This window comes from Arthrobacter sp. sptzw32, assembly GCF_059089735.1.
Genome location: NZ_JBNHEZ010000011.1, coordinates 1 through 48,022, shown reverse-complemented (window position 1 = coordinate 48,022; position 48,022 = coordinate 1). Strand labels below are relative to the sequence as shown.

Sequence of the window (48,022 nt, the reverse complement as noted above, 5' to 3'; positions counted from 1 at the left end):
ACGCTGGACCTCAGACAAAGAACTATTAGCACGCATGAAACTGCTCCCCGGAAGTCGAAAACTGAATTTCTCAGTCCAACTTCAGGGGAGCAGTTCAGACTGAGAGAGCGTTTTGGTTAAACCGACATTAAGTGAGAGAGCGTCACTGGGGCAGTACGAGTTCCCCGTCGACGCGGCGCGGAATACGCAGCGGGTTGCCCTCGTGCAGGGCCGGGTGCAGGACCGTCTCGGGCGCATCCTGGTACGCAACCGGACGCTGGAACCGGCGGACCGCCGTCGCGCCTACCGAGGTGAACAGCGAGGTGGTGGCCGGGTAGGGGCCGCCGTGCTGCTGTGCCCAGTTCACTGCCACACCGGTAGGCCAGCCGTCGAAGAGAACGCGGCCGGCGAGGCTGGACAGCTGCTCCACAAGGGCCGCTACGTCCTCGCCGGGCTGGGCGTGGACCGTGGCGGTCAGGCTGCCGGGCACCTTGGCCAGGACTGCGGAGAGTTCCTCCCGGTCCGTGTATTCAATGAGCATGGTGGTAGGGCCGAAGCACTCCTCCAGCAGTTCCTCGGGGTGCTCCAGGACCTTGGCGGCCGAGGTGGAGAAGACCACCGGGGCCGCCCCATCGGTCACGGCATTTTGGTCCACGCTGCCGCTGACCACATTCACGCCCTCCACTGCAGCGAAGCTGCGCAGGCCGTCGGGGTACGCCTCGGCGATCCGGCTGGTCAGCATACCCACGGCCGGTTTGCCCTTGCTGGCAACCGCCACTTTGGCGGCAAAGTCAGTTCCTGCCGGGATGAAGACCAGCCCTGGCCTGGTGCAGAACTGTCCGGCGCCAAGGGTGAAGGACGCTGCCAGGCCCTCCGCCAGCTGCCCGGACCGCTCCGCCAGGGCCGCCTCTGTGACAACCACCGGGTTCAGGCTGCCGAGTTCACCGTAGAACGGGATGGGCTCCGGGCGCGATGTTGCGAGGTCGAAGAGCGCCCGGCCGCCGGGGATGGAACCCGTGAAGCCCACCGCCTTGATGGCGGGATCCTGCACCAGCGCGGTTCCCACCTCGCGGCCGGTGACCAGGGCGAAGATGCCTTCGGGGGCACCGGCTGCACGCAGTGCATCGGCGGCTATCTCGGCGGTCCGCTCCGAGAGGCGCAGGTGGCCGGAGTGGGCCTTGACGATCACTGGGCAGCCTACGGCCAGCGCTGAGGCGGTGTCGCCACCAACCACCGAGAAGGCGAACGGGAAGTTTGACGCGGAGAACACCGCCACGGGGCCGATGGGGCGCAGGATGCGGCGCAGGTCCGGCTTGGGCGGGGTGGAGTTGGGATCCGCGTGGTCGATCACGGCTTCCAGGTAGGAACCCTCCGTGATCACGCGGGCGAACAGGCGCACCTGGCCGGTGGTCCTGGCCACTTCGCCGGTGAGGCGGGGTGCCCCCAGGCTCGTCTCGGAATCAGCGATCTCTACCAGCTCCGCGGCGTTGGCATCAAGCGCGTCAGCCACCGCGGTGAGCCACGCGGCCCGTTCGGCGTCGGAGGCTGCCGCAGAGATTTTGGCTGCCTCTGTGGCGGCGGCCGTCAGCCCGGACAGGGAAAGGGTTGCAGTAGTCACTTGGGGTACCTGTTCTTTATTGCTGGATTCGTAGGGTCTGCAGTGGTCGGCGGGCATGCCGCCGCAGCCTGCGCTGGCCTGCTAGCCCCCACCGTGGAAGCGGAAGCCGAGCCCGGGCTGGTCGGTAAGCGTCAGCCGGCTGTCGCTGAACCGGACCGGCGACGGGCCGGCCAGGATCCCCAGCTGCTCAAAGGACGCCTCCTCCACGTCCTCCACCAGGGTTGGCTCGGCAAGCGTCAAGGCCAGCTGGCCGGACAGCTCCGGGAGCAGGTGCGGCAGAACCTTAATGCTGTTGGTCCTGGCAAGCTCCACAATGCGCCGGAACGGTGTGATGCCACCCACCCGGATGATGTTCGGCTGAATGATGTCCACCGCCTCCGCTTCTATGAAATCCCGGAAGCGGTAGATGGTGTGCAGGTTTTCACCAAGGGCGATCGGCACCGGCGAGTGCTTGCGGAGCCTGCGGTACGCCCAGAGGTCGTCCGCCCGGATGGGCTCCTCGAGCCACTCCAGGCCGAAGCCGGCCAGGACGTCCAGTGCTTTGAGCGTAGTTGGCAGGTCCCAGCGCTGGTTGGCGTCAATCATCAGTTTCCGGTCCGGGCCCAGGACGGAGCGGACCGCGGCGACACGCTCGGCATCCTCGCGGATGTCGGGCTTGCCTACCTTGATTTTCACTGCCCGGTGCCCGGCCGCAACCCACCGCCGGGTCTGGGCTACCAGCTCTTCGAGGGTGTAGTGCAGGTTCACTCCGGAGCCGTACACCTCCGCGGACTCGTGGCGCTGGCCCAGGAGTCCGGTGAGGGAGGTATTGGCCCGGGAGGCCTGGAGGTCCCACAGCGCCAGGTCCACCCCGGCCATGGCAATGGTGGTCAGTCCCCCGCCGCCTGCCTCGTGCAGCCGTTTCCACACGGCGTCCCAGACCACTTCGGGGTTGGCCGGCAGCCCGGCGATGAACGGTGCAATGTCGTGGTCCAGCAGGGCTTTTACGGCATGGGGGCCGATGGTGGGCGTCCAGGAAAAACCATGCCCCGCACCGCCGTCGTCCGTTTGTATTTCCGTGACGATCACGTGGTTTTCCGGCGCCTCAGCACCCCAGCTGCGGCGCAGCGGAACCGTGATGAGCCGGGTGGATAGGCCCGTGATTCGCGGGCCGGTCCGGACAGCAACAGCTGCGGGGGCGCCCATCAGCGGCCGGCCAGCTCGTAGCCCTTGGCAAGGATGGCCTTCAGCTGCACCAGCTGCTCCTCGGTGGGGTCCACCAGCGGCGGGCGCACAGAGCCGACGGGAAGTCCACCGAGCCGCAGGCCCGCCTTGATCAGTGAAACGCCGAAGCCGGGGGTCTGGTCACGCAGGCGGACCAGGGGCGCGTAGAACCCTTCCAGCAGGGCATTGCGGCGGTCCTCGTCTCCTGAACTGTAGGCGTCGTAGTAGGCCTTGGCGATTTCCGGGGCCATGGCGAACGCAGCAGAGGAGTAGAGCGGGATGCCCAGGCCGCGGTAGGCGCCCTGGGTAAGCTCGGCGGTGAGCAGGCCGTTGAAGAAGGCAAAGTCATCCCGTCCGGCGGCGCGCACTGCGGAGACGATCTCCTGGGCGAGCCCAACATCGCCGAGGCCGTCCTTGAAGCCGATGACCTTCGGGTTGTCGGCCAGCCTGGCCATCGAATCAGCGGTGAACTTGGCGTTGCCCCGGTGGTAAACAATCACCGGGAGGCTGCTGGCGCCGGCCACCGCCTCGATGTACGCCACGAGCCCGTCGGTGGGTCCCGTGACGAGGTACGGCGGCAGGACCAGGAGGGCATCGGCGCCGGCTTCCTCGGCAACGCGGGCGGCCGCCAGGGCGTGGCCAAGCGGTCCCCCGGCGCCGGCTACTACGGGCACCTTTCCGGCAACAACCTCGACGGCGGCCGTCACCACGGTGCGTACCTCGTCAAGGCTGAGGGCGTGGAATTCGCCGGTGCCGCAGGCGGGGAAAACGCCGCCGGGGCCGAACGGGAGCCGGGAGCTGATGTGTTCCTTGAGCAGTTCCACATCAACGGCACCACTGGCGGTGAACGGGGTGACGGGAAAGAACAGTACGCCGTCGAATTTCATGGGGTCTCCTTGGCTCCGCTGCCGGCATTGACCAGCGCGGAGTTCTCGTCGTTGAGGGTGGGGCGGGACTTGAGTTCGGTACGCCAACTGCGCGTGGGGTGCCAGCCAAGGAGTTCCTGTGCTTTGGCGATGGAGAATGCCGGGCTGGTGCCGGTAAGCCCTGCACTGAGGGCTTCGCTTCCGGGCAGGAACCTGGGCATCAGTTCCGCCAGCGGGGTGGTGGCCAGGGCATCTGCGGCTCCAACAAAAAAGGTCTCTCCGTTGGGGATGGACGGCATTTTCGCCAGCAGCAGGTCCAGGAAGTCCGCCACGTCCCGTGCATCCACGTAGTTGAACAGGGCGGGTGCAGACAGGGAAGGATCCGCCAGCCGTTCGGCCAGGGTGTGGCCCTGCTGCGTCGGCGCGCCTGCCCATTCCTCCGGTGAGATGACGAAGCAGGGGCGGAAGGCCGCGTAGCGGATCTTTTCACCCTGTGCGGCAGCGAATGTCTGCACGGTCTGCTCGGCAATCAGCTTGGACAGCGCGTAGGCGTTCCAGGGCCGCGGCGGGGTCCGCTCATCCAGCGGGAACGACGGCGGCAGCCAACCCGCGGGCGAGCCGTAACCGAGCACCGTGGGGCTGCTGGCGGTCACGATCTTCGGCACGCCGACTTCGGTCGCAGCACTGATGACGGCAAAGGCGAGCCGCGTGTTCGTGCCGAAGATGACCTCCTCGGGCGCGCTGAACGGCACCGCTATTGCCGCAAGGTGGATGACGGCGTCGGGCGTAGTTTCCCGCAGGAGGCGGAGCGCCTCGCCCGGGGCGAGGAGGTCGGCGGTTTCCTGCACGACGCCGGCGGGCAGCTGGTCAGCCGGAACGGCGTCGCGGTCCACCGAGATGACGTGGTGGCCCTTTTCGGCGAGCCCGGCCACCACGCTGCGGCCCAGGCGGCCGGAGCCGCCAGTGACAAAGATCCTGCTCATGGTTGTTCCTTCGTTCGGGTTTCCTTGGCAGGAGTCAGTTGCCGCGGCGGAGGTCGACGCCGAGGTCCAGGTCCTCGATGCGCACAGGCAGGGAGGACTCAAGGGAGCGGTTGCCGGCGATGCCCACCGAGACCGAGCGCAGCCCGTCCAGGTAGCCGGAGGGGCGTCCCAGCGGGTCCTCGCCCGGGCCGTTGAAGAGATCCGAGAGGAGGAGCTCGTCACCGCCGCCGTGGCCGCCTTCTCCGTTAACAATCGGCACCTCATAGGCGGCTTCCCAGTGGCGCTGGACCACGAGGCGTTCACCGTTACGGCGGATGGCGTCATCCTCTTCGATGGGTGTTGCGCTCGGGTCCACCACGGTCTTCTTGTCCGTGCTGGAGTGGACCGCTGCGCGTTCCACGACCTCCAGTTCGGCACGGCCTTCGGTGCCGTTGACCGCCACGCGGTAGCCCTCCCACGGGCTGTGGGCGTTCAGTGAATAGCTCAGGCGCGGGCCGCCCCCGTACTCCACCACCAGCGCGAGGTTGTCCTCAATAGTGATGCCGCCGGTGAAGACGTCCTGGTCACGGCGGTAGCCGTCGAAGTGCTCGTTGTCCAGGAACAGGGCCTTGAGCCGCTCGTCCTCCCGCAGGTCCAGCGTGAAGGGATCCTTTTCGGCGGTGGCCGGCGCGTCGGCGTCGGGCGTGCCGCGTTCGGGACGGGGACCCAGGCCGCGCTCGGCGGCGTTCTTGTCACCGTAGAACTTCAGGCCGCCGGAGGCGAATACCTTCTCGGGGACGTCGTCGATCCACCAGTTAACGAGGTCGAAGTGGTGGGAGGCCTTGTGGATCAGCAGGCCGCCGGAGTTCTTCTTCTCCCGGTGCCAGCGGCGGAAGTAGTCCGCACCGTGCACCGTGTCCAGGACCCAGCTGAAGTCGATGGACGTGACCTTGCCGATCACGCCGCTCTGGATGATTTCCTTGAGGGCGCTGTTGCGCGGCGAGTAGCGGTAGTTGAAGGTGACCACCACGTTGCGGCCCGTTTCGTGCACAGCCTGGGTGATGCGGCGGCAGCCCTCGGCGTCAATGGTGAGGGGCTTTTCAACGACGACGTCGGCCCCTGCGCGGAGTGACTCAACGATGTAGTCAGCGTGCGTGTAGTCCGGCGTGGTCACTACAACGCGGTCGATGTTGTTGTGCTGGATGAACGCGGTAAGTTCCGCGGGGTCGAACGACGCCACAGGACCCGGCGCACCAAGTTCCTGGGTGAGCTTTTGATAAAACTCCACGCGTCCGGGGTTCACGTCGGAGAACGCCACCAGCTCGGCGGTTTCAGCGTGCTTGCCGAAGATGGCGCGGATATACATCTCGGAACGGCCGCCGGTGCCGATCAAGGCGATCCGCGCTTTACCCTTCCGTCCTGCGGCCCCGACAGCGGCGTCGGCGGCGGCTGGTGAAGCCTCTCCGGCAGTAGTTGATTCGGCTGTGTTGACCATGAAGGGTCCCTTTCCAAAGCTGTTACCCGGCCGATCCGGCGGCCTCTGGGGTTCGAAGCGGAGCGCAATCCTGCATCGCGCAAGAAAGCGTTTTCTCACGTTCCTAATACGTTTGTACCAACCTGGGCACGTATCCGTCAACCATTATCAATGGCGGAAGAAAACGGTTTCTGCTGCGCTGAACCGGCGCGGCTCGGCCCCACGACCTAAAAGTTGTGGGAAAACTCGGGAAAGGAGTAGAAATCGCTTTCCCGGGCCGGTATATGCTTTCTTTCAATACCCCGCCGGCACAGGCGGCAGAACCTGCCCACGGGCAGCACATCGGTGCAGGGCTGGACCCCGCCGAGTTGAAGAAGGGACCGTCATGGCCAGGAGATCGGCAACCGGCAGGATCGGGATCGCGGACGTGGCGGTCAAAGCTGGGGTGTCCCATGCCACGGTGTCCCGTGTCATGAACGGCAACTTCACTGTGGACCCGGACATCGCGTCCCGGGTCCGGGCTGCGGCGGCGGAGTTGAAGTACCAGCCCAACCCGGTGGGCCGCAGCCTGGCCCTGGGCAAGACCGACACCATCGGCATCGTGGTGCCGGACCTGGCGAACCCCACTTTCCAGGCAATCCTGCGCGGACTGAGCCGGGCTGCCGCCCAGGACGGTTACCGCGTTCTAATAGCCGATTCCTTTGAGGTGTCCAGCGAAGAAACAATCCTCGCCGGGGAGGCCCGCCGGCGGTGCGATGGCCTGGTCCTGTGTGCACCGCGCATGAGCGATTCAGAACTGGAGGAGATTGCACCCTCACTCCACCCCCTGGTGCTGATCAACCGCACCACGTCAGCCGCGGGGGTACCCGGCCTGGTGGTGGATTACGGGCGGGGGGTTCAGGACATCGCAGAGCACCTGGTGGACCTGGGCCACACCCGCTTGGCATTCCTGGCGGGGCCGCCGCGAAGTGCTTCCAACGGCATGCGACTCCAGGGCCTGGAGGCGTTCAAGGCGGCCCATCCGCAGGTGGACGTCCGGATGCTTGAAGGCGGTTCGGACTTTGACACCGGGCACGACGCCGTGGACGCCGTACTGGAAAGCGGCGCCACCGGAATTCTTGCCTTCAATGACCTGGTGGCCATGGGCCTGATGAGCGGGCTGCACGAACGGGGCCTCGACGTTCCCGGCGACATCTCGGTGACCGGGTTCGACGACATCCCGTTTGCCAAATACACCACCCCCGCCCTCACCACGGCCGCCGTTCCCATTACTGAACTGGGCGAGCAGGCCTGGCACCAGCTGCGCGCGCTGATCCGCAAGGAAGACAATGCCGCGCCCGGCAGCCGTTACCAGCCGCGCCTCCAAGTGCGGGCCAGCAGCGGCCCGGCCAAGGCTCCCCGTTCAACGGTTCACGGCTAAACGCCCGGCAAGGACTGGGCCGGGGGTTTCATGAGCACGTCCACGAACTGGGCGAGCCCCTCTGCCATGTCAACCTCTTTGTCATAAAGCCACTGCAGCTGCAGTCCGTCAAAGACAGCCACCACTAACCGCGCAAGCGCCGTTGGCGGGAGGTCGCGGCGCACCTCTCCGGCGGCCTGGCGTCGTTCAATATCCTCGCCCAGGGTTTCCACCAGCATGGCATAACGCTCCTGGAAGTACCCGTGCGAATCATGCCCGGGATCGTTGGCAGTGGCTGATGCCACGGCATAGAGCGTGGTGAGGCCCGGCTCCCGACGGTTCCGTTCGGCGACCGGCACCAGCAACCCCAAACCGACTTCATCCTCATCGCTCTCCGCAACTCCACGCCGATCCCTTTCCGCCAGCACTGCAGTGAGCAACTCCTGCTTGCCCCGGAAGTAGTGGAAAAGGGTGGCTTCCTTTACTCCCACCAGCTCTGCCACCCGCTTCAAGGCCGTCCCTTCAAAGCCTTCGGTGGCGAAAACGTCGGTTGCGGTCTGGATGATCTGCTCGCGGCGTTCCGCCCCTTTTGCGTACTGGCCACGGGGCTTTGATGAAGGCATTTGGCAAGTCTATTTCACCACCGTTGGAAAAAATCTAGTCAGACTCGGTTTTTGTCTGTACCATCGTTTCGGGACCCAACGGAGGGTCACTTTTTTGTCAGGAGGCAACGTGGCCAACGAGACCACTATCGAAGATTCCGCAGCACCGCCTGTACGCGGTTCTTCCAGCAGCAATGTTTCAACCGTTCCCTCCCCGGGAGCACCCACCAGGACACCCCGCGCCTATGTGATCGGCATGCCGATCGCCAGTGCAGGTCTGTGGATGGCCGTTCTGGCCCCGGCACTGGTGGTGCTGGCCATCAAGGTCGCAGAGATCACCACGCCGGAGACCCGCGCCGGCGCGCTCAGTCTGGTAGCTGGTGTCGGCGCCTTGATCGCCCTGCTAGCCAACCCGTTCTTCGGCCGGCTGAGCGACCGCACCACGTCCAGGTTCGGCATGCGCAAACCCTGGATCATCGGTGGATCCATCGTGGGCATGGGTTCCCTGGTCCTGCTCGGGTCAGCCACAAACGTCCCCAGCGTGCTGGCGGCCTGGATCCTGGCGCAGCTGAGCTTCAACGCTGCGCTGGCGGCGCTGGTAGCAACCTTGCCGGACCAGACGGCCCCGGCCGAGCGCGGACGCCTGTCCGGCCTGATTGGAATGACACTGCCGATCGGTCTGGTGGCCGCAGCCTACTTCGCCCAGCTCTTCGACAACGCCTTTCAGATGGCGGTCGTGCCGGGTGCCGTAGGAACAGCTATCGCGATCGCGTTTGCCTTCACCTTCAAGGACCGAGTCCTTACCCAGAAGCCTGCACCGCTGAACCTAAAGGAAATCGCCAGGTCCTTTTACTTCAACCCCCGCGCCTACCCGGGCCTGGGATGGGCCTGGTTCACCAAATTCCTGGTGTACATGGGCTACTGCGCAGGTCTGCTCTACCTGCCGTATTTCTTCATCGACCACCTCAAAGTTCCTGAAGCAGATGTCACCGGCCTGGTCTTCCAGGCAACCCTGGTCAGCGCGGCTGGCACCGTTATCAGCAGCCTCGCGGGCGGCTGGATCAGCGACAAGATCGGCAAGCGCAAGGGAATGGTTATCGCATCGGCGATCATCCTGATGGCCGGCCTGATCATCATCGCCACCAGCACCACCACCGATCAGGTCCTTGTTGGCCAGGCTGTTGCCGGTCTCGGCCTGGGCTGCTTCGGAGCTGTTGACGTCGCCCTGATCGCAGACCTGCTGCCCAAGGACCAGAGCGAGAACGCGAAGACCTTCGGCGTCTTCAACATCGCCCAGGCACTGCCCCAGTCACTGGTGCCCGCCCTTGCGCTGCCTGTGATCACGCTGGGTGGTTACCCCGCCCTCTTCATCAGCGGGGCCGTTGTCGGCATCATCGGCGCCGTTCTCGTCACCCGCATCAAAGGAGTCAAGTAAATGAACCCCACCCTTTCCCCAGCTATCACGGCACCGGCCGCCGGTTCCCCGGACGCTGAAGCGCGCATCCGCGAGCTCGCCGAAAGCCTTCCGCTCGAACAGCAGATCCAGTTGCTGACCGGCGCCGATGTATGGGCCACCCATGCCCTTCCCTCGATCGGCCTGTCCCGGGTTGTCCTCTCCGACGGTCCTTCCGGCGTCCGGGGCGAAGACTTCGATGAGCGCCACGACTCCGTCTCACTGCCGTCCTCGTCCGCGCTGTCCGCAGCGTGGAGCGTGGAATTGGCGCACCGCTACGGACAGGTCCTGGGCCAGGAAGCCCGCCGCAAGGGCGTGCACGCCGTACTCGGGCCCACCATCAACCTTCACCGCTCCCCGCTGGGCGGCCGGCACTTTGAGTGCATGAGTGAGGACCCGCGACTGACGGCAACCGTAGCTGCGGGGTACGTTGCGGGCGTTCAATCGATGGGCGTCGGCGCCACCCCCAAGCACTACCTTGCCAACGAGGCCGAGACGGACCGTTTCACCGCCGATTCCGTGGTTGACGAGCGTCCTCTGCGCGAGCTGTACCTGGCCGCCTTCGAGGACGCCATCACCGACGCCCGCGCCTGGCTGGTCATGAGCTCCTACAACTCCATTAACGGCACCACGGCCAGTGAGAACGAGCTCCTGAAGACGCCGCTGTCCACCGAATGGGGCTTTGACGGCGTGGTCGTTTCAGATTGGACGGGCGTCCGCTCTGTCGAGGCGGCGAACGCAAACCAGGACCTGGAGATGCCGGGACCGGTAGGACACTGGGGCCCCAAGCTGCTGGCAGCAGTGAATGAGGGGCGCGTCAGCCGTGCCGCCATCCTTGAGAAGGTCATCCGCATCCTCCGGCTCGCCGCCCGCGTGGGTTCCCTCGAAGGAGTCACCCCCGCCGTCACGGAAGTGCCGGCACCGCTCAACGCGGCCGCCGTCGCGCGTGAAGTGGCCGTCCGCGGCGCGGTCCTGGTCCGCAACAGGGACGCGCTGCTGCCCCTCAATCCATCGGCACTCACCAGCATCGCGGTCAGCGGACACAACGCCGAGGAAGCCCGCACCCAGGGCGGCGGCAGCGCCACCGTCATGCCCAAGTACACGGTTTCGCCCCTGGACGGGCTCCGCGAAGCGCTGCCGGAAGGCGTCAGCGTCAGCTACGCGCGCGGCGCGAAGGTGGCCGAAGGGCTGCAGGCCTTCCCCCGCACCTCCCTGCACAACCCGGTATCCGGAGTTCCCGGCATGCGGGTGACCTTCCTGGCGGAGGACGGCTCAGTAATCTCGGGGGAGGACCGGCTGGCATCGCACCTCATCTGGTTTGGCGTCGGTATCCCGGAGGGTGCTGCCGCCATCCGCATGGAAGCGGACTGGACCGCCCCTACGGCGGGCCTCCACCACCTGGGCGTCGGCACCGTGGGACAGATCCGGTTGTCGCTGAAGGGCGACGAGGTGTTCAACGGGGACATTGAGGATGACACCGACGTGCTCGGAGCAGCCCTCTTCGATCCGCCCAAGACGGTACACGCCGTGGAAACTGCTGCCGGTGAAAGCGTTCGGATCGAGGCTGTCTACGAACTGCCGAAGCAGCAGGTCATCCCGTTCACCGCCATCCTCCTTGGTGAGGAAACCGTGGTGGATGACGCACAGGCCGAAATTGACGCCGCAGTGGAGGCCGCCAAGGCCGCCGACGTTGCTGTTGTGGTGGTCGGAACCAGCGCCGCCATCGAATCCGAGGGCTTCGACCGCAAGGATTTGGACCTCCCCGGCCACCAGAACCAACTGGTGGAAGCTGTCGCCGCCGCCAACCCGCGCACAGTAGTCGTGGTGAACTCCGGCTCGCCGGTCCTGATGCCGTGGCTCGACAAAGTGGGAGCAGTCCTGCTGGGGTGGTTCGGCGGCCAGGAATTCGGCCGCGCCATTGCGGACATCCTGCTCGGCGCCGAGGAGCCCGGCGGCCGCCTGCCCACCACCTGGCCCGCCGCACTTGAGGACGTGCCCGTGCTCAACACCACCCCGGTGGACGGAAAGGTGGTCTACTCCGAAGGCATCCACGTCGGCTACCGGGCCTGGCTCAAGCAGCAGGCCGAAGGCGGTGCCGCCCCGGCCCTGCCCTTTGGCTACGGACTCGGCTACACCTCCTTTGAGCTGTGCGCTCCGCATGCACCCCAATCGGTGAAGGCCGGCCATGATGTGACGGTTCACGTTCCAGTCCGCAATACCGGCAACCGCTCCGGCCGCGAAGTGGTCCAGGTGTACCTGGAGCGCACGGAAACCGCGGTGGAACGCCCCGTCCGGTGGCTGGCAGGGTACGCGGGAACGCACCTGGCGCCGGGCGGCACGGAGAGTGTTGAGATCCGGCTTCCGGCCCGGTCCTTCGCCCATTACGACGGCGGCTGGCAATTTGAGCCGGGCACGTTCCGGATCCTCGTGGGCCGCCACTCGGCTGATGATTTCCAGGCGTTGGACATCGACCTGCGCTAACAGCCCTTCCCTGCACACCCCGCGCTACGGCCGGGCTGGCTCCGGACCGCCGGAAGCCAGCCCGGCCTCTTTGTAGTAGCCCTCGATGTGTTCAGCCACCAGCCTGGCCGCCCGTTCGCCGTCGTCATTCTGCACTGCTGCGAGGATGCCATGGTGCTCGGCCCGCAGCCGGGCCGCTGTGGCATCCCAGTCCGGCAGGTTGGCAGTGAACCGGGAGGCGTAGCCGGTGATGGATTCACGCAGTGACCCCATCATGGCGCTGACCACTGCGTTGCCCGCGGCGTCGGCAAGGGCCAGGTGGAAGCGGACATCCAGTGCCAGGAACTCCTCCACCCCTACCGCCGCATCCATCTTGTCCAGGAGCCCTGCTGCGCCTGCGAGTTCCGGCGAGCCAGGCTTGGCGTGCGCCACCGCCCACGACTCGAGGAGCATGCGCGTTTCCACGATGTCCGCCACGGGAAGGTGCTGGGTGGCAACGTGCAGCCGCAGCGCAGAACCCAATGCCGCCGTCGGATCCGAAATGACTACAGTTCCCGCCTCGGGGCCTGACCCGACCCCGGCCCGGACCACGCCCATGGCCTCCAGAATCCGGATGGCTTCCCGAACAGATGTCCGGGACACCTGCAGCTTCTCGGCGAGGGATCGCTCGGCGGGCAGCCGGCCACCCACAGCCAAACGCCCTTCCGAAAGCTCGTTCTCGATCCAGGCAAGGACAAGCTGATGCGTTTTCATGGAGCAATAGTAGTTGATGTGGTTGGACCACATGGCCTACAGTGTGGTTAGACCACAGAACGGCTTGCCCGGTAGCAAGACCTGTCACCGGCCCAACGGAGGATGCCATGACCCACACCATTCAGCCCCATAACCCGGAGCTCACGCCTGCTCCGGAGGCCGCGGATGTTCCGGCAACGCCGGCAGCCGCTGTGACCCCGGCAGGCGCTGCTTCCGCCGCCCCCGCGGCACTGAAGCGCCGAATCCCCAAGTACTCGGACCTGGCTCCCCTGATGCAGTTCAAGAAGCCGGAGTTCAGCAAAGAAGCCCGGCTCAAGCGCGCCAGCACGGTGTGGGAACTGCGGGACATCGCCAAGCGCCGCACCCCGCAGGCACCCTTTGATTACACCGACGGCGCAGCCGAAGAGGAAATCACCCTTCGCCGGGCCCGCCAGGCCTTCCTGGACATCGAATTCCGTCCGGGCATCCTGCGGAACGTCTCCGCCATCGACCTGACCACGGAAATCCTCGGCAAGCCGTCCCGCCTCCCGGTGGGCATCGCCCCCACCGGCTTCACCCGCATGATGCAGTCCGAAGGGGAGTACGCCGGGTCCCAGGCTGCTGAAGCCGCCGGAATCCCCTACACGCTCTCCACCATGGGCACCGCTTCCATTGAGGACGTGGCAGCAGCCGCCCCGAACGGCCGCAACTGGTTCCAGCTTTACCTGTGGACGGACCGCGACCGCTCGCTGGAACTCATCGAGCGGGCCGCCAAAGCCGGCAACGACACCCTGATGGTTACCGTGGACACGGCGGTGGCCGGCGCCCGGCTCCGCGACGTCCGCAACGGCATGACTATCCCGCCGGCGCTCACCATCAAGACCGTCCTGGACGCCTCCTATCGCCCGGCCTGGTGGTTCAACTTCCTCACCCACGAGCCGCTGACGTTCGCATCGCTGTCCCGCTACACGGGCACCGTTGCCGACCTGATCAACTCCATGTTCGACCCCACCCTCACCTTCGAGGACCTGGACTGGCTGCGCGAAACCTGGAAGGGCAAGCTGGTGGTTAAGGGCATCCAGACCGTCGAGGACGCCCGCCGGGTGGTCGACCACGGCGCAGACGGCATAATTCTTTCCAACCACGGCGGCCGCCAGCTGGACCGGGCCCCCATTCCGTTCCACCTGCTCCCCGAGGTCAAGCAGGCATTCACCGCGGACAACACCGACGCCGCGATCATGCTGGACACCGGCATCATGAGCGGTGCCGACATCGTGGCGGCCCTGGCCCTCGGCGCGGACTTCACGCTGATCGGCCGCGCCTACCTTTACGGCCTGATGGCGGGCGGCCGCGCAGGCGTTGACCGCACCATCCAGATCCTCGAGAAGGACATGACCCGCACCATGGCCCTGCTGGGTGTCAGCAAAATCTCCGAGCTGACCCCGGAGCACGTGCGGCTGCTCCACAAGTAGGCGCCGCTGAGTTGAGTTAAGGGGCTACTTTTTCCGGCCGAACTTGGGGAGGTTGGGCAGGTTCGCCAGCAGGTCGGCTGCCTTGGTGGCCGCCCGGCCCACGGTCCGGCCGATCTGCTGGGGCACCCTGTCATCGCTGAGCGGGGCAACAGTTCCGCCCGGAATGACGACGGCGGGACTCAGGTCGGTGCCGTCCGGCGCCAGCACACCGGCGGAGACAGCGTCAGCGGCCACTGCGTCGGCTGTAAGGTCTTCCCGCGCCGTAGAGGCAGGAGCCGAAGAGGCAGGAGCCGGAGAATCCCCATCCGGGGTCGAGGCAACAGTTGCAGGTGCCGGCGGAGCGGAAGCCGCGGCGCCGACGTCGAATGTTTCGAGCCAGCTGGCAATCCCCTCCAGCGGCTTGCGGTTCAGCGCGTAGTAGCGCTTCTGGCCCTGGGCCCGCATGCTCACCAGCTGGGCTTCCCGCAGGACCTTCAGGTGCTTGGAAATGGTGGGCTGGCTCGCCGCCAATTCCTCCACGAGCTCCCCCACAGCCTTGTCCCCTGATCGAAGGGAGGTCAGGATGTCCCGACGGGTCGATTCCGCAATGACGGCAAATACGTCGTCTGTCACCATGCCTCCCACCCTAGCGACATATGCCTCGAAAGGCATCAACTATTTCGCCCGGCACGGGGCACGTGGAGGAGAATTACGTTAGTCGAACCAAGGATCAAGTCCGTGCAGCGGAAAGACTGCCTTGCGGGTGGCCATAACGGTGCGGTCCACGGCGTCGTTGGGATCAAACCCCACTTCCCAGGACCGCCACCACAGCTCCACGTCGTCGCCCATCAGCCCGGGGGTGGCGGTGCCGAACTTTTCCTCGACGTACCTTCGCCAGTCCTCGGGAACGGCCGTCCGCAGCGGCACCGGCCTGCCCGCGGCAATGGCGATCAGGTGGCTCCAGGATCTCGGCACCACGTGCAGCACGTTGTACCCGCCACCGCCAGTAGCAATCCAGCGGTTGCCGCAGTAGCGGGCGGCAAGATTCCCGACGGCGGTTGCCGCCTCCCGCTGCCCGTCAACACTGAGGTTGAGGTGCGTGAGCGGGTCCGACCGGTGCGAATCACAGCCGTGCTGGCTCACGATCACCTCGGGCTCGAACGCTGCCACCAGTTGGGGCACCACGGCATGGAAGGCCCTAAGCCAGCCGGCGTCTCCTGTCCCTGACGGCAAGGCGATGTTGACCGCAGTCCCCTCCGCGTTGGGTCCGCCGATTTCATTGGCGAAGCCGGTCCCGGGGAACAATGTGAGTCCGCTCTCGTGCAAGGACAAGGTGAGTACCCGGGGGTCGTCCCAGAAGATGCTTTCCGTCCCATCCCCGTGGTGGGCGTCGACGTCGATGTACGCCACTTTGCGGATGCCGCCGTCGAGCAGTTTCTGCACAGCAAGCGCGGCATCGTTGTAGATGCAGAACCCGCTGGCCTTGTCACGGGCGGCGTGGTGCATGCCGCCGCCGAAGTTCACCGCGTGCAAAGTTGATCCCTCCAGGATCTGGGTAGCGGCCAGCAGGGAGCCGCCCGCCAGCCTCGCTGCGGCCTCATGCATGCCGGCAAAAGCGGGATCGTCCTCAGTTCCCAGGCCCCGGAGCTCGTCCGCCGCGTAGGGGTCCTCACTGACCCTGCGGACCGCGGCCACGAATTCAGCCGAATGCACGGACTCCAGCTCGCCGTCGGTGGCGATCTCCGGCGCTGCCACTGCCAGGTGCTCCAGGTCGAAAAGTCCCAGGCTTTGCGCAAGGCGGGCCGTGAGGTCCATCCGTTCGGGCGCCATCGGGTGCCCCGGACCGAAGTTGTAAGCGGTCATGTCAGCGCCCCACACCACCGTCGTCGGCGGCGCGGGCTTGCTAAGACCGGGCAAATATGTCATCAATCACAGGCTACCCGAGCCTGCACCCGTTCCTGCCCGGCCATTACGCGGGCATAAGTGGTTTACTACTGAGGGAAGCCAAACAAACCGAGGAAAAGCCACACATGACGCAAAGCCAGTCGAGGCCCCGGAACCCGGCCAGCTGGCATCCCGCGCAGGAGCGGGAGGGCCTCTGGGTTCTTACACAGCTCCGCGACTTCATCGACGATATTGCCAACACGTCGCCCGCCAGGCTTGCCCTGAGCGCGTTCGCTGCGGTGTGTCTTGTGTTCACGTTCCTGCTGTCCCTGCCCATCTCCTCGGCCGCCGGCGTCGTCACGCCGCCGCACCAGGCTTTGTTCACGGCCGTCTCGGCGGTCTGCGTCACCGGCCTGACGGTTGTTTCGACAGCGGTGCACTGGTCCTTCTTCGGGCAGCTGGTAATCCTGGTCGGCATATTCATCGGTGGCCTTGGAACGCTGACACTCGCATCGCTGCTGGCGTTGATGGTGAGCAAGCGCCTTGGGGTCCGCGGAAAAATCATTGCTGCCGAATCGATGAACAACGCAGGCCGGCTGGGCGAGGTGGGTACCCTGCTGCGGATCGTCATCACCACGTCCGTGGTCATCGAAGCCATCCTTGCGCTTGCCCTGATCCCGCGGTTCCTCACCCTGGGCGAACCCTTCTGGCAGTCCGTGTGGCATGGCATCTTCTACGCCATTTCAGCCTTCAACAACGCCGGTTTCACGCCGCATTCGGACGGCATCGTTCCCTACGAAACGGACCTGTGGATCCTCGTCCCCCTGATGCTGGGCGTGTTCCTGGGCAGCCTCGGCTTTCCCGTGGTGATGGTCCTGCAGCAGAACGGCCTGAACTGGAAAAAGTGGAACCTGCACACCAAGCTCACCATTCAGGTCTCCTTCATACTGCTCCTGGCAGGAACGTTCCTGTGGGGGCTGATGGAGTGGGACAACAGCCGCACCATCGGCAGGATGGATTTGGGGGAAAAGTTCACCCATGCGCTCTTCGCGTCGGTGATGACGCGGTCCGGCGGATTCAACCTGGTGGACCAGAACCAGATGGAGTCCACCACCATGCTCCTGACCGACGCACTGATGTTTGCCGGCGGCGGTTCAGCCTCGACGGCGGGCGGCATCAAAGTGACCACCATCGCCGTGATGTTTTTGGCCATCGTGGCGGAAGCCCGCGGTGACGCCGACGTGAAGGTCTACGGCAGGACCATTCCGCAGGGCACCATGCGGGTTGCCATCTCGGTCATTGTTGCAGGAGCCACCTTGGTTTCCGTGTCCGCGTTCCTGCTGCTCCAGATCAGTGGAGCGTCTTTGGACCGCGTCCTGTTCGAAACCATCTCCGCCTTCGCCACGGTGGGCCTGAGCACCAACCTCAGTGCCGAGCTGCCGCCGTCGGGTGTTTATGTCCTGACCGCTCTGATGTTCATGGGCCGCGTGGGCACCGTGACCCTTGCCGCCGCCCTGGCCCTGCGCCAGCGCAGCCAGCTGTACCACTATCCCGAAGAGAGGCCCATCATTGGCTAGTTCCCCAGACGCCCCCAGGCGCCCCGCCCATAATGCCCCGGTGCTGGTCATTGGGCTGGGCCGCTTTGGTTCCTCCACGGCTGAGCAGCTCGTGAAGCAGGGCCGCGAAGTGCTCGCCATCGAACGGGACCGGACCCTTGTGCAGAAGTGGGCGCCGCTCCTTACGCACGTGGTGGAGGCCGACGCCACCAACATCGATGCCCTCCGCCAGCTCGGTGCTCAGGAGTTCAGCTCCGCCGTCGTAGGCGTCGGCACGTCCATCGAATCCTCGGTGCTCATTACGGTGAACCTGGTGGATCTTGGCATCGAACACCTCTGGGTGAAGGCCATCACGCCTTCCCACGGCAAAATCCTCACCCGCATCGGCGCGAACCACGTGATCTACCCGGAAGCCGACGCCGGCGTCCGCGCAGCACACCTGGTGTCCGGGCGCATGCTGGACTTTATCGAGTTCGACGACGACTTCGCCATCGTGAAAATGTACCCGCCGCGCGAGACCGTCGGGTTTACCCTGGACGAGTCCAAGGTCCGGTCCAAATACGGGGTGACGATTGTAGGCGTCAAGTCCCCCGGCGAGGACTTCACGTATGCCAGGCCCGAAACCAAGGTGTCCTCCCGGGACATGTTGATTGTCTCCGGCCACGTGGACCTGCTCGAGCGGTTTGCCGCCCGCCCCTAGCCGAGCTGTTTGGTGATCTCCGCGGCGCGGTCAGCCGCCGCGCGGGCACCGGCGGCGATGATGGACGGGATGCCCCGCTCGTCGAAGGTGGCGATGGCACGTTCCGTGGTGCCGTTGGGGCTGGTCACTGCTTTGCGCAGCGCCGAGGGGTCCGCGCCCGGCTCGGCCAGCATGAATCCGGCGCCCGCCACCGTTTCCCGGGCCAGGAGCAGGGAGAGCTCCGCGTCCAGGCCCAGTTCCTCCCCTGCTGCGGCCATGGCCTCGGCAAGATAGAACGCGTAGGCCGGTCCCGAGCCGCTGATGGCCGACAGCGCGTCCACCTGTTCCTCGGGAACTTCGACGACGGTCCCCGCGCCCTGCAGGATGCCCTTGACCTTTTGGAGCTGCCCGGGAGTGCAGTTGGAGCCCGGCGAGACAGAGACAACACCGCGTCCCAGCTTGGCAGGAGTGTTGGGCATGGTGCGGATGACGGGCTGCCCGGCCGGAAGCGCCGCTTCCAGCTGGGCTATGGACACGGCCGCGGCAACGCTGACCACCACGGCGTCCGGCGCAAGGGCGCCGCTGATTTCCCGCGCCAGGTCCGTAATGCCGGCCGGCTTCACGCCCAGAATCACGACGGCGGACCCCTTGGCGGCCTGCTTGTTGTTGTCCGGTTCCTCCTCGCCTGCGATCGCGGTGACGCCGTGGTGGCGCTCCGCCAGCTCCGCGGCCCGCTCCGCGCGGCGGACGGTGGCCACGATGTCGGCCGGGTCCGTCCCGGCTTCCAGCAGACCGCTAAGGATGGCTTCGTTCATGGACCCACAGCCAAGAAAGGCGATTCGGTTGCTCATGGCTCCATCATTGCAGTTCACACCAGGCCGCGCCCAAACATATCCAGCAGCAAATCCCCTAACCGGGAACTTCCGAAAAAGCGTTCACAGGTTGCTCACATGTTGGGCGCAGCTTCCTCACAAGTGCTGTCCCTAGAGTTGTTGTTACCTCATTGAGGGTGCGAGTGATGCGGCAGGCATGGGGATGCCTGCCAGGGCACCGGCGTACGTAACAGGTTTTCCCCCATTTTCCTGTCGCGGCCGCCGGTGCTTCCGCCTTTAAGCGCCGGTTCCGTCTTGCGGCTTTGTTAGACCGTTGCGCCGATGGCCGCGGGGGCGACGTGCGGCGCAGGCTCCAGCGGCCCGGAGAACACCAGCTGGTCGAGGCGGCGAAGGATCAAGCCCTCGCGGAGTGCCCACGGGCAGATCCTGATTTTCTTGAACTTAAAGAGCTCCAGGGCCGCCTCCGCCACCAGCGCTCCGGCAAGCAACTGGTGTGCCCGGGCTTCTGAAACGCCCGGCAGGTGGAGCCGGTCTTCCGCGCTCATGGCCGAGATGCGCTGCGCCCAGACCCCTAGATCGGACCCGTACAGCTCGCGCTTGACGTAGGGGCCGGCAGTGCTGGGGGCCGCGCCCGCGATCCGGGCGAGGGACCGGAAGGTTTTCGAGGTCCCTGCTACCAGGTTGGCCCGGCCCAGCCCATCGAATTCGCGGACAGCGGGCTTGAGCGTGGCTTGAATGTAGCGCCGCAGCTCTTTGACGCTCTTCGCCGAGGGCGGGTCCTCGGTCAGCCAGTCCCGGGTGAGCCGGCTGGCACCGAGAGGCACAGACGTGGCAACCTCCGGCAGTTCGTCCTGGCCGAAGGCCATCTCGAAAGAGCCGCCGCCGATATCCAGGTTCAGGATGGGGCCGGCGCCCCAGCCGTGCCAGCGCCGGACGGCGAAAAAGGTCATGGACGCTTCCTCGCTGCCCGTGAGTTCCTGCAGTGTAACGGTGGTTTCGTGCTTGACCCGGGCAAGGACTTCGGGGCCGTTGGTGGCCTCGCGGATGGCGGAGGTACAAAAGGCCAGAAGGTCCTCGGCCTTGTGCCGGGCCGCGAATTCCCACGCCTCAAGCACGAACTCCGTGAGCTCATGCTGCCCGGCATCGCTGATGCTGCCGTCCGCCTCCAGATACTGGACCAAGGAGAGCGGACGCTTGTGCGACGCGAACGGCACTGGCCGCGCGCCGGGGTGGGCATCCACCAGTAGGAGGTGGACAGTGTTGGACCCGATATCGAGGACGCCTAGCCGCATGCTGCCATTATTCCCCGGCCCGGCGGTTCCGGCCCAACCGGCACGTCATGTCTGGCGACTCAGGGGAAGTGTCAGTTTTCGGCCGGGCCGGAAGGGGCGCCGTCGGGGAGCTCGTCGGCACGCTTGAAATCGCGCTTGATGTTGGCAATGCCTTCGGGGTTGATCTCGAAACCGTAGGCGGCGCCCGGGTTGATGACCATGCCGAGTTCTTCGCCGATGTTGGCGATGATGGCAGCGCCCTGGGTGCCGAGGACGTTCGGCGCTGCGTCCAGGTACTGCTGGTCAACGCGGCTCGGGTGCGAGAAGACAGCCAGGACGGGATCGCCGTCGGCATTGGCAAGGACCAGCGGCTCCACCTGGGAGTCCTCGCCCTCGATGCCGTCCGAGCTGACGATGTAGACCTCGCTGTTCAGGAAGGACAGGATGACGTCCACGGGACTGGCATCAGGCTGTCCGCCCTGGGCAAGCTTCTCCTCAAGGTCGTTCAGCGGCTGGGGATCGATGTGCGCAGGCTGTTCGGTCATACACCTACATGATCACGCGGCGGACCACCGCGCAATTCCCCTCACCACCCGCCGGGCCACCCTACTTCTTCGCCGTGGCCTTCTTCTTGGCAGGAGCCTTGCGCGTGGCGGTGCGCTTGACCGGCCCCTTGGCACGCTTCTCCGCAAGGAGCTCCACAGCCTGTTCACGCGTCAGTTCCTCCAGGGCGGTGGCCCGCGGAACGGTGATGTTGGTGATGCCGTCGGTGATGTACGGACCGAAGCGGCCTTCCTTCACCACGATGTTCTTTTCCGACACCGGGTCCGGGCCGAACTCCGCAAGTGGAGGCACGGCCGCGCGTGCACCGCGCTGCTTGGGCTGGGAGTAGATCTCCAGTGCCTGCTCCAGCGTGATGGTAAAGATTTCCTCCTCGGACCCGATGGACCGGGAGTCCGTCCCCTTCTTCAGGTACGGACCGAACCGGCCGTTCTGCACGGTGATGAGGTTGCCTTCGGCGTCCTCACCCAGCGCACGCGGAAGGCTCATCAGCTGCAGTGCCTCATCAAGGGTTACGGAGTCCACTGTCATGGACTTGAACAGCGAACCGGTCCGCGGCTTGGCCTTGACCGGCTTCTTGGGCGGCTTGGGCTTGCCGTTTTTGTAGTACTCCACCGGCTGGTTGGCGATCTGTTCCTCCGTCATCTCGGAGATGACTTCGGTGACGTAGGCGCCGTAGCGGCCGTTCTTGGCAACGACGGTGTGTCCCGTATGGGGATCGGTGCCCAGCACGCGTTCCTCGGGAGCGGCGGTCTCCATCAGCTCGATGGCCTTGGCGGCAGTAAGTTCGTCCGGGGCGAGGTCTTCCGGGACGTTCGCCCGGGGCGACTCTACGATTTCCCCGGTCTTCGGGTCCACGGTGGCCGCAGAGCTTTCGAGGTACGGGCCGAACTTGCCCACCCGGAGCGTGATTTCGTCAGTGATGGGAATGGAGTTAATCTCCCGCGCGTCGATTTCACCGAGGTTGTTGACGATGCTCAGCAGGCCGGGGTCTGTGTCCTCGCCGAAGTAGAAGTGCCGCAGCCAGGAAGCACCCGCAGCCTGGCCGTTGGCGATTTTGTCCAGGTCACCTTCCATATCCGCGGTGAACTCGTAGTCCACGTAGTCGCTGAAGTGCTGCTCCAGCAGCCGGATGACCGAGAAGGCGATCCAGCTCGGGACCAACGCGGAGCCCTGTTTCCGGACATAGCCGCGGTCTTGGATGGTGGAGATGGTGGACGCGTACGTGGACGGGCGTCCGATGCCCTTCTTTTCCAGTTCCGCCGTCAGCGAGGCTTCGGTGTAACGCGGCGGCGGTGAGGTTTCGTGGCCGACTGCGATGATGTCCGAGGCCTTGAGCGCATCGCCCTTCGTGACGTTGGGGAGGCGGCGGGCTTCATCCGAGTCGTCGTCGCCGCGGGTCTCGTCCTTGCCTTCCTCGTAAGCGGCCAGGAAGCCGGGGAAAGTGATCACGGTGCCGGACGCGGAGAACTCGGCGTCCCGCCCGTAGGAGGCCACCGCACCAAGGCGGATGGTCGCCGTCGAACCCTTGGCGTCAGCCATCTGGGACGCGACGGTCCGCTTCCAGATCAACTCGTAAAGCCGGAATTCGTCGCCGGAGAGCTGCTTGGCCACCTGCGCGGGGGTCCGGAAGGAGTCACCCGCGGGACGGATGGCCTCGTGAGCTTCCTGGGCGTTTGCTGCCTTGTTGGAGTAGACGCGGGGAGATCCCGGGATGTACTCGGGGCCGTACAGTTCGGAAGCCTGCCGCCGGGCAGCGGTCACGGCCTCATCACTGAGCGCGGAGGAGTCCGTACGCATATAGGTGATGTAGCCGTTTTCGTACAGGCGCTGGGCGATCTGCATGGTGCTCTTGGAGGAAAAGCGCAGCTTACGGCCGGCTTCCTGCTGCAGCGTGGAGGTGGTGAACGGCGCAGCCGGCCGGCGGGTGTACGGCTTGGTGTCAACGGAACGGACGCGGAACTCTGCGTCCTGCAGCCCAGCCGCCAGGGACGTTGCGAGCTCCTCGTTAAGGTGGGCGACGTTCTTGGACGTCAGAACGCCGTCGTCGTTGAAGTCACGGCCGGTAGCCACCTTGGAGCCGTCAACGCTGGCAAGCTTCGCTTTGAAGGAGCCAGCGTCGGCGCCGAACTGGCCGGTGAGGTCCCAGTAGGAGGCGGCTTTGAAGGCCATCCGCTCACGTTCGCGGTCCACCACCATACGGGTGACCACGGACTGCACGCGGCCGGCGGAAAGCCCGCGCGCCACCTTGCGCCACAGCACCGGGGAGATCTCGTAGCCGTACAGGCGGTCCAGGACACGGCGGGTCTCCTGGGCGTCCACCAACGCCGAATCGACATCGCGCAGGTTGCCCATGGCGCGCTGGATGGCTTCCTTGGTAATTTCGCCGAACGTCATCCGGTATACCGGTACCTTGGGCTTGAGCACTTCCAGCAGGTGCCACGCGATGGCTTCGCCCTCGCGGTCCCCATCGGTCGCGAGATAAAGTTCGTCGGCGTCCTTGAGCGCAGCCTTGAGCTCGGTCACCTTTTTCTTTTTGTCCGGGGACACCACGTAGTAGGGCTTGAAGTCGTGGTCAATGTCGACGGCGAACTTGCCTACCGAGGTTTTCTTCAGTTCGGCAGGGAGTTCGGACGGCTGCGGCAGGTCGCGGATGTGACCAATGGAGGCCTCTACGATGAAGCCCTCGCCCAGGTACTTGGCGATGGTCTTGCTCTTGGCCGGAGACTCCACAATCACGAGTTTCTTGCCGGTTTTGGCCTTGCTTGGCACGGTGCTCCTACAGAAAAAGGTTGCTCGGGCAGATGCGCCCATACTGGCCTAGTTCACCATATTTTGAAGAATTGTGCGCATTCATGTGGAAAACAAGGGGGTTACCCGGAAGGCCCTCCGCGTCTTAATCCCCGGCCGGAATCAGGAACCCATCGCGAACCAGATTGGCCACGTCGGCGAGCAAACCGCGCCGGAAGGAGCCGGCGTCGAACCCTTCCTCCCCCACCACGCCGCCGCCCAGCAGCGCCTCCAGCGCACCGGCTATCTGCCCGGCGGACAGGTCGCCGTCGCAGGCCGAAACAAACCCGGCGAGTTCGGTGCTGAGGAGGTTCGTCCGGCGCAGGCCGGCGCCCTGCCGAAGCAGGATTACGCCGGGGTGCTCGGCGCCGGGCCGTTGGTGGCGTTCCTCGGTGACATCGTCCGCCACCAGCAGGTGCGCGTCGCTGACGCTGTTGGCAGCCAGCCAGTCCTGGCGGTTCAGCGCCGCACCCAAGTGGGGCCCGATCGGCTGCTCAATGGGGTAGGTGATCTCCTCAAACCGGTTGAAAGCGGCCTGCGCCGGGTCAAGGGGGCGCCGGAGCAGCACCATCCCGAAACCGATCCCCGCCACGTTGCGTGACTCGAAGTCTTCGAGGTAGGCGGCGTAGGCCTCCTTGTAGTGTTGCCGGTCCCGGCCCTCGGACGCGTCACGCAGCCAGGTCTCGGCGTACTCCTCCGGGCCCACCGTCTCGCGCTGGATGAACCAGGCGTCCGTCCCGGCGGGCACCCAGCCTTGAGGGCGCTCCTGCCAGGCGGCGCCGGCCTGCACTTCCCAGTTTCCAAGCATTTGCGCCGTTCCGCCGGGAGCGAGCACAGCCGGCAGCCCGGCCACGAGGGCTGCCACAATCTCATCACCCGGAAGGCCGCCGTCGCGATAGGTAAACTGCTCTGACGCTTCCTCCCCCGCGCTCCGCGGTGTGATGACGAAGGGCGGGTTGGAGACCACCAGGCCGAATTCCTCGCCCGCCACGGGCTCCAGGAGCGAACCCAGGCGCAGGCTCACCCGGTCCTCCAGCCGGGCCGGATCCACGGACAGCGCCACGGCGTTTAGCAGGATGTTAAACCTGGTAAAGGCCAGGGCGCGTTCAGAAATGTCGGTAGCTGTGACGTGCCCGCAATGGTGCAGCAGGTGGAAGGCCTGGATGCCGCATCCCGTCCCCAGGTCCAGTGCCCGCTCGGTGTGCTGCCGGAATGTGGTCTGCACCAGGGTGGTGGACGCCTGCCCGATGCCCAGAACGTGGTCATGGCGGAGAACGCCTTCCTGCTGGTGTGCCGCCAAGTCGCTGGCCACCCACAGTTCCGCCCCGCCGCTGCCGCCTGTGGTGTCATCCTCGGTGCCCTCCCAGCCGTAGGGCCGGAGGTCAGCCTTGGCTGCCAGGAGCGGACTGCCAGGAACGGGCTCCACCAGCCCCAGCTCCTGCAGGCCCTCGGCGCCAATGCCCGGCAGGGCGGCGTCGAGCGTTGCACTTGTCTGCGGCTCGGCGAGCAGCCAGAGACGGACGACGGCGGCGAGCGCCGCGTTGCCTTCGTCCTGCCGCACAGCCCGGTCGGCAGCCAGCAGGGCCGGAATGAGCTGGTCCCGGTTCAGCGCACCGTAGGCCGGTTCGCCGAGGAGCCCGGCCACACCGTCGAGCGTGTAACCCACCAGGCGCAGGTCAGCGGCAAGTGCGGCGAGCAGCTCCGGAAGGTCGCTGCGGGGAGCGTCGGGGGTGTTGCCGTCGGTGAACTCATATGGGGATTTAGGCACTGCCCAAGTTTAGTCCGGCACCGGGAGCTGGGAACCGGGGCTGGGGCCAAGGCGGTAGCGTGGAGGTATGCCTCCACTGCCTTCCAGCCTTCCGTGCGCCCGGAAGCAGCCCGCCCGCCCGCAGCGATCCCTGCTTACTGCCTGTGCGCCGGCGGGTATCGCTGCATTGGTGCTGGCGGGGTGCTCGCCCGTGGTCTCGATCGAAAACGCGGACGTTCCGCAGTGGCGCGCTACTGCACTGCCCATAGGTTCCGGCACCGTCATCGAAGATGCCGGCAAGATACTCAACCGGGACCGCATCGTTCAGGAGGCGGCCGACGTACCTGCCGGCCGGTATACCCTGACGGCCACCTGCGAGGGCGGGGGCAAGGCCTTCTTTGCGGTATCCCTGGACGGGGAAGCTGTGGTGGACGCCGGTGCGGCCTGCAACGGCAGCCGGGAAATCACCAAAATCACATTGCCGCAGTCGGGGAGGCTGGAAGTCAGCACCTCCAGCGTGGACTCCCCCTTGTTCTACGCATACCAACTGGCGCCCGCAGAATAAGTCTGGTCCGCGGCGGCGTCCGGGCATACAGTCGGACTATGCCCAGAGTGCGGACGTGCTCCGTGCCTTTTCAGGGGCGGTCAGTCCGTGCGCGGCAGACGCGGAATCCGGCGGCCGCCGCCGTTCTCGGTGTTGTGCTGGCGGCCGGCCTGGCGCTGGGCGGCTGTGAATACACGTACGACGACGGCCGGAGCTGGAGCGGCGCGGCCGACGCGGGTGAAACGGTGGCCCCGGCGCCGGTGTTTACCCGGGATCCGCTGCAGCGCGAGCCCGTCAGTGAAGCCGAGCTTGGCGCCTGGGTGGCCCGAACCCTGCCGGAGACCGGGCATCCGGTGGTGCATGCCGGAGCCGGGCTCCTGGCGGCAGGCGAAGTCCGGACTGAAAACACAGCCGTGGTGGGAACCGGCACGTACGCACTCGCGCTGACCTGCCGAAGCCAGCGGCGGGTTACCTTCACGGTAAAGAGCGACTCGCTGACGCTGGTGGAGCTGGGGCTGCGGTGCGGGGTGAACCGCGAGAACGTCATTTATCTTTCCGCGGAGACAGCTTTGAGCATCACGGTGGAGTCCAGGACGGGCGCCAATTACGCCTACCGCCTCCGGCGCCTGTGACGCATGTCCTGTGCGATGCCCGTTCGTTTGCCGTGGGGTAAGTCCCGGGGACGCGGGCTGGTGGTCCCTAAGCGGAGCAGCCTTCCGGGCACAGCAGGGTTTCCGGGCTGGAAGCGCAGTCGGCACAATACAGGGTGAGGGTGCGGCAACTGGGGTTGGAGCAGTTCTCGAATTTGCTGGTGGGAGCCGCGCAGCGGGTGCATTGGCCGATGGTCTTGGCGTCCTCGCTGAACTCGAGGTGCATGCGCTTATCGAACACGTACAGCGAGCCTTCCCACAGGCCCTGGTCCTTGAAGGTTTCGCCGTACCGGACAATGCCGCCGTCCAGCTGGTACACCTCCTTAAACCCGCGGTTGACCATCAGGCTGGAAAGCACCTCGCAGCGGATGCCGCCGGTGCAGTAGGTAACCACGGGCTTGTCCTTGAGGGAGTCGTACTTGCCGGATTCGAGCTCCTTAATGAAGTCGTGGGTCGTGGCGACATCCGGGACCACTGCGTCCTTGAACCGGCCGATCTGGGCTTCGAAGGCGTTCCTGCCGTCAAAGAAAACCACCTCTTCGCCGTCCTGCTTTTTCGCATCGACCAGTTCGTGCAGTTCTTCGGGCTTAAGGTGCATGCCGCCGCCCACTACGCCGTTGGCGTCCACCTGGAGTTCACCGGGCGCGCCGAACGAGACAATCTCATCCCGCACCTTGACGCTGAGCCGGGGAAAGTCCTCCGCACCGCCGTCGGACCATTTAACGTCGATGCCATGGAAACCCTTGTATTCCCGGGTGGTCTTGACGTACTGCTTTACGGCGCCGATCTCGCCGCCCACCGTGGCGTTAATGCCGTCCTTGGAAATGATGATCCGCCCGGTAAGTCCCAGCTTCTCGCAGAGGGCGCGCTGCCAGAGCCGCACAGCGTCCGGATCAGCGATGGGGGTAAAGCCGTAAAAAAGCACAATTCGGTTCAAAGCCACGTATTTAAGGGTACCGGCTGCGATTCCGGCAGCCCGCCTGCCCGTATTTCACGGACGGCAGTGAACCGTCACTGCGTCCATTGTGACGGCGCATCACAATTGCATAAGCACCGGGCCTCCCGCCCTGCCTACCCCTGTTGCTTGTGACTGCGCTGGAATAGTCTCATCCCATGAGCCCGGAAACCATGGTTAATGACATCACTGGCCTTCTCGAAGTATGGGTCGCCGGCTGGGCAGGCTGCCGCGGCTACCGGACGTCCGCCGAAGGCCGCTTCCCCGCCGCGCTACGGGCCGACACCACCGGCGAGTGGGAGTTGTTCGCATCCGAGCCTACGGATGCGGAGTTTGCAGCCCTGGCTGCAAAGACTGCGGAAGTGCCGGCGAGGGGTCTGACCATCCTGAGCAACGACCTCGCCCGCTATTCGGTCCTTGCCCTGCAGCATGGTTTGAACGTCACCTCCGACTCCCAGGCCATGATGATTGTGGACATGGAAACCCAGGATGCCGAGGATCCCTGGCTGTCCGACGATGACCTGGCCCTGACAACGTCGATGCAGGACGGCGTGCATTACGCTGTTGTCCGTTCCGGGGAGACCCTTGCAGCCAGCGGCCGCGTTTTTGTGGTGGGCGATACCGCAGTGTTCGACAAAATCATTACCGAACCGGCCTTCCAGCGGCGTGGTCTGGGAAGCTTCATCATGCGCGCACTGGCGGCGCAGGCATTCGAACATGATGTCCAAACAGGTCTGCTGCTGGCTTCCCTCGACGGCCAGAAGTTGTATTCCCACCTTGGCTGGACCACCGTCTCGCGCGTGCTGATGCTCTCGTCATCCCGCGACGGGGCCGATCTCTCGCTGAGTTAACCCCGGCCCCAGGCCCGCCTCGCCGGTTACACCGACGGCGAACCGGGCCTGCCGGTAAGCCCCGGGGTGAAACAATATTGGGGTGAACCCCCACGACTCGCTGATACCCCTGCTGGGCCGCGGCCCGGACCCGGAGCAGCTGCGTCATGTCCGGACCATCCCCGCCCGGAAAGCCATCCACGGGCAGTGGCCGGAGTGGGTTCACCCGGATCTGGTGGCCGCCTACGGGTTGCTGGGTGTCCACAAGCCCTACCGCCACCAGGTGGAAGCGGCGGACATTGCCCACGGCGGAGAGCATGTTGTCGTTGCTACCGGAACCGCTTCCGGAAAGTCTCTCGCCTATCAGATGCCGGCGCTGGATGCCATCCACCGCTCCGAACTGCGCGTTCTTGCCGACCCGGGAAAGATCCACGACGACGGCGCGGTGGCCCTTTACCTGTCCCCCACCAAGGCACTCGCAGCTGACCAGTTGAACGCAATCAGGGCGTTGAAGCTGCCCACCGTCCGGGCGGAAACCTACGACGGCGACACCGACCCGGCTTCCCGGCGGTGGATCCGCGACCACGCGAACCTCATCCTGGCCAATCCTGACATGCTGCACTTTGGCATACTTCCGAACCACGCCTGGTGGGCTGGGTTTTTCCGCCGCCTCCGCTATGTCATCGTTGACGAGGCCCACAGCTACCGCGGCGTTTTCGGCTCGCACGTAGCCAACCTGATGCGCCGGCTGCGGCGGATCTGCGCGTACTACGGAGCAGGGTCAGCCTTTCCCGAACCTGTCTTCATCGCAGCCTCCGCGACGGCTTCGGACCCTGAAGTTTCCTTCTCCCGGCTTATCGGGGCACCCGTCAAGGCGGTCTCGGAGGACGGCTCACCGCACGGCGCCACCACGGTTGCCTTTTGGGAACCTGCCTTGACCGAGGTGAAGGGCGAGAACGGCGCTAAGGAGCGGCGCACCGCTGTTGCTGAAACTGCGGACCTGCTCGCCAACCTGGTGTCAGCGCAGATCCGCACCATAGCCTTCATCAAATCCCGGCGCGGAGCCGAGACGATCTCGTCCATCACCAAACGCCTGCTGGACGAAGTGGATCCCAGCCTGCCGCAGCGTGTGGCTGCCTACCGTTCCGGATACCTTCCTGAAGAACGCCGGGCTGTGGAGAAAGCGCTCCGTTCCGGTCGGCTCCTGGGTGTTTCAAGCACCTCCGCTTTGGAGTTGGGCATCGACATTTCCGGGCTGGACGCTGTTCTGGTGGCCGGCTGGCCAGGGACCAGAGCCTCGCTGTTCCAGCAGATCGGGCGGGCAGGCAGGGCAGGACAGGACGCGATCGCGGCCTTTGTGGCAAGTGACGATCCACTGGATACCTTCCTGGTGAACCACCCGGAGGCAATCTTCGACGTCTCGGTTGAAGCGACTGTCTTCGATCCGTCGAACCCGTACGTGCTGGGACCGCACCTGTGCGCGGCCGCGGCCGAACTTCCGCTCGGTGCCGGCGAGCTTGACCTGTTCGGAAGCACCGCCGAGAGGCTCCTGGACCGCCTGGTAGCTCAGGGATATCTTCGCCACCGGCCTGCGGGCTGGTTCTGGACCCATTCCCAGAGCGCCGCGGCAATGGTAAACCTGCGGGCTGACGGCGGCGGCCCGGTGAGCATTGTCGACGCTGATACTGGCTCCCTCCTCGGAACGATGGACTCTCCCCAGACCCACTACCAGGCGCACACCGGTGCGGTCTACATCCACCAGGGCGACAGCTACGTGGTGGAGGACCTCAACGAGGACGACCATTGTGTAGTAGTCCGTCGCGCCAACCCGGACTACTACACCACGGCACGGGACGTGACGCAGATTGAGGTGCTGGAAACCCAGCGCACGGCCAGATGGGGCGACGTTTCACTGCACTTCGGCGACGTTAAAGTCACCACGCAGGTGGTCTCCTTTCAAAGAAAGGCCCTGATTTCCAACGAGATCCTCGGTGAGGAACCGCTTGACCTCGGCGCCCGGGAACTCTTCACCAAGGCAGTGTGGTTCCTGGTGGACAACCGTTCCCTCACCGCGGCCGGACTGATTGAAGCCCAGTTCCCGGGTGCACTGCACGCCGCAGAACACGCAGCCATCGGTCTCCTTCCCCTGGTGGCGTCCAGTGACCGCTGGGACATCGGCGGGGTATCAACTGCCCTGCATGCCGACACCGGAGTGCCCACCATCTTCGTGTATGACGGGCACCCCGGCGGGGCCGGTTTTGCCGAACGCGGATTCGACAAGGCGCAGACATGGCTTGCCGCTACACGGGACGCCATCAAGGCCTGCGAATGCGAATCCGGCTGTCCTTCCTGTGTTCAGTCGCCCAAGTGTGGGAACAAAAACAACCCCCTGGACAAAGCAGCCGCGGTCACCCTGCTCGATGTTCTGCTGAAGAACGCCGCCGATGCCAGCGAAGTCAGCGTGGACGCCGGGCGCTGATCCGGAGCCCAGCCCGAGGAAGGTTCCCGTGCTTCAGCCCGGGCGGCCTCCGGAAGGACCGTCCGTTAGGGGGGAGGTCCTGCCCGGGCACGGGCGCTTGCTGCACCCAGGATGGAGCTGGCCGAAAGCTCAGTCATGACTTCGAGGGTGCTTCCCTCTCCCTCCGAGCAGCTGCGAAGGGCGGCCGCATGCCGGGCAGCGACCTCCGCAGCCACCGCGCAAGGGTCCCCGTCCGTGATGCCGCGCAAGGCGTCAGCCCCGGCGAGGGCAGCAAGATCAGCCGCCGCAGCCGCCCTGCTGGCCATCACGGCTGACTGGGCCAAAAGCAGCAACAGCACTATGGCCATCATGATGACAAAAGCCAGTCCCGCGGCCAGGACACTTCCGGATCCGCGCTCCCGGCTGTCCGTGCCCTGGCCTGCACCCGCCGTCAACTTGCTGCTGCCGTTTCGCTTCGCGTTGAAGCGCGGGCGGTAAGGGTCCAGGGAACAGAGGCCCCTAGTGGGCCGCCTACCCGGTCTGTGACCGTCACGCTGAGCCACTCACCCTCTGTTGCAACTACCGCCGAGGCTGACGCTCCTGAGAGGGTCCGGACAACCTTCTGCACAGTGGCGGAATCATCACCACGCGCCAGTGCCCGGGCGCCGGCCCGCGCTCCCTCTTCCAGCCGCAGTTGGGTAATACCGGCCGCCGCACCCGCGAGGAGCATGGCAAGCAGCAGCAGGACGGCTGGCAGTGTTACAGCGAACTCTGCGGTGACCGCACCGCGGGACGCTGCGGGCTTGCTGCTGCGGCTGCGGCTGCGGCTGCAGCTGCTGGTGCTGTGGCCGTTGCAGCTGCTGGTGCTGTGGCTGTTGCAGCGATCTGCCAACCGCAGGAGGCCGCCACTGGGGCAACGGTCTACCGCCGCGCGACCAGCAGCCGCTCCGGCCTGCAGCGCCGGAGCCGTCCGGCTGCCCGGACCTGGGGGCAGCCAACGTTGCAGCAGGTCCGGGACGCCGGTCATGGCAAGGCCAGCGCCGTGCGGATCAGGTTCAGCAGGAACCCCCGCACTTCCTCGCTGCGAAGGATGAAGACCAGCAGCCCGGCAAAGCCGACAGCCGCGAGAGTGGTGATGGCGTATTCAGCGGTGGCCATCCCCGCTTCCGACCCCAGCAACCGGCGGGCGCCCAAACGATGACCGGCAGCAGCTGCTCCGGGGTAGAGCTCGACGACGTTTGCCGGCAATGGAGGGGTGACGGCCTGTCGGGAGTAAAGGGGCCCGCCGCCGCTGAAGCGCCGTTTAGTGTTTGATCGGGCTGCTGCGAGCGCTGCAGTTCCGGTGGCGAAGTGGCGGTCCTGGTTGATGGACATGTGGTGTTTCCTTTCGGTTGGCCGGCAGGGTTGCCGGCTGCTTCGACTCTTCCGCGGCGCGCTCGAAGCGATAAGGCCCGCGCTTGTGTAAGTGGAAAAGCCATCTGGGTTCCCCTCTGTGGAGGGAAAGAGCGGACCATGCCAGTACGGCCGGAGCCGTCCCTCCGGCTGTCTGGCTTGATCTGCCGGGCATGCTGTTCCGGTTACTGGCCGGACGGGACCAGGGCGTCATTGGCCGGAAGGCACCGCGGTGTTACTGGCCCGAAGGCCTCGCGGTATTACTGACCGGACGGCACCAGGGCGAGCAGAACGGGTACAACGCCCAGGCAGATGAAGGCCGGCAGCGAACACAGCCCCAGCGGGACCACCAGCTTCACGCCCAGCGAGGCCGCCCGCTTCTCCGCGGCACGAAACCTTTCCCGGCGGAGCCTCGCGGCCTGGGCGTACAGAATTGCGGACGACGGGGCCCCGGTCAGTGCCGCAAACCCCAATGCATCCCGCAGCTCCAGAATCTCGGGAAGCCGGACAGCCGAGCTGCGCCAGGCAGTCTCCCAGTCGGCACCGATCGCGAGCGCCGAAACAACCGGCCGGAGGGAGTCGCTGTAGTGTGCGGAAGCAGAGGCCGTCACCAGTTCGAGTGAGCGCCCTATGCCAGAGCCTGCATCCAGCATCGCCGCCACCAGTTCGAGCATCATGGCGGTGTCCTTCAGGCCATCGGGACCGGCCCGGTTCCGGGTCCGCCCGTCCGCCTCCCGTGAACCGGTGTCCCGGCCAGAGGCCCCCCGCGGCTCCAGGTTGAGCAGCCGCTTCCGTGCCCTGCCTCCGTGGGGACTCAGGAGACCAGCCACAGCGGCCAGGGTAAGAAAAAGCGCGGCTGCCAGAACAAGAGGACCCGTCACGGCAATCCCCCGCCGGCCGCAGCGGCAACCAGCCTGGCGGACCACACCCTACCCGCAACGGTCAGCGCCACGCCGGCCGCGAGCGCTGCGAGCCCCAGCGGAGTGCCCAGCAATATCGCCAGCGGGTCCACGCCGAGGGCGATTCCAAGGCCCAGTCCCATGAGCGGAAGCCAGGTCAACAAAGTGACCGTGGCCTTGGGCCCGGCCAAGGCGGTTTGCCGGGCAGCATCGGCGTCGTCCTCGACCTCAAGCTGCGCCGCGAACCTGGTGAGCACGTCGGCCAGGGGACAACCGCTTGCTTCTGCGATGTCGAAACACGCTGCCAGTTCCGACCAGATGCGGAACTCCCTGTTGGGCCGCGGGAAGACTGCCGGCAAAGAGCGGCGGATGGCCTCCGATACCGGGGTCCCCGCCCCGGCAGCTGCCCGGGCTGCTGCCAGCATTACAACCGACCCGGTGGTTAAGCCGCGGGCGGGCACCCCTGCCGCTTGTACCGCCCCCGGCGCCGGCACCTGGTCTTGCCCCGAGCCAGGTCCGAGCCTGGCCGGGCCGTGCGATCCGGGCCGTGCAGCGCCATAGACAAACCACAGCTCGTCCCAAAGCCGGGCGGGGGTGCGCCCTCCCTTGAGCAGTGCAGCCAATTGCTGAACCACGACCGTCATGGGTACCCCGGCAGCGGATGTTGCCGCTTTCCCGACTCCAGCCCTGACCTGCCGGATCCGCCCCGGCCAGCCAACATCAGGCGCTGTATGCGCAGGACCACCAGTTGCGCGGCGAAACCTCGATGCCGCGCCCTGCGGCGGGCAAAGAACCAATACCACCGCCAGCACCAGGACGCCGGCAAGAACAACCGTCACAGCTGCTCCCCCGGATCGAGTCCAAGCCGGCAGGCGAGAGCCGGCCATCCCTGGCCGGGAACGGAAACCGCTGCATGGATTTCCAGCGCCGGTAGGACACGCAGGCCGCCGGGGCCGTCGTCAATCAGGCCAATGCAGGACACTTGCCTGCCCCGGCTGGTCCTCTCGACATGAATCACCACATCAAGGGCACTGGCTGCCTGAAGACGCACCCCGTCCGGGCTCAACCCTGCCAGCGCACCAAGCGCTGTCAGGCGGGCCGGAACCGCGGTGGCAGTGTTCGCATGGATGGTTCCGCCCCCGCCGCTGTGGCCGGTGTTCATCGCAGTAAGCAGTTCCCGCACCTCGGCCCCCCGGCATTCCCCGACCACCAGCCGGTCCGGCCTCATGCGCAGGGCCTGCCGGACAAGCTCACCCAAGCCCACCTCCCCGCCGCCCTCAAGATTCCCGTGGCGGGACTCAAGGGAAACCACGTGAGGATGGACGGGGTTCAGCTCGGAGGCATCTTCTATGAGGACCAGCCGCTCCTCCCGGGCACAAAGCCCCAGCAAGGTGGACAGCAGGGTGGTCTTGCCGGATCCCGTGGCGCCACTGATCAGGAAACTGAGCCGATGCTCCAGTACTTTCTCCAGGACTTCCTTGACGAACGGCCCGAACAGTCCCGCGGCCTGCAGTTCCTCCATGGTGAACACCCGCTCCCGGCGGATCCTGACGCTGAGCAGGGTGCCCGCAGTGGACACCGGCGGCAGGACGGCGTGGACGCGGTAACCTCCCGGCAACCGCACGTCCACGCAGGGCGAGCCGTCATCCAGGCGCCTCCCTCCCGCAGCGACCAGCCTGCAGGCAAGCGCCCGCAGCTGGGCCTCGTCAGTGAAAACAACAGGGACACGTTCAATGCCACGGCCACGATCCACCCAAACGGATTCCGGTGCGTTGACGAAAATATCGGTCACTGCCGGATCCCGCGTGAGCTGCTGCAGGGGCCCCAACCCGTTTAGCTCGGCGCTGATCCGCTCCACCGCCGCGAGTGAACCGGCCGTGCCCAGCAGCTTGCCAGTGGCCTGTACCGCCGCTGCCACCCGCGAAGGAGTCACCACCCCGGCGTCCGCCATCATGGACTCCCGGACCGATTCCAGCAATCCGGAATCAACCGGAAGGCGCCCCTCCCGCCGCAGATCACGGCGTTGGGCCTCCATGTTCCGGGCCCGCCGACGCAGTCCGTCCGCGGCTCCCGCTCCATGTGGGGACGGCTGCTGCTTCATCCGAGTTCCTCTGCCGCCAAGTCGTCCCCGAGGGCTTCGAGCACCGATGCAACAAAACGCTGGACGCACCGCCGCCTGCCCAAGTCCAGGAGCCGGCCGGATTCCATTGCCGCACTGACACCACGGAGCTCCGGCACCCGTCCCTGCACGGGAAGCCCGATGGCCTCGGAAAGAAGTGATCCGTCCAGCGCTGCACCAGGCCTGCCACGGACCAGAAGTGTGGCCTCAATCGGTGGAAACTCCTGCATCAGCCGCACCGCTGCGACGGCGGCCTTCAGCTGGGCGGGAACCACCATCATGATGCGGTCGCAGTCCCAGGCATAGGCCTGCAGCGGCCCCGTTCCCCTGCCGATGTCGACAACAACCAGCTCGTAGCCGCGGCGTGCGGCGTCAAGGACTCCGGCGGTGGTGGCGGCCGCCACGGGAGGGGGCTGTTCCCGGCTGGCCGGCCAGGACAGGAACGAGAAGCCTCCGGCAACCGGAAGCGAATCCGACAGCTGGCCGGGATCGATGCTGCCGTGGGCTTCAGAAAGATCAGGCCAGCGCAGTCCGGGGCTCTCTTCCGCTGCAATAGCCAGTTCCAGTCCGCCGCCCCACGGGTCGCCGTCAACCAGCAGTACGCGCGCTCCCATCCCGGCGGCGGCCTGGGCCACCCAAACGGCGGCAGTGGTGGCTCCGGCGCCGCCGCACCCGCCGGTGACCCCGAGGACCATGCCGCCGGGACCGGGCGACCGGGACCGGCTCAGGTGATCGGCGAGCCATGCGGCGGCATCCGGCAGTACCGCCACCCGCTCCGCTCCCAGTGCTGCAGCCAGGTGCCATAAGCTGTCCCCTTCACCGTCGAGGCCCACCAGGACGGCTGGTGCGCGCCGGCGTGGCGGGAGCTCCCGGATGTCGCTGCCCACCAGAACTGCCGCAGCCCCGTCCCAGTACCTGCCGCCCTCGAGGGCATCGGCCACCACACGAAGGTGGGCACCGGCCGCGGCGACGATACGCTCCACTTCGGCCCGCAACAAGGCCGACGAGGTAACCAGCAGTACCTCTTCCGCGCCGTCCGGCAGCCAGGCCGCGCCGCTCCCTCCTTGACTCCCGGGCCGGGCCGGACCAGTCTGCGGGAGCTCAACAGGAAGCCGCCGGGACGGGGGCCCGGACCGGCCGGGATCAGAATCGGATGGGGTCAGCTGGTGCCTGCTCATGGAACCACTGTCCCCGGACGGGCGGCCGGCGGATAAGGAAGGCAAGCCGTATGTGCACAACCCGGTTTAGACAGCAGCCTTGTGCAGGAAGAGTCATCAGGACCGCACCACTCCAAAGACAAGGCAGAATTGGAACATGTATCTCCTGCTGGCCGCCCACCCCCAGGGCGCGGTCCTGCAGGAACTCACCCAAACGGGCCACCCCCATCCATCCAACCCCGAACCCCGCCCCGTTCCCGCACGGGAACTTCCCGCCGTCGTCAAGGACCTGGAACGCCGGCCGCAGGGCGGGCAGCATCCCCGCTGGATCTGGCACCGGACACAGGACTGGTACCCGGCGCTGCTGGCGGCCGGGGCGGAACTGGACCGCTGCCACGACCTGAGCCTGTGCGGCAACATCCTGGCGCACTCACAGTTCACCGCCCACACCGAATACGCGGCAAACGCGGACCAGGTCACCCTCGACGATCCGCAACAACCGCCCCGGGCCCTGCAGCCGCCTCCGCCGCCACCGGAACAGGACGCCCTTTTCGAAAATCCTGACACCGGCGCCGGACCCCGGCATACACTTGGGGACCTCCGGGAAGAATACGCCGCCCAGCGGGCCGCCCTCGCTTCCGTCAGCGGCGAGGAGAACCGGCGAAACCGGCTTCAGCTTCTCCTGGCCGCCGAATCTGCCAGCGCCATGATTGCCGCTGAGATGCAGCACGCCGGAGTGCCCTGGCGGGAGGACCTCCATGAGCAAATCCTGGCCGGTTACCTCGGCCCCCGTCCGCCCATGGGCCATCGCCCGGCAAAGCTCGAGGCCCTGAACCTTGAACTGCGCAACCTGTTGAACGCGCCAACCCTGAACCCCGATTCCCCGCAGGACCTGATGCGCGCCCTGCACCGGAACGGGATTGAGGTGAAAAGCACCCGGCAATGGGAGCTGAAAGAATCCACCCACCCCGCCATCGCCCCGCTGCTGGCCTACAAAAAGCTTTCGCGGCTGCACGCGGCCAACGGCTGGGCATGGCTGGATGCGTGGGTGTCCGGCGGCCGGTTCCGCCCCGAGTACGTGGTGGGCGGTGTGGTTTCAGGCCGCTGGGCGTCCAGGGGCGGCGGCGCCCTGCAGATACCGCGCCAGATCCGCGGCGCCGTCCACGCCGACCCCGGCTGCAAGCTCATCGTCGCGGACGCATCACAGCTTGAGCCGCGTGTCCTGGTGGCGCTGGCCAAGGACTCAACCATGGCCGAGGCCGCGAGGGACCAGGACCTCTACGCGGGCATCGCCGCCAAAGGGTTCGGCGGCGATCGGGCAAAAGCGAAGATGGCGCTGCTGGGGGCAATGTACGGAGCCACTTCCGGTGATGCCGGACGCCTCATGCCCCAGCTCGCCAGGATCTATCCCCGCGCCGTTGATTTTGTGGAACAGGCCGCCCGCGCCGGTGAATCCGGCGGAACCGTCACCACCAGGCTGGGCCGCAGCAGCCCGCCGCCGTCGGAACGGTGGTTCCAGAGCCAGCGGTCGTCGTCGGCGGAGGAGCAGCGGCGCGCGGATTCGCTTGCCCGTTCCAGGGGGCGCTTCACGCGGAACTTCGTGGTCCAGGGCTCCGCGGCGGACTGGGCTGCGTGCTGGCTCGCGGAATTACGACGCCGGTTGCGCACCGTCGGCGGGGAAGGGCCGGTCAGGGCGGAGCTGGTCTTCTTCCTCCACGACGAAGTGATGGTCCACGCGCCTGAGCACCTGGCGGGTGCGTGTATCAAGGCAATCGAGGACGCCGCCAGCGCGGCCAAGAACCTCCTGTTCGGACCTGTTCCCGTGGAATTTCCAGTCAGTGTGGCGGTAGTGGATTCCTACGACCACGCAAAGTAGAACCACGCCCGGAATACGCAAAACCAGGCCCCGCCGAGCAGCATGTCGAGGGAAGTAATCTACCCGGCAGTAGCTCGCGGGGGCGCGGTGACGCGGGTTACAGTCTCTTGGTGACTGAAACAGATCGGTCCGAAGGTTGATGCAACGAAGCACACCAAGGGGAGGTCCGGCTTATGGCGGGCAGGTTTGAAATTCATCGGGTAGGGGACGAGTCGTACCGGCTTCGGCTGACGGACGGGGAAGGCAACATCGTTGCCGTTTCACCAAACTTCAAGTCCCTCAACACAGTGTTGGAGGGCATCAACGCCATGCGCGAAAATGCGGCCACGGGAGTAGTAGTGGATCTGCGCAAACAGCAGGCCTGACACCGGCCGAGGCGGAAGGACGCACGGCGATACCGGCAACCGGACGGATCCCCCGGTCCGTGAACGTCACACACCCATCGGATGGACCCGGCTACTGTCCCACGGCACGGCCCAGCCCAACTGTTCAAAGAGGCCGTTCAGGACAATTCCGGTAAACCCCCACACCACCACACCGTTGACGGTGAAAGCGGGGCTGTCGAAAGTACGCCCGGCCCGGTGGACGGTGGCCATAACCCTGTTGTCCGGATCCAGCAGGTCCCGCACGGGCACCCGGAACACCTGGGCGGACTCGGCGTAGTCCACCACATGGACAGGCGAGGGCGACCGCCACCACCCCAGCACCGGGGTGACAAGGAAGTTGCTGTGGGCGAGGCCGAGCTCCTGCAGGGTTCCAAGGACTTCAACACCGTCCGAGTCGAGGCCAGTTTCCTCTTCCGCCTCGCGCAAGGCTGCCTGAACCGGTGTTTCCAGGGCGTCAATGCTGCCGCCCGGAAACGCCACCTGTCCGGGATGGGACCCCAGGGTGTGGGCCCGCTCCAGAAGCAGGACGTCAAGGTCTGCCGGTGCCAGCGGTTTCCCGGAAACGGCCGGAACGTCATCCAGGGCACCAAAAAGCATCAGGACCGCAGCCCTGCGTGCCAGTTGCGGATCAACGGTGAGCGCGGCCCAGAGGGGGTCAGGGGAGTCAGCAGAACCGGCGGCCGCCCTGCGGGCCAGGGCGATCAGGTCGTCACGGGCGCTCAAGGTGCCCTCTTTTGAGATTCCATCCTGATTTCGGCGGCCCTGTCCGTTTCGGCCAGCAGTTGTGACAACAGGGCTTCGTTGCCGGGCGCGAGTTCGTATTTGAGCAGCTTGGCCGCCTTGGCGGGATCCGTTTCGCCCAGGCCGTAGCTGGGGCACCAGTTCGCCACGGGGCAGGCGCCGCAGGCAGGTTTCCGGGAATGGCACACCCGGCGCCCGTGGAATACCACCCGGTGCGACAGCATGGTCCAGTCCCGCTTGTCGAAAAGCTCGGCGACGTCGTACTCGATCTGGACCGGGTCCTCGGACCGGGTCCAGCCAAACCGGCGGGCAAGGCGGCCAAAGTGGGTGTCCACCGTGATGCCGGGGATCCCGAAGGCGTTGCCCAGCACCACGTTGGCCGTCTTCCGCCCCACGCCCGGTAACGTCACCAGATCCTCCAGCCGCCCGGGCACCACGCCGTTGTACTCGTCCACCACACGGGTGCACAACGCCAAGAGGTTCCGTGTCTTGGCCCGAAAAAAGCCCGTGGGCTTGATGATCTCTTCGATCGTGGCCGGGTCCGCTTCCGCCATGGACCTTGCGTCCGGAAACCGGGCAAACAGCAGCGGAGTGATCTGGTTGACGGTGACGTCGGTGGTCTGTGCCGACAGGACAGTAGCCACCAACAGCTCGAACGGATTGCGGAAATCGAGCTCCGCGTGCGCGTAGGGGTACTTCTCGGCCAACGCCCTGTTGATGCGCCTTGCCCGCCGCTTCAGGCCAAGCATCGACTCCCCGGAGACTGCGGGCATGCCGCCAGCGGGGCCGGCGGGTGCTGCCGCTCCGCCGGCCTTTGGACCCCGGGGCGAGGCCATGTGTTAGCCGCGCTCGATATTGCTGAGATCGCGCAGCACGCCCAGCCGCCCGTCGGTGTGCTGGACCAGGAACTCATGCCCGCGATCTTCGAGCGCAAGCACCCAGCCACCGGGCTCGATAACAAAAGCGGGGGCTCCGGTGCGTGGGTCGAAGGCGGTACGGTGCTGCGCCACAGCAAACCAGAATGCCTCGTGGATGGGCTGTTCCTCCACTTGCTCCGGCCGGCTCGAGGGGTCCACCGTCGCCCCGATAGGCTCTTCGACGCGGACCTGCTGGTGCACCGCAGTGGCAGCGGGCGGCTCCCACGTGCCTTGAGCCGCGGCCGCAACCGAGGCCCCGCCGTCGTGGTTTGCGGCAGGCTGGTGGGCAGCAGGCCGGTGGGCTGCAGCGGCACCTGCAGCAGGGATGTCTCCCAGCTGTGTCTCTTCGGCCGCCGGGGCAGCAGAGGGACGGACGACGTCGGCAGCCTGGGTTGCCGGCCCCGGGTCGCCTGCGGAGGCGAGGCTGGAGGCTCCGCTGGAAACCGGAGCGGCGCCCGTAGCCTGGGTGCCGGCGTCGGCTCCGGCGGTGGGAACCGCTGCTGTTGCGGGCGCATGGTGTGAAGTGCCGCTCTGCACTGCGGAAGAACCGGCGCCGGCACCGGTGAACAGCCCTCCGCCTGAAACCGCGTTGGCGGACGTGGCCACAGCCTTGCCGGAGTCTGCTTTGCCGGATTCAGTCTTGGGCGGTTTGGGCGCCCGCGGCTTCTGGGCAGGGACGGCAGCTTCGCGGGCCACCACATGGGCCAGGGCGTCGGCACGGTCCTGGAAGTCCGGGGAGATATACGGAAGGAACCGGCCCAGGACCGTTACAGCGAAAAGCACCACGGCGCCGATCAGGCCCACCAGAAGGCTGGGAACGTAAGCTCCGGCCACGGACAGGAAGAAGAAGGCAACGGCGAAGGACGCAACCACCGAGGCGAACTGGTCAATGGACAGCGAACCGATCCGGATCTTTGTGCCCGGCGCCAGCCGCCGCGCGGCGAAGAGTGCGCTCACTGCCAACGGCAGGACGATGCCCAAGCCCAGGAAGAAGAGGTTGTTCAGGTTCCACAGGTTGTACCGTCCGCCGAAGATGGGGAGCAGGGAAGCGACGAACAGTATGACGGTGGCGGCGAACACGGCCAGGTCCCGGACGGTGAACGGACCCAGCACCGTCTGGTGGGCCTTCGCGCCGCCCTTAACCCCGGTTGAAGCCTGCCGGCCGGCGCCCGAAGCCGGGCCGGCGCCGGTGGCACTGGAGCCTGCCTCTGTGTCGGGGCCGGATTTCTGGCCGAAACTCTGCTGGTTCATTCTGTTCTCCTTAGCGTGGCGGCACCGGGGCTCGTAACCCCGAAACCGTGCCGTCGTACAGCGGTTCCTGCCCGTCCCGGGCTCTTGCCTGGCGTGGAAAGGACGGTCCGCAGTGAAGTCACAATTCCATCTCAGCCTAGTCAACAGCCTGACTGATCACTAGCTGGGCGCGGCGCCGGACGGCTGCCTGAGGCCGGGCGCGCGTACCATTCATCGCTTAATAAATGCCGTTCGCGGGCTTAGCTGTGACACTGCACACATCGCTCGCCGGGCAAGCACTAGTCTTGATTCCGGAACAGCTCTTTGCGGAACTCCCTGACCAGCAGGTGCCCGGCGTCGTGCAGGCGGCGGAACCCGGCCCGACGGCGGATCTCCGCGCAGCAAAGATCGATGAATGATGAGGTTCACATGTCCCAGGACACTTCCAGCTCCACGGCCACCGATTCAGCAGGTACAGGGAAGAACAGCCAGCAGGGCGACGCCTTTGAAAACCTGCTTCACGAGACCCGCGCATTCCCGCCGAGTCCTGAATTTGCGGCCAACGCTGTTGTCAGCGCCGGCGAATACCAGGAGGCCGACGCCGATCGTCCCGCGTTCTGGGCCAAGCAGGCCCGGGAGCTTTTGACCTGGAGCAAGGACTTTGACCAGGCGCTTGACTGGTCCAACCCGCCCTTCGCGAAGTGGTTCGTGGGTGGCGAGGTCAACGCCGCCTACAACGCGCTGGACCGGCACGTGGAGAACGGGCGCGGCGACCGGGTAGCCATCCACTTCGAGGGCGAGCCAGGCGATACCCGCACCTACACCTACGCGCAGTTAACCGAAGAGGTGAAGAAAGCAGCCAATGCCTTCGAGTCCCTCGGCGTCGTTAAGGGTGACCGCGTAGCTGTCTACCTGCCCATGATCCCCGAAGCCGTCATCACGCTGCTGGCCTGCGCCCGGATCGGGGCGGTGCACTCGGTGGTGTTCGGGGGCTTTTCTGCCGACGCGCTGCGGTCCAGGATCGAGGACGCCGAGGCCAAGCTCGTGGTCACCGCTGACGGCACCTACCGCCGCGGCAAGCCCAGCGCACTGAAGACCGCCGTCGACGACGCCCTCGCCAATGACGGCCATACGGTCCAGAACGTGGTGGTGGTCAAGCGCAACGGCCAGGACGTTGACTGGCATGAGGGCCGGGACCACTGGTGGGCGGACACCGTCGAGGCCGCCTCCACCGAGCACACCGCCGTCGGCCACGACTCCGAGCACCCGTTGTTTATCCTCTACACCTCCGGCACCACCGGCAAGCCGAAAGGCATCCTGCACACCACCGGCGGCTACCTCACCCAAACCGCATACACGCACAAGGCAGTGTTCGACCTGCACCCGGACACGGACGTTTACTGGTGCACGGCCGACGTCGGCTGGGTCACCGGCCACTCCTACGTCACCTACGCACCGCTCATCAACGGCGCCACCCAGGTGATGTACGAAGGCACCCCGGACTCCCCGCACCAGGGCCGCTGGTGGGAGATCGTGGAAAAGTACAAGGTCTCCATCCTCTACACCGCGCCCACCGCCATCCGCACCTTCATGAAGTGGGGCCGTGATATCCCGGACAAGTACGACCTGTCCTCTCTGCGCGTGCTCGGGTCCGTGGGCGAACCCATCAACCCCGAGGCCTGGATGTGGTACCGGAAGGTCATCGGCGGGAACCGGACTCCCATCGTGGACACCTGGTGGCAGACCGAGACCGGCGCCCAGATGATCGCCCCGCTTCCCGGCGTCACCGCAGCCAAGCCGGGTTCCGCGCAGGTCCCGCTTCCCGGCATCGCCGTGGACGTGGTGGATGAGATGGGCGAATCCGTACCGGACGGACACGGCGGCTTCCTGGTGATCCGCGAGCCGTGGCCCGCCATGCTCCGCGGCATCTGGGGCGACCCGGAACGGTTCAAGGACACCTACTGGTCCCGGTTCGAAAACATGTACTTCGCCGGGGACGGCGCCAAAAAAGACGAAGACGGCGACATCTGGCTCCTGGGCCGCGTGGACGACGTCATGAACATCTCCGGCCACCGTCTGTCCACGACCGAAATCGAATCCGCCCTGGTGTCCCATCCTGCCGTGGCCGAAGCCGCGGTCGTGGGCGCCTCTGACGAGACCACCGGACAGGCCGTCGTCGCGTTTGTCATCCTGCGTGGGGACGCCGCCAACAACGGTGACGAAACCGTCCAGGAACTCCGTAACCACGTGGGCAAGGAAATTGGCCCCATCGCCAAACCGAAGAACATCCTCGTGGTTCCGGAACTGCCCAAGACCCGCTCCGGCAAGATCATGCGGCGCCTCCTCAAGGACGTCGCCGAAGGCCGCGACCCGGGCGACGCCACCACCCTCTCCGACCCCACGATCATGCAGCAGATCGCGCAGTCGCTACGAAAGTAGGAGACGGTGGAGGGGAGGCAGTCAACCTCCCCTCCACCGGGCCGGCCCTAGACTGGGAGCAGACCAGTCCACCCAGCATCGAAGGATCCATCGGAATGCTCGCCGTCGCGCGCCATCAGTCCATCCTGGAGGCTCTGCAGCGTGAGCGTGTTGTGCGGGTCTCCGACCTTGCCCAGCAACTCGGTGTTTCATTGATGACCGTGCGCCGGGACATCGAATTGCTCGAAGAGGGCGGGAAGCTGGAGCGGATCCACGGCGGCGCCAAACTTCCGGGGGACGCCGGCGCGCACGAGCCCGGGTTCGAGCTGAAATCGACGCAGCTGACCGCCGAGAAACGCGCCATCGCCTTGGAAGCAGCCGGCCTGGTCCAGGAAGGCATGGCGGTGGGGCTGAGCGCCGGAACCACCACGTGGGCGCTGGCCAAGGAACTGACCAACGGGCCACGGATCACTGTGGTGACCAACTCGGTGCGCATCGCAGACCTGTTCCATCACAGCCCCTCCGCAGGGTCCAGCGGCGCTGCCTCCACGGTGATCCTCATCGGCGGCGAGCGCACGCCGTCGGACGCCCTGGTGGGGCCCATTGCCACCGGTGCGCTGAAGCAGCTGCACCTGGACCTGCTGTTCCTTGGGGTCCACGGCATGGATGCCACCGCCGGATTTACAACTCCCAACCTGCTCGAAGCCGAAACGGACCGGGCATTCGTGGCAGCCGCCCGCAAAACCGTGGTGCTGGCTGACCACACCAAATGGGGTCTGCTGGGCATCAGCTCCATTGCTTCACTCGAGGAGGTGGACGAAGTCATCAGCGATCCAGGTCTCGGTGCCGAAGCGCAGCGCGTCCTCCAGGAGCGGGTGGGCCGGCTGCGGCTTGCGGAGGTTTAGCCGGAAAGGATCAGGCGCACCCGCAGGATTACCTCGCTGAAGCAGCCCTCGGGTACTGAGACGTAAAAATGCACGGCAACCGGGCCTACCCGATAGATTTGCACGCATGACCGAACCCTCTGCATCAGCCAGCCGCGGAACCATCCTGGTAATTAACGGACCCAACCTGAATCTCCTGGGCACCCGTGAACCGGAAAAGTACGGCACGTCCACCCTGGCTGACGTGGAAGAACTGGCTGCCCGGACCGCAGAGGGGCATGGGTTCGCGGCTGAGTGCGTTCAGTCGAACCATGAGGGCGTCCTGCTGGACACCATTCACGCAGCCCGAGGTTCCGCCGTCGGCATTGTCCTGAACGCCGGCGCCTTCACCCACACGTCCGTTGCCCTCCGTGATGCCCTGGCGGCAGTGCAGCTGCCGACAGTGGAAGTGCACATCACCAACGTGCACCAGCGCGAGGAGTTCCGGCACCACTCGTTCCTCTCGCCGGTCTGCTCGGCCGTGATCGTGGGCGCGGGCGTGTTCGGCTACAAGCTGGCCATCGACTACCTCGCTGAAGTCCTGTAAGCAGCTACTTTTGGATGCACTGCCCGGAGGAAACGGGCGCACTCAGTGCCGGCGCCTGCGCTGCCACCGGGTTCAGGTCGTCCATGGTGATCGCAAAACCCATCTCGGCGTCCGACGTTGCCTTGGCGAAGATGACTCCGGCCACCTGTCCTTCGGTGGTCAGCAGCGGGCCGCCGGAGTTCCCGGGCTGGACGTTTCCGGCCAACCGGTAAATTTCTTCCGGCGAGGGGTTGGTGCCATAGATATCCGGTACCAGCACCGTGGTGATGTCCTGGACGGTGGCCGGCCGGGACTGGAAGGGGCCGCCATGCGGGTAGCCTGCGAACGCGGCCGGGCTTCCGTTGGGCAGGTCGGCGCTCAGGGGCAGCGGCTGGGCAGGCAGGTCGTCCACCGCCAGCACCGCGAGGTCATGCCGGGTGTCGAAGTAGACCACCCGCCCGGGCATTGCGCCACCGCCGGGCATCTCCACGACGGGCTGTGACACGCCCGCCACCACGTGCGCATTTGTTACTACGCGGTCTTCGGAAACAACGAAGCCTGTCCCTGTCTGGTTCTGGCCGCACTGGTAGGCGGTGCCGGCAATTCTCAGGACGGATCCGGCAGCCCTGTTCAGGGCTGGGGTGTCGGTGCTGGCATCCGGCGCAGGCATGGTCGGGCCCTGGTCCAGTCCCTCAATCAGGGTAGGAATACCGTTGCCGATCACTGTTGAACGCAGCTGGGCCATGGTGGCCTTCACCGGATCCGGCGTCAGGCCGTCAATGAATCGGATGACCCGCGATTCTGCCAACTGCTGGGAAACAAAGGGGACACCGAGGGAGCTGACGCTGAAGGCCAGCATGGACATGACCAGTGCGGCGACGGCGACGTTGGCTGCACCGCCCACCAGCCGGTCCACCGCCCGGAGAGGCGGAATCCGGACTGCGCCACGGATCTGCCGGCCCATCATCGTGCCGAGGCCATGTCCCAGAACCACCAGCGCGACGGCGGCGGCAATGATGGCGGTAAGCCTCCACCCGGAGTCCTCCACGAAGCCGCTCACCAGGGGGACCGCGAAGAACGCCGCCACCGCTCCTGCAGCGAATCCGGCGATGCCGCCCACTGTGACAAGGAACCCGTTCCGCAGGCCGTAGATCAGGTAGGACAGCAGCACCAGGATCAGGACCAGGTCCAGGACAGTCAAGCCGACCACTAAGGCTCCTTATAAGCAGTTGTAAGCACATTCTAGTGGCGCAGGCTGGCAATCTTCTGTGGGTTCGCTTCCCCCAGGGCGCCCTCCGCTTGGGCGTTTTGGCTGCCAAGTTCGTCACAGAACCTTGAAAATTCTGAAACAATGGCACAAGCGCCACAGCCGACACTTTTATTCAGGAGATTTTATGGACATCGAGGTACTGCGCCGAGCACCACTTTTCGCCACGCTCGACGACGACGCATTCCGTCTGCTGACGGACGAGCTTACCGAGGTGGACCTTTCCCGCGGTGCTTCGGTTTTCCGCGAGGGTGACCAGGGCGACCAGCTCTACTTCATCGTCTCGGGCAAGGTGAAGCTCGGCCGCACCTCCCCGGACGGCCGGGAATCCCTCCTTGCCATCCTCGGCCCGGGTGAGCTCTTCGGCGAAATGGCCCTTTTTGATCCCAGCCCGCGCACTGCCACCGCCACCGCTGTGTCCGAAACCCGCCTGGCCGGGCTGAAGAACGAAAGCCTGAACAACCTGCTGCGCACCCGCCCGGAGGTCTCCGCCCAGCTCCTGCAGGCCCTGGCCCGCCGGCTGCGCCGCACCAACGACTCCCTGTCCGACCTGGTGTTCTCCGATGTTCCCGGCCGCGTCGCCAAGGCCCTCCTGGACCTGGCTGACCGCTTCGGCAGGCCCGCGACCGATGGCGTCCTGGTCGCGCACGAGCTCACCCAGGAAGAGCTGGCCCAGCTCGTCGGCGCCTCCCGGGAAACCGTGAACAAGGCCCTCGCCGAGTTCGTCCAGCGCGGCTGGCTGCGCCTGGAAGCCCGCGCCGTCGTCATCCTGGACATGCAGCGCCTCCGTCAGCGCTCCCGCTAGTCCTACCGCACAGGGCCGCCCTCCGGGGCGGCCCTTTTGCATGCCCGCGGCCGCCCGAAAGCCGGCACCCGCGGCAGGGTGCACCCCACCCGCTCCTTCAGGGCCAACCCTCTACCACTCAATGCCGCTTTCCAGGCAACCCTCTATCACTCAATGCCGCGTTCTAGGCAACCCTCTATCACTCAATGCGGCTTTCCAGGCAACCCTCTATCCGATCCTGCTTGATGATTTCCGGTAGTGAGAGAGCGTCGCAGGAAAACCTGCCGCAAATGAGAGAGCGTCGCAGGAAAACCTGCCGAAATGAACTGCTCTCCTGAAGTTGGACTGAGAAATTCAGTTTTCGACTTCCGGGGAGCAGTTTCATGCGTGCTAATAGTTCTTTGTCTGAGGTCCAGCGTGAGGCCGCGGT

Annotated in this window: 43 protein-coding genes; 17 read left to right on the top strand and 26 right to left on the bottom strand. The window is 65.9% G+C overall.

Annotated elements, in window-relative coordinates:
* Positions 1–142: 142 nt before the first annotated feature.
* The 5 genes from AC5RVN_RS17110 to AC5RVN_RS17090 form a co-directional block, all read right to left on the bottom strand.
* On the bottom strand, positions 143–1,597 hold the full coding sequence (locus tag AC5RVN_RS17110; RefSeq protein ID WP_494138725.1) for an aldehyde dehydrogenase (NADP(+)): 1,455 nt from the start codon (positions 1,595–1,597) through the stop codon (positions 143–145).
* 81 nt (positions 1,598–1,678) lie between these two features.
* A complete protein-coding gene (locus AC5RVN_RS17105) occupies positions 1,679–2,782 on the bottom strand; it encodes a mandelate racemase/muconate lactonizing enzyme family protein (RefSeq protein ID WP_494138724.1) in 1,104 nt (367 codons plus the stop codon).
* Positions 2,782–3,687: a 5-dehydro-4-deoxyglucarate dehydratase gene (locus tag AC5RVN_RS17100; RefSeq protein ID WP_494105349.1), complete on the bottom strand. Its 906-nt coding sequence runs from the start codon at positions 3,685–3,687 to the stop codon at positions 2,782–2,784. Before AC5RVN_RS17100 ends, AC5RVN_RS17105 begins: the two co-directional genes overlap by 1 nt.
* Positions 3,684–4,649, bottom strand: coding sequence for an NAD-dependent epimerase/dehydratase family protein (locus AC5RVN_RS17095; RefSeq protein WP_494138723.1), 966 nt, complete (start codon positions 4,647–4,649; stop codon positions 3,684–3,686). The genes AC5RVN_RS17100 and AC5RVN_RS17095 overlap by 4 nt, the downstream gene beginning before the upstream one ends.
* Positions 4,650–4,683: 34 nt before the next feature.
* Positions 4,684–6,123 (bottom strand): Gfo/Idh/MocA family oxidoreductase, encoded by a 1,440-nt coding sequence (locus AC5RVN_RS17090; protein WP_494138722.1) that lies wholly within the window; start codon positions 6,121–6,123, stop codon positions 4,684–4,686.
* Positions 6,124–6,487: 364 nt separating this feature from the next.
* Here AC5RVN_RS17090 and AC5RVN_RS17085 point away from each other — a divergent pair, with 364 nt between their 5' ends.
* Positions 6,488–7,522, top strand: coding sequence for a LacI family DNA-binding transcriptional regulator (locus AC5RVN_RS17085; protein ID WP_494138721.1), 1,035 nt, complete (start codon positions 6,488–6,490; stop codon positions 7,520–7,522).
* Here AC5RVN_RS17085 and AC5RVN_RS17080 read toward each other — a convergent pair.
* Positions 7,519–8,124 carry a TetR/AcrR family transcriptional regulator gene (locus AC5RVN_RS17080; RefSeq protein ID WP_494138720.1) on the bottom strand — a complete coding sequence of 202 codons (606 nt, stop codon included), beginning with the start codon at positions 8,122–8,124 and terminating at the stop codon, positions 7,519–7,521. The genes AC5RVN_RS17085 and AC5RVN_RS17080 overlap by 4 nt on opposite strands.
* Before the next feature lie 109 nt (positions 8,125–8,233).
* On the opposite strand from AC5RVN_RS17080, the gene AC5RVN_RS17075 reads away from it, so the two are divergent.
* Together AC5RVN_RS17075 and AC5RVN_RS17070 are read left to right on the top strand one after the other, a co-directional pair.
* Positions 8,234–9,538, top strand: a complete 1,305-nt coding sequence (locus tag AC5RVN_RS17075; RefSeq protein WP_494138719.1) for an MFS transporter — start codon at positions 8,234–8,236, stop codon at positions 9,536–9,538.
* Entirely contained in the window at positions 9,539–12,037 is a 2,499-nt protein-coding gene (locus AC5RVN_RS17070; RefSeq protein WP_494138718.1) for a beta-glucosidase family protein, read from the top strand. It abuts the gene before it with no gap.
* A gap of 24 nt (positions 12,038–12,061) precedes the next feature.
* Here the strand turns inward: AC5RVN_RS17070 and AC5RVN_RS17065 are convergent, their stop codons facing one another.
* The gene (locus tag AC5RVN_RS17065; protein WP_494138717.1) at positions 12,062–12,769 is read right to left on the bottom strand and encodes a FadR/GntR family transcriptional regulator; all 708 of its coding nucleotides are present in this window, start codon (positions 12,767–12,769) and stop codon (positions 12,062–12,064) included.
* A gap of 107 nt (positions 12,770–12,876) precedes the next feature.
* On the opposite strand from AC5RVN_RS17065, the gene AC5RVN_RS17060 reads away from it, so the two are divergent.
* Complete coding sequence (locus AC5RVN_RS17060; protein WP_494138716.1) at positions 12,877–14,220, top strand: alpha-hydroxy acid oxidase; 1,344 nt, start codon at positions 12,877–12,879, stop codon at positions 14,218–14,220.
* A gap of 24 nt (positions 14,221–14,244) precedes the next feature.
* On the opposite strand, the gene AC5RVN_RS17055 is transcribed toward AC5RVN_RS17060, so the two are convergent.
* Both AC5RVN_RS17055 and AC5RVN_RS17050 read right to left on the bottom strand, forming a co-directional pair.
* A complete protein-coding gene (locus AC5RVN_RS17055) occupies positions 14,245–14,835 on the bottom strand; it encodes an ArsR/SmtB family transcription factor (protein ID WP_494138715.1) in 591 nt (196 codons plus the stop codon).
* A 78-nt stretch (positions 14,836–14,913) separates the two neighbouring features.
* Positions 14,914–16,125, bottom strand: coding sequence for an acetoin utilization protein AcuC (locus AC5RVN_RS17050; protein WP_494138714.1), 1,212 nt, complete (start codon positions 16,123–16,125; stop codon positions 14,914–14,916).
* A 104-nt stretch (positions 16,126–16,229) separates the two neighbouring features.
* Between AC5RVN_RS17050 and AC5RVN_RS17045 the strand changes: the two genes are divergently transcribed.
* The gene (locus tag AC5RVN_RS17045) at positions 16,230–17,660 is read left to right on the top strand and encodes a TrkH family potassium uptake protein (protein ID WP_494041465.1); all 1,431 of its coding nucleotides are present in this window, start codon (positions 16,230–16,232) and stop codon (positions 17,658–17,660) included.
* Positions 17,661–17,700: 40 nt separating this feature from the next.
* Positions 17,701–18,339: a potassium channel family protein gene (locus AC5RVN_RS17040; protein ID WP_172801511.1), complete on the top strand. Its 639-nt coding sequence runs from the start codon at positions 17,701–17,703 to the stop codon at positions 18,337–18,339.
* On the opposite strand, the gene proC is transcribed toward AC5RVN_RS17040, so the two are convergent.
* From proC to AC5RVN_RS17015, 5 genes are all read right to left on the bottom strand, one after another.
* Positions 18,336–19,169: a pyrroline-5-carboxylate reductase gene (proC, locus tag AC5RVN_RS17035; protein WP_494041464.1), complete on the bottom strand. Its 834-nt coding sequence runs from the start codon at positions 19,167–19,169 to the stop codon at positions 18,336–18,338. The genes AC5RVN_RS17040 and proC overlap by 4 nt on opposite strands.
* A gap of 287 nt (positions 19,170–19,456) precedes the next feature.
* Positions 19,457–20,443, bottom strand: coding sequence for a Ppx/GppA phosphatase family protein (locus AC5RVN_RS17030; RefSeq protein WP_494041463.1), 987 nt, complete (start codon positions 20,441–20,443; stop codon positions 19,457–19,459).
* Between the two features lie 71 nt (positions 20,444–20,514).
* A complete protein-coding gene (locus tag AC5RVN_RS17025) occupies positions 20,515–20,967 on the bottom strand; it encodes an SseB family protein (protein ID WP_494138713.1) in 453 nt (150 codons plus the stop codon).
* A 61-nt stretch (positions 20,968–21,028) separates the two neighbouring features.
* The gene (topA, locus tag AC5RVN_RS17020; RefSeq protein WP_494138712.1) at positions 21,029–23,755 is read right to left on the bottom strand and encodes a type I DNA topoisomerase; all 2,727 of its coding nucleotides are present in this window, start codon (positions 23,753–23,755) and stop codon (positions 21,029–21,031) included.
* 124 nt (positions 23,756–23,879) lie between these two features.
* A complete protein-coding gene (locus tag AC5RVN_RS17015) occupies positions 23,880–25,541 on the bottom strand; it encodes a DUF7059 domain-containing protein (RefSeq protein ID WP_494138711.1) in 1,662 nt (553 codons plus the stop codon).
* Between the two features lie 67 nt (positions 25,542–25,608).
* On the opposite strand from AC5RVN_RS17015, the gene AC5RVN_RS17010 reads away from it, so the two are divergent.
* On the top strand, positions 25,609–26,085 hold the full coding sequence (locus tag AC5RVN_RS17010) for a DUF6023 family protein (protein WP_494138710.1): 477 nt from the start codon (positions 25,609–25,611) through the stop codon (positions 26,083–26,085).
* A 62-nt stretch (positions 26,086–26,147) separates the two neighbouring features.
* Positions 26,148–26,696, top strand: a complete 549-nt coding sequence (locus tag AC5RVN_RS17005; protein ID WP_494105364.1) for a DUF6023 family protein — start codon at positions 26,148–26,150, stop codon at positions 26,694–26,696.
* Positions 26,697–26,763: 67 nt separating this feature from the next.
* Here the strand turns inward: AC5RVN_RS17005 and trhO are convergent, their stop codons facing one another.
* Positions 26,764–27,657 carry an oxygen-dependent tRNA uridine(34) hydroxylase TrhO gene (gene trhO / locus AC5RVN_RS17000; protein ID WP_494138709.1) on the bottom strand — a complete coding sequence of 298 codons (894 nt, stop codon included), beginning with the start codon at positions 27,655–27,657 and terminating at the stop codon, positions 26,764–26,766.
* 170 nt (positions 27,658–27,827) lie between these two features.
* Between trhO and AC5RVN_RS16995 the strand changes: the two genes are divergently transcribed.
* Positions 27,828–28,520 carry a GNAT family N-acetyltransferase gene (locus AC5RVN_RS16995; protein ID WP_494041456.1) on the top strand — a complete coding sequence of 231 codons (693 nt, stop codon included), beginning with the start codon at positions 27,828–27,830 and terminating at the stop codon, positions 28,518–28,520.
* Positions 28,521–28,602: 82 nt separating this feature from the next.
* On the top strand, positions 28,603–30,978 hold the full coding sequence (locus tag AC5RVN_RS16990; protein WP_494138708.1) for a DEAD/DEAH box helicase: 2,376 nt from the start codon (positions 28,603–28,605) through the stop codon (positions 30,976–30,978).
* A 65-nt stretch (positions 30,979–31,043) separates the two neighbouring features.
* Here the strand turns inward: AC5RVN_RS16990 and AC5RVN_RS16985 are convergent, their stop codons facing one another.
* The 7 genes from AC5RVN_RS16985 to ssd all read right to left on the bottom strand — a co-directional run bounded on the left by AC5RVN_RS16985 (position 31,044) and on the right by ssd (position 36,545).
* A complete protein-coding gene (locus AC5RVN_RS16985; protein ID WP_494041454.1) occupies positions 31,044–31,412 on the bottom strand; it encodes an Rv3654c family TadE-like protein in 369 nt (122 codons plus the stop codon).
* Positions 31,409–31,984 carry a TadE family type IV pilus minor pilin gene (locus tag AC5RVN_RS16980; protein ID WP_494041453.1) on the bottom strand — a complete coding sequence of 192 codons (576 nt, stop codon included), beginning with the start codon at positions 31,982–31,984 and terminating at the stop codon, positions 31,409–31,411. Before AC5RVN_RS16980 ends, AC5RVN_RS16985 begins: the two co-directional genes overlap by 4 nt.
* Positions 31,981–32,331, bottom strand: coding sequence for a DUF4244 domain-containing protein (locus tag AC5RVN_RS16975; RefSeq protein WP_494041452.1), 351 nt, complete (start codon positions 32,329–32,331; stop codon positions 31,981–31,983). Before AC5RVN_RS16975 ends, AC5RVN_RS16980 begins: the two co-directional genes overlap by 4 nt.
* A gap of 278 nt (positions 32,332–32,609) precedes the next feature.
* Positions 32,610–33,230, bottom strand: a complete 621-nt coding sequence (locus AC5RVN_RS16970; protein WP_494041451.1) for a type II secretion system F family protein — start codon at positions 33,228–33,230, stop codon at positions 32,610–32,612.
* The gene (locus tag AC5RVN_RS16965) at positions 33,227–34,087 is read right to left on the bottom strand and encodes a hypothetical protein (protein ID WP_494041450.1); all 861 of its coding nucleotides are present in this window, start codon (positions 34,085–34,087) and stop codon (positions 33,227–33,229) included. The genes AC5RVN_RS16970 and AC5RVN_RS16965 overlap by 4 nt, the downstream gene beginning before the upstream one ends.
* Positions 34,084–35,349: a TadA family conjugal transfer-associated ATPase gene (locus tag AC5RVN_RS16960; RefSeq protein ID WP_494138707.1), complete on the bottom strand. Its 1,266-nt coding sequence runs from the start codon at positions 35,347–35,349 to the stop codon at positions 34,084–34,086. Before AC5RVN_RS16960 ends, AC5RVN_RS16965 begins: the two co-directional genes overlap by 4 nt.
* On the bottom strand, positions 35,346–36,545 hold the full coding sequence (gene ssd / locus AC5RVN_RS16955; RefSeq protein ID WP_494138706.1) for a septum site-determining protein Ssd: 1,200 nt from the start codon (positions 36,543–36,545) through the stop codon (positions 35,346–35,348). The genes AC5RVN_RS16960 and ssd overlap by 4 nt, the downstream gene beginning before the upstream one ends.
* 136 nt (positions 36,546–36,681) lie before the next feature.
* On the opposite strand from ssd, the gene AC5RVN_RS16950 reads away from it, so the two are divergent.
* Complete coding sequence (locus AC5RVN_RS16950; RefSeq protein WP_494138705.1) at positions 36,682–38,400, top strand: bifunctional 3'-5' exonuclease/DNA polymerase; 1,719 nt, start codon at positions 36,682–36,684, stop codon at positions 38,398–38,400.
* 173 nt (positions 38,401–38,573) lie between these two features.
* Positions 38,574–38,765 (top strand): YegP family protein, encoded by a 192-nt coding sequence (locus AC5RVN_RS16945; RefSeq protein WP_494041446.1) that lies wholly within the window; start codon positions 38,574–38,576, stop codon positions 38,763–38,765.
* A gap of 66 nt (positions 38,766–38,831) precedes the next feature.
* On the opposite strand, the gene AC5RVN_RS16940 is transcribed toward AC5RVN_RS16945, so the two are convergent.
* The 3 genes from AC5RVN_RS16940 to AC5RVN_RS16930 form a co-directional block, all read right to left on the bottom strand.
* Complete coding sequence (locus AC5RVN_RS16940) at positions 38,832–39,509, bottom strand: NUDIX hydrolase (protein WP_494041445.1); 678 nt, start codon at positions 39,507–39,509, stop codon at positions 38,832–38,834.
* On the bottom strand, positions 39,506–40,300 hold the full coding sequence (gene nth / locus AC5RVN_RS16935) for an endonuclease III (protein ID WP_494138704.1): 795 nt from the start codon (positions 40,298–40,300) through the stop codon (positions 39,506–39,508). The genes AC5RVN_RS16940 and nth overlap by 4 nt, the downstream gene beginning before the upstream one ends.
* Positions 40,301–40,366: 66 nt before the next feature.
* Entirely contained in the window at positions 40,367–41,695 is a 1,329-nt protein-coding gene (locus AC5RVN_RS16930) for a reticulon family protein (RefSeq protein WP_494138703.1), read from the bottom strand.
* A 245-nt stretch (positions 41,696–41,940) separates the two neighbouring features.
* Here AC5RVN_RS16930 and AC5RVN_RS16925 point away from each other — a divergent pair, with 245 nt between their 5' ends.
* The 4 genes from AC5RVN_RS16925 to aroQ all read left to right on the top strand — a co-directional run bounded on the left by AC5RVN_RS16925 (position 41,941) and on the right by aroQ (position 45,562).
* On the top strand, positions 41,941–42,093 hold the full coding sequence (locus tag AC5RVN_RS16925) for a hypothetical protein (RefSeq protein ID WP_494041443.1): 153 nt from the start codon (positions 41,941–41,943) through the stop codon (positions 42,091–42,093).
* A 10-nt stretch (positions 42,094–42,103) separates the two neighbouring features.
* The gene (acs, locus tag AC5RVN_RS16920; RefSeq protein WP_494138702.1) at positions 42,104–44,113 is read left to right on the top strand and encodes an acetate--CoA ligase; all 2,010 of its coding nucleotides are present in this window, start codon (positions 42,104–42,106) and stop codon (positions 44,111–44,113) included.
* A gap of 95 nt (positions 44,114–44,208) precedes the next feature.
* Positions 44,209–44,997 (top strand): DeoR/GlpR family DNA-binding transcription regulator, encoded by a 789-nt coding sequence (locus tag AC5RVN_RS16915; RefSeq protein ID WP_494138701.1) that lies wholly within the window; start codon positions 44,209–44,211, stop codon positions 44,995–44,997.
* Positions 44,998–45,103: 106 nt separating this feature from the next.
* Positions 45,104–45,562 carry a type II 3-dehydroquinate dehydratase gene (gene aroQ / locus AC5RVN_RS16910; RefSeq protein ID WP_494138700.1) on the top strand — a complete coding sequence of 153 codons (459 nt, stop codon included), beginning with the start codon at positions 45,104–45,106 and terminating at the stop codon, positions 45,560–45,562.
* 4 nt (positions 45,563–45,566) lie between these two features.
* Here aroQ and AC5RVN_RS16905 read toward each other — a convergent pair whose 3' ends face one another.
* Entirely contained in the window at positions 45,567–46,751 is a 1,185-nt protein-coding gene (locus AC5RVN_RS16905; protein ID WP_494138699.1) for a MarP family serine protease, read from the bottom strand.
* Positions 46,752–46,935: 184 nt separating this feature from the next.
* Between AC5RVN_RS16905 and AC5RVN_RS16900 the strand changes: the two genes are divergently transcribed.
* Positions 46,936–47,613 carry a Crp/Fnr family transcriptional regulator gene (locus AC5RVN_RS16900; RefSeq protein ID WP_009359192.1) on the top strand — a complete coding sequence of 226 codons (678 nt, stop codon included), beginning with the start codon at positions 46,936–46,938 and terminating at the stop codon, positions 47,611–47,613.
* Positions 47,614–48,022: the final 409 nt, after the last annotated feature.

What these genes read in the sequence shown, in the direction of transcription:
- AC5RVN_RS17105 (WP_494138724.1), bottom strand. Translation starts at nt 2,782, where the DNA reads ATGGGCGCCCCCGCAGCTGTTGCTGTCCGGACCGGCCCGCGAATCACG.
- AC5RVN_RS17100 (WP_494105349.1), bottom strand. Translation starts at nt 3,687, where the DNA reads ATGAAATTCGACGGCGTACTGTTCTTTCCCGTCACCCCGTTCACCGCC.
- AC5RVN_RS17095 (WP_494138723.1), bottom strand. Translation starts at nt 4,649, where the DNA reads ATGAGCAGGATCTTTGTCACTGGCGGCTCCGGCCGCCTGGGCCGCAGC.
- AC5RVN_RS17090 (WP_494138722.1), bottom strand. Translation starts at nt 6,123, where the DNA reads ATGGTCAACACAGCCGAATCAACTACTGCCGGAGAGGCTTCACCAGCC.
- AC5RVN_RS17085 (WP_494138721.1), top strand. Translation starts at nt 6,488, where the DNA reads ATGGCCAGGAGATCGGCAACCGGCAGGATCGGGATCGCGGACGTGGCG.
- AC5RVN_RS17080 (WP_494138720.1), bottom strand. Translation starts at nt 8,124, where the DNA reads ATGCCTTCATCAAAGCCCCGTGGCCAGTACGCAAAAGGGGCGGAACGC.
- AC5RVN_RS17070 (WP_494138718.1), top strand. Translation starts at nt 9,539, where the DNA reads ATGAACCCCACCCTTTCCCCAGCTATCACGGCACCGGCCGCCGGTTCC.
- AC5RVN_RS17065 (WP_494138717.1), bottom strand. Translation starts at nt 12,769, where the DNA reads ATGAAAACGCATCAGCTTGTCCTTGCCTGGATCGAGAACGAGCTTTCG.
- AC5RVN_RS17060 (WP_494138716.1), top strand. Translation starts at nt 12,877, where the DNA reads ATGACCCACACCATTCAGCCCCATAACCCGGAGCTCACGCCTGCTCCG.
- AC5RVN_RS17055 (WP_494138715.1), bottom strand. Translation starts at nt 14,835, where the DNA reads ATGGTGACAGACGACGTATTTGCCGTCATTGCGGAATCGACCCGTCGG.
- AC5RVN_RS17050 (WP_494138714.1), bottom strand. Translation starts at nt 16,125, where the DNA reads ATGACATATTTGCCCGGTCTTAGCAAGCCCGCGCCGCCGACGACGGTG.
- AC5RVN_RS17045 (WP_494041465.1), top strand. Translation starts at nt 16,230, where the DNA reads ATGACGCAAAGCCAGTCGAGGCCCCGGAACCCGGCCAGCTGGCATCCC.
- proC (WP_494041464.1), bottom strand. Translation starts at nt 19,169, where the DNA reads ATGAGCAACCGAATCGCCTTTCTTGGCTGTGGGTCCATGAACGAAGCC.
- AC5RVN_RS17030 (WP_494041463.1), bottom strand. Translation starts at nt 20,443, where the DNA reads ATGCGGCTAGGCGTCCTCGATATCGGGTCCAACACTGTCCACCTCCTA.
- AC5RVN_RS17025 (WP_494138713.1), bottom strand. Translation starts at nt 20,967, where the DNA reads ATGACCGAACAGCCTGCGCACATCGATCCCCAGCCGCTGAACGACCTT.
- AC5RVN_RS17010 (WP_494138710.1), top strand. Translation starts at nt 25,609, where the DNA reads ATGCCTCCACTGCCTTCCAGCCTTCCGTGCGCCCGGAAGCAGCCCGCC.
- AC5RVN_RS16995 (WP_494041456.1), top strand. Translation starts at nt 27,828, where the DNA reads ATGAGCCCGGAAACCATGGTTAATGACATCACTGGCCTTCTCGAAGTA.
- AC5RVN_RS16980 (WP_494041453.1), bottom strand. Translation starts at nt 31,984, where the DNA reads ATGACCGGCGTCCCGGACCTGCTGCAACGTTGGCTGCCCCCAGGTCCG.
- AC5RVN_RS16975 (WP_494041452.1), bottom strand. Translation starts at nt 32,331, where the DNA reads ATGTCCATCAACCAGGACCGCCACTTCGCCACCGGAACTGCAGCGCTC.
- AC5RVN_RS16960 (WP_494138707.1), bottom strand. Translation starts at nt 35,349, where the DNA reads ATGAAGCAGCAGCCGTCCCCACATGGAGCGGGAGCCGCGGACGGACTG.
- ssd (WP_494138706.1), bottom strand. Translation starts at nt 36,545, where the DNA reads ATGAGCAGGCACCAGCTGACCCCATCCGATTCTGATCCCGGCCGGTCC.
- AC5RVN_RS16950 (WP_494138705.1), top strand. Translation starts at nt 36,682, where the DNA reads ATGTATCTCCTGCTGGCCGCCCACCCCCAGGGCGCGGTCCTGCAGGAA.
- AC5RVN_RS16945 (WP_494041446.1), top strand. Translation starts at nt 38,574, where the DNA reads ATGGCGGGCAGGTTTGAAATTCATCGGGTAGGGGACGAGTCGTACCGG.
- nth (WP_494138704.1), bottom strand. Translation starts at nt 40,300, where the DNA reads ATGCCCGCAGTCTCCGGGGAGTCGATGCTTGGCCTGAAGCGGCGGGCA.
- AC5RVN_RS16930 (WP_494138703.1), bottom strand. Translation starts at nt 41,695, where the DNA reads ATGAACCAGCAGAGTTTCGGCCAGAAATCCGGCCCCGACACAGAGGCA.
- acs (WP_494138702.1), top strand. Translation starts at nt 42,104, where the DNA reads ATGTCCCAGGACACTTCCAGCTCCACGGCCACCGATTCAGCAGGTACA.
- AC5RVN_RS16915 (WP_494138701.1), top strand. Translation starts at nt 44,209, where the DNA reads ATGCTCGCCGTCGCGCGCCATCAGTCCATCCTGGAGGCTCTGCAGCGT.
- aroQ (WP_494138700.1), top strand. Translation starts at nt 45,104, where the DNA reads ATGACCGAACCCTCTGCATCAGCCAGCCGCGGAACCATCCTGGTAATT.
- AC5RVN_RS16900 (WP_009359192.1), top strand. Translation starts at nt 46,936, where the DNA reads ATGGACATCGAGGTACTGCGCCGAGCACCACTTTTCGCCACGCTCGAC.